The 57,671-nt window shown below is 66.0% G+C and carries 46 protein-coding genes and 2 tRNA genes (1 of these 48 running past the window's edge); 16 read left to right on the forward strand and 32 right to left on the reverse strand.

Features of this window, described 5'->3' with window-relative positions; translation table 11 throughout:
- A partial coding sequence (locus tag ACX80V_RS20125) for a hypothetical protein (protein ID WP_485844633.1) occupies positions 1-184 on the forward strand: 184 nt, incomplete at its 5' end.
- Positions 185-326: 142 nt separating this feature from the next.
- Here the strand turns inward: ACX80V_RS20125 and ACX80V_RS20130 are convergent.
- The 3 genes from ACX80V_RS20130 to ACX80V_RS20140 are packed head-to-tail and all read right to left on the reverse strand — an operon-like array spanning position 327 to position 7,910.
- Positions 327-4,034 (reverse strand): 1,4-alpha-glucan branching enzyme, encoded by a 3,708-nt coding sequence (locus ACX80V_RS20130; RefSeq protein ID WP_485844634.1) that lies wholly within the window; start codon positions 4,032-4,034, stop codon positions 327-329.
- A 1-nt stretch (position 4,035) separates the two neighbouring features.
- Positions 4,036-5,832 carry a maltose alpha-D-glucosyltransferase gene (gene treS, locus ACX80V_RS20135; protein ID WP_058930028.1) on the reverse strand — a complete coding sequence of 599 codons (1,797 nt, stop codon included), beginning with the start codon at positions 5,830-5,832 and terminating at the stop codon, positions 4,036-4,038.
- Complete coding sequence (locus ACX80V_RS20140) at positions 5,829-7,910, reverse strand: alpha-1,4-glucan--maltose-1-phosphate maltosyltransferase (protein WP_485844635.1); 2,082 nt, start codon at positions 7,908-7,910, stop codon at positions 5,829-5,831. Before ACX80V_RS20140 ends, treS begins: the two co-directional genes overlap by 4 nt.
- A 152-nt stretch (positions 7,911-8,062) precedes the next feature.
- On the opposite strand from ACX80V_RS20140, the gene glgP reads away from it, so the two are divergent.
- On the forward strand, positions 8,063-10,681 hold the full coding sequence (gene glgP / locus ACX80V_RS20145; protein WP_205630646.1) for an alpha-glucan family phosphorylase: 2,619 nt from the start codon (positions 8,063-8,065) through the stop codon (positions 10,679-10,681).
- Between the two features lie 57 nt (positions 10,682-10,738).
- Here glgP and ACX80V_RS20150 read toward each other — a convergent pair whose 3' ends face one another.
- The 8 genes from ACX80V_RS20150 to ACX80V_RS20185 all read right to left on the reverse strand — a co-directional run bounded on the left by ACX80V_RS20150 (position 10,739) and on the right by ACX80V_RS20185 (position 18,558).
- Positions 10,739-11,095, reverse strand: coding sequence for a barstar family protein (locus ACX80V_RS20150; RefSeq protein ID WP_058930030.1), 357 nt, complete (start codon positions 11,093-11,095; stop codon positions 10,739-10,741).
- A gap of 8 nt (positions 11,096-11,103) precedes the next feature.
- Positions 11,104-11,589: a guanyl-specific ribonuclease gene (locus ACX80V_RS20155; RefSeq protein WP_485844636.1), complete on the reverse strand. Its 486-nt coding sequence runs from the start codon at positions 11,587-11,589 to the stop codon at positions 11,104-11,106.
- A gap of 18 nt (positions 11,590-11,607) precedes the next feature.
- Positions 11,608-13,719 (reverse strand): glycogen debranching protein GlgX, encoded by a 2,112-nt coding sequence (gene glgX / locus ACX80V_RS20160; RefSeq protein ID WP_485844637.1) that lies wholly within the window; start codon positions 13,717-13,719, stop codon positions 11,608-11,610.
- 312 nt (positions 13,720-14,031) lie between these two features.
- Complete coding sequence (gene rlmB, locus ACX80V_RS20165) at positions 14,032-15,021, reverse strand: 23S rRNA (guanosine(2251)-2'-O)-methyltransferase RlmB (RefSeq protein WP_056342462.1); 990 nt, start codon at positions 15,019-15,021, stop codon at positions 14,032-14,034.
- Between the two features lie 68 nt (positions 15,022-15,089).
- Positions 15,090-16,547, reverse strand: coding sequence for a cysteine--tRNA ligase (cysS, locus tag ACX80V_RS20170; RefSeq protein WP_485844638.1), 1,458 nt, complete (start codon positions 16,545-16,547; stop codon positions 15,090-15,092).
- Positions 16,548-16,620: 73 nt separating this feature from the next.
- Positions 16,621-17,118, reverse strand: a complete 498-nt coding sequence (ispF, locus tag ACX80V_RS20175; RefSeq protein ID WP_248762356.1) for a 2-C-methyl-D-erythritol 2,4-cyclodiphosphate synthase — start codon at positions 17,116-17,118, stop codon at positions 16,621-16,623.
- 2 nt (positions 17,119-17,120) lie between these two features.
- Positions 17,121-17,927: a 2-C-methyl-D-erythritol 4-phosphate cytidylyltransferase gene (ispD, locus tag ACX80V_RS20180; protein WP_485844639.1), complete on the reverse strand. Its 807-nt coding sequence runs from the start codon at positions 17,925-17,927 to the stop codon at positions 17,121-17,123.
- A gap of 148 nt (positions 17,928-18,075) precedes the next feature.
- The gene (locus tag ACX80V_RS20185; RefSeq protein WP_026266570.1) at positions 18,076-18,558 is read right to left on the reverse strand and encodes a CarD family transcriptional regulator; all 483 of its coding nucleotides are present in this window, start codon (positions 18,556-18,558) and stop codon (positions 18,076-18,078) included.
- Between the two features lie 270 nt (positions 18,559-18,828).
- Between ACX80V_RS20185 and ACX80V_RS20190 the strand changes: the two genes are divergently transcribed.
- Entirely contained in the window at positions 18,829-19,374 is a 546-nt protein-coding gene (locus tag ACX80V_RS20190) for a hypothetical protein (protein ID WP_485844674.1), read from the forward strand.
- Positions 19,375-19,480: 106 nt separating this feature from the next.
- Here the strand turns inward: ACX80V_RS20190 and ACX80V_RS20195 are convergent, their stop codons facing one another.
- A complete protein-coding gene (locus tag ACX80V_RS20195) occupies positions 19,481-20,161 on the reverse strand; it encodes a response regulator (protein WP_056342479.1) in 681 nt (226 codons plus the stop codon).
- Positions 20,158-21,366: a sensor histidine kinase gene (locus tag ACX80V_RS20200; protein WP_485844675.1), complete on the reverse strand. Its 1,209-nt coding sequence runs from the start codon at positions 21,364-21,366 to the stop codon at positions 20,158-20,160. The genes ACX80V_RS20195 and ACX80V_RS20200 overlap by 4 nt, the downstream gene beginning before the upstream one ends.
- Before the next feature lie 202 nt (positions 21,367-21,568).
- Between ACX80V_RS20200 and phoU the strand changes: the two genes are divergently transcribed.
- Positions 21,569-22,222 carry a phosphate signaling complex protein PhoU gene (gene phoU, locus ACX80V_RS20205; protein ID WP_485844640.1) on the forward strand — a complete coding sequence of 218 codons (654 nt, stop codon included), beginning with the start codon at positions 21,569-21,571 and terminating at the stop codon, positions 22,220-22,222.
- A 76-nt stretch (positions 22,223-22,298) separates the two neighbouring features.
- On the opposite strand, the gene ACX80V_RS20210 is transcribed toward phoU, so the two are convergent.
- Complete coding sequence (locus ACX80V_RS20210) at positions 22,299-23,045, reverse strand: phosphoglyceromutase (protein ID WP_058930039.1); 747 nt, start codon at positions 23,043-23,045, stop codon at positions 22,299-22,301.
- Between the two features lie 78 nt (positions 23,046-23,123).
- On the opposite strand from ACX80V_RS20210, the gene ACX80V_RS20215 reads away from it, so the two are divergent.
- Complete coding sequence (locus ACX80V_RS20215; protein ID WP_485844641.1) at positions 23,124-23,948, forward strand: class I SAM-dependent methyltransferase; 825 nt, start codon at positions 23,124-23,126, stop codon at positions 23,946-23,948.
- Between the two features lie 61 nt (positions 23,949-24,009).
- Here ACX80V_RS20215 and ACX80V_RS20220 read toward each other — a convergent pair whose 3' ends face one another.
- Both ACX80V_RS20220 and ACX80V_RS20225 read right to left on the reverse strand, forming a co-directional pair.
- Entirely contained in the window at positions 24,010-24,360 is a 351-nt protein-coding gene (locus ACX80V_RS20220) for a DUF2516 family protein (RefSeq protein ID WP_056342490.1), read from the reverse strand.
- 9 nt (positions 24,361-24,369) lie between these two features.
- Entirely contained in the window at positions 24,370-25,560 is a 1,191-nt protein-coding gene (locus ACX80V_RS20225) for a trans-sulfuration enzyme family protein (protein WP_485844642.1), read from the reverse strand.
- Positions 25,561-25,613: 53 nt separating this feature from the next.
- Here ACX80V_RS20225 and tmk point away from each other — a divergent pair, with 53 nt between their 5' ends.
- The 5 genes from tmk to ACX80V_RS20250 all read left to right on the forward strand — a co-directional run bounded on the left by tmk (position 25,614) and on the right by ACX80V_RS20250 (position 30,240).
- Positions 25,614-26,270, forward strand: a complete 657-nt coding sequence (gene tmk, locus ACX80V_RS20230) for a dTMP kinase (RefSeq protein WP_485844643.1) — start codon at positions 25,614-25,616, stop codon at positions 26,268-26,270.
- On the forward strand, positions 26,267-27,409 hold the full coding sequence (locus tag ACX80V_RS20235) for a DNA polymerase III subunit delta' (protein ID WP_104063327.1): 1,143 nt from the start codon (positions 26,267-26,269) through the stop codon (positions 27,407-27,409). The genes tmk and ACX80V_RS20235 overlap by 4 nt, the downstream gene beginning before the upstream one ends.
- Positions 27,410-27,430: 21 nt before the next feature.
- The gene (locus ACX80V_RS20240) at positions 27,431-28,996 is read left to right on the forward strand and encodes an alpha/beta hydrolase (protein ID WP_485844644.1); all 1,566 of its coding nucleotides are present in this window, start codon (positions 27,431-27,433) and stop codon (positions 28,994-28,996) included.
- A gap of 108 nt (positions 28,997-29,104) precedes the next feature.
- Positions 29,105-29,177 (forward strand) — tRNA-Thr (locus ACX80V_RS20245).
- A gap of 163 nt (positions 29,178-29,340) precedes the next feature.
- Positions 29,341-30,240 carry a DNA/RNA non-specific endonuclease gene (locus tag ACX80V_RS20250; protein ID WP_485844645.1) on the forward strand — a complete coding sequence of 300 codons (900 nt, stop codon included), beginning with the start codon at positions 29,341-29,343 and terminating at the stop codon, positions 30,238-30,240.
- On the opposite strand, the gene ACX80V_RS20255 is transcribed toward ACX80V_RS20250, so the two are convergent.
- Positions 30,237-30,737, reverse strand: a complete 501-nt coding sequence (locus tag ACX80V_RS20255) for a hypothetical protein (RefSeq protein WP_485844646.1) — start codon at positions 30,735-30,737, stop codon at positions 30,237-30,239. The two genes, ACX80V_RS20250 and ACX80V_RS20255, sit on opposite strands and share 4 nt — an antisense overlap.
- Positions 30,738-30,800: 63 nt before the next feature.
- Here ACX80V_RS20255 and ACX80V_RS20260 point away from each other — a divergent pair, with 63 nt between their 5' ends.
- Both ACX80V_RS20260 and ACX80V_RS20265 read left to right on the forward strand, forming a co-directional pair.
- Positions 30,801-31,796, forward strand: a complete 996-nt coding sequence (locus ACX80V_RS20260) for a hypothetical protein (RefSeq protein ID WP_485844647.1) — start codon at positions 30,801-30,803, stop codon at positions 31,794-31,796.
- A 39-nt stretch (positions 31,797-31,835) separates the two neighbouring features.
- Positions 31,836-32,021 carry a hypothetical protein gene (locus ACX80V_RS20265; RefSeq protein ID WP_058930046.1) on the forward strand — a complete coding sequence of 62 codons (186 nt, stop codon included), beginning with the start codon at positions 31,836-31,838 and terminating at the stop codon, positions 32,019-32,021.
- Between the two features lie 20 nt (positions 32,022-32,041).
- Here the strand turns inward: ACX80V_RS20265 and ACX80V_RS20270 are convergent, their stop codons facing one another.
- The 9 genes from ACX80V_RS20270 to ACX80V_RS20310 all read right to left on the reverse strand — a co-directional run bounded on the left by ACX80V_RS20270 (position 32,042) and on the right by ACX80V_RS20310 (position 41,809).
- Complete coding sequence (locus ACX80V_RS20270; RefSeq protein ID WP_058930047.1) at positions 32,042-32,521, reverse strand: hypothetical protein; 480 nt, start codon at positions 32,519-32,521, stop codon at positions 32,042-32,044.
- Between the two features lie 8 nt (positions 32,522-32,529).
- Positions 32,530-33,222, reverse strand: coding sequence for a bacterial proteasome activator family protein (locus ACX80V_RS20275; RefSeq protein WP_485844648.1), 693 nt, complete (start codon positions 33,220-33,222; stop codon positions 32,530-32,532).
- 116 nt (positions 33,223-33,338) lie between these two features.
- Positions 33,339-33,542, reverse strand: coding sequence for a YbdD/YjiX family protein (locus ACX80V_RS20280; RefSeq protein WP_485844649.1), 204 nt, complete (start codon positions 33,540-33,542; stop codon positions 33,339-33,341).
- Positions 33,539-35,842, reverse strand: a complete 2,304-nt coding sequence (locus ACX80V_RS20285) for a carbon starvation CstA family protein (RefSeq protein WP_058930050.1) — start codon at positions 35,840-35,842, stop codon at positions 33,539-33,541. Before ACX80V_RS20285 ends, ACX80V_RS20280 begins: the two co-directional genes overlap by 4 nt.
- A gap of 200 nt (positions 35,843-36,042) precedes the next feature.
- The gene (locus ACX80V_RS20290; protein WP_058930051.1) at positions 36,043-36,327 is read right to left on the reverse strand and encodes a DUF1540 domain-containing protein; all 285 of its coding nucleotides are present in this window, start codon (positions 36,325-36,327) and stop codon (positions 36,043-36,045) included.
- Between the two features lie 139 nt (positions 36,328-36,466).
- Positions 36,467-39,358, reverse strand: a complete 2,892-nt coding sequence (locus tag ACX80V_RS20295) for an ABC transporter permease family protein (RefSeq protein ID WP_485844650.1) — start codon at positions 39,356-39,358, stop codon at positions 36,467-36,469.
- Between the two features lies 1 nt (position 39,359).
- The gene (locus ACX80V_RS20300; RefSeq protein ID WP_485844651.1) at positions 39,360-40,097 is read right to left on the reverse strand and encodes an ABC transporter ATP-binding protein; all 738 of its coding nucleotides are present in this window, start codon (positions 40,095-40,097) and stop codon (positions 39,360-39,362) included.
- The gene (locus ACX80V_RS20305; protein ID WP_485844652.1) at positions 40,094-40,705 is read right to left on the reverse strand and encodes a PadR family transcriptional regulator; all 612 of its coding nucleotides are present in this window, start codon (positions 40,703-40,705) and stop codon (positions 40,094-40,096) included. The genes ACX80V_RS20300 and ACX80V_RS20305 overlap by 4 nt, the downstream gene beginning before the upstream one ends.
- A 120-nt stretch (positions 40,706-40,825) precedes the next feature.
- Positions 40,826-41,809, reverse strand: coding sequence for an NAD(P)H-quinone oxidoreductase (locus tag ACX80V_RS20310; protein WP_485844653.1), 984 nt, complete (start codon positions 41,807-41,809; stop codon positions 40,826-40,828).
- A gap of 109 nt (positions 41,810-41,918) precedes the next feature.
- On the opposite strand from ACX80V_RS20310, the gene ACX80V_RS20315 reads away from it, so the two are divergent.
- The 3 genes from ACX80V_RS20315 to ACX80V_RS20325 all read left to right on the forward strand — a co-directional run bounded on the left by ACX80V_RS20315 (position 41,919) and on the right by ACX80V_RS20325 (position 47,718).
- Positions 41,919-42,006: transfer RNA gene (locus ACX80V_RS20315), tRNA-Ser, on the forward strand.
- Between the two features lie 146 nt (positions 42,007-42,152).
- Positions 42,153-42,920, forward strand: a complete 768-nt coding sequence (locus tag ACX80V_RS20320; protein WP_485844654.1) for a VOC family protein — start codon at positions 42,153-42,155, stop codon at positions 42,918-42,920.
- Between the two features lie 238 nt (positions 42,921-43,158).
- Complete coding sequence (locus ACX80V_RS20325) at positions 43,159-47,718, forward strand: ExeM/NucH family extracellular endonuclease (RefSeq protein ID WP_485844655.1); 4,560 nt, start codon at positions 43,159-43,161, stop codon at positions 47,716-47,718.
- Between the two features lie 97 nt (positions 47,719-47,815).
- Here ACX80V_RS20325 and ACX80V_RS20330 read toward each other — a convergent pair whose 3' ends face one another.
- From ACX80V_RS20330 to ACX80V_RS20355, 6 genes are all read right to left on the reverse strand, one after another.
- Positions 47,816-49,192, reverse strand: coding sequence for an LLM class flavin-dependent oxidoreductase (locus ACX80V_RS20330; RefSeq protein WP_485844656.1), 1,377 nt, complete (start codon positions 49,190-49,192; stop codon positions 47,816-47,818).
- Positions 49,189-50,148 (reverse strand): TauD/TfdA dioxygenase family protein, encoded by a 960-nt coding sequence (locus ACX80V_RS20335; protein WP_485844657.1) that lies wholly within the window; start codon positions 50,146-50,148, stop codon positions 49,189-49,191. The genes ACX80V_RS20330 and ACX80V_RS20335 overlap by 4 nt, the downstream gene beginning before the upstream one ends.
- 66 nt (positions 50,149-50,214) lie before the next feature.
- Complete coding sequence (locus tag ACX80V_RS20340) at positions 50,215-51,138, reverse strand: ABC transporter permease (RefSeq protein WP_058930059.1); 924 nt, start codon at positions 51,136-51,138, stop codon at positions 50,215-50,217.
- Positions 51,138-52,022, reverse strand: coding sequence for an ABC transporter ATP-binding protein (locus ACX80V_RS20345; protein WP_485844658.1), 885 nt, complete (start codon positions 52,020-52,022; stop codon positions 51,138-51,140). Before ACX80V_RS20345 ends, ACX80V_RS20340 begins: the two co-directional genes overlap by 1 nt.
- 3 nt (positions 52,023-52,025) lie before the next feature.
- Positions 52,026-53,108 (reverse strand): ABC transporter substrate-binding protein, encoded by a 1,083-nt coding sequence (locus ACX80V_RS20350; RefSeq protein WP_485844659.1) that lies wholly within the window; start codon positions 53,106-53,108, stop codon positions 52,026-52,028.
- Positions 53,109-53,498: 390 nt separating this feature from the next.
- Positions 53,499-55,523, reverse strand: a complete 2,025-nt coding sequence (locus ACX80V_RS20355) for an FAD/NAD(P)-binding protein (protein ID WP_485844660.1) — start codon at positions 55,521-55,523, stop codon at positions 53,499-53,501.
- A gap of 75 nt (positions 55,524-55,598) precedes the next feature.
- Here ACX80V_RS20355 and ACX80V_RS20360 point away from each other — a divergent pair, with 75 nt between their 5' ends.
- Positions 55,599-57,671 carry the 5' portion of a prolyl oligopeptidase family serine peptidase gene (locus ACX80V_RS20360; RefSeq protein ID WP_485844661.1) on the forward strand. Its footprint extends 222 nt past the window's final position, so 2,073 of the gene's 2,295 nt are visible here — the first part of the coding sequence; it begins with the start codon at positions 55,599-55,601; its stop codon lies beyond the right edge, outside the window.

Below are 57,671 nucleotides of genomic sequence, written 5' to 3' on the forward strand. Positions count from 1 at the left end.
CAACAAACTTGGCACACTATTGAGTTCTCAAACAACAGACACACCCGGCACCACCACAACCATTCAATCGGCCGTGGATCGCTCCGGAGCAACTTTTCAAACTTACCCGCTGGTCTCACTCTTGTCAAACCGGCATCCGCGACGTTCTCAGCCTGAGGCTTTCGTGTCGGTTTTTTCGGTCTGACTCCGTGGAGCAGCGCGGAAATAAACTCTACCACCACTTTGCCGGGATGGCCAACCAAGCCCCGAACAGCCCCCTGCACCCCCACCCTGAGGGCAGCAAAAAGCCCGGAATCTCAAGGAATTCCGGGCTTTTCGCCGCGCACTTAAGAGAGCGGGTTCACACTATTCGGTCCGCTGGCCGCCAAGGGAACGGGCTTGAAGTACGCCGCACCCAGGGGCGGCAACGTCACGGTCAACGATGCCGGCTGGCCATCAAGCCCTTCGTCCAGGGCAATCAGCTCGCCGCCATTCAAAACACCTGAACCGCCATAGGCCGCGGCATCAGTGTTGAGCACTTCGGTCCAGGCCCCGGCAGCGGGAACGCCGAGGACATAGCCCACATGCGGCCCGCCGGAGAAGTTGACGGCGCACACCAACGGATTGCCGTCCTTGTCCCAGCGGACAAATGTCAGGACATTGCGGTCGGCGTCGCCACCGTTGATCCACTGGAAGCCACCGGGCTCGTTGTCCCGCGCGTAGAGGGCCGGCGTCGAGCTGTAGAGCTCGTTGAGGTCCTTGGTGAGGAGCTGCAATCCGCGGTGCGCCGGAATGTCGGCCAGGTACCAGTCCAGTCCGTGCTGCTCGGACCATTCAGCCTCCTGGCCGAATTCGGTGCCCATAAAAATGAGCTGCTTTCCCGGGTGCGCCCACTGGTAGGCAAAGAAGGCGCGCAGGTTGGCCAGCTGCTGCCAGCGGTCCCCCGGCATCTTCCGGAGCATGGAGCCCTTGCCGTGCACTACTTCGTCGTGGCTGATGGGGAGCAGGAAGTTCTCGGTGAACGCGTAGACCATGGAGAACGTCAACGTGCCGTGGTGCCACTTCCGGTTGACGGGGTCCTCGGAGGCGTACTTGAGGGAGTCGTGCATCCAGCCCATGTTCCACTTGAGCCCGAAGCCGAGGCCGCCGTGGCTTGTGGGGGCGGTGACACCGGGGAATGCCGTGGACTCTTCGGCGATCATCACGGCGCCGGGGTGGGTCTTGTAGACGGTGGCGTTGACTTCCTGGAGGAAGGAAATGGCTTCCAGGTTCTCGCGTCCGCCAAAGCGGTTGGGCGACCACTGCCCGTCTTCGCGCGAATAGTCCAGGTACAGCATCGAGGCCACCGCATCAACCCGGAGTCCGTCGATGTGGAACTCATCAAGCCAGTACAGCGCGTTGGACACCAGGAAGTTCCGCACCTCGGTGCGGCCGAAGTCGAAGATCAGCGTTCCCCAGTCGGGGTGCTCGCCCAGGTTCGGGTCGGCGTGCTCGTACAGGGGTTCGCCGTCGAACTGGGCCAGTGCCCAGGCATCCTTGGGGAAGTGCGCCGGAACCCAGTCCAGCAGCACGCCGATTCCGGCCTGGTGCAGGGAATCCACCAGGAACCGGAATTCATCCGGATGGCCGAAGCGGGACGTCGGTGCAAAGTAGGACGTCACCTGGTAGCCCCAGGAGCCGCCGAAGGGATGTTCGGCCACAGGCATGAACTCAACGTGCGTGAAGCCCAGCCATTTGACGTACTCCACCAGCTCCTTGGCGAGCTCGCGGTAGCCCAGGCCAAGGCGCCAGGATCCGAGGTGGACTTCGTAGGCGCTCATCGGCGAATTGTGCGGGTCACGCTGGGCGCGTGCCGCCATCCATTCGGCGTCCTTGAAGACGTAGGACGGTTCCACTACGCGGGACGCCGTCAGCGGCGGGACTTCGGTGCCGAACGCCAGGGGGTCCGCCTTTTCGACCCAGTGCCCGCCCTTGGACTTGATCTCGAATTTGTAGCACGCTCCTGCTAGAACGCCGGGAAGGAAGACTTCCCACACGCCTGATGACCCCAGCGAGCGGAGCGAATTTTCGCGGCCGTCCCAGGCATTGAAATCGCCCTTGACGCGGACCGCCTGCGCGTTCGGTGCCCAGACGGCAAAGGAGACGCCGTCAACATCACCGAGCGAGGACTTGTAGTGCTGGACGTGCGCGCCCAGGACTTCCCAGAGTTTCTCGTGCCGGCCCTCGCCGATCAGGTGCAGGTCCACTTCACCCACGGTGGGCAAGTAACGGTACGGCTCATCCACCGTCAGGGGCGCGGCACCGGCGTAGGTGACTTCCAGCCGGTAGTCGGGGACGTGGCCGGCCTGCAGCGGTTCGAGGACTGCCACCCATACCCCGTTGTTTTCGTGGGTCATGGGCACTGAGCCGACGGCAGTCACCACGCTCACTGCCTCCGCGAGGTGCTTAAGCGTCCGGACCGTCACATGGCCGTGGTCGTCCAGGTGGGCGCCGAGCACTGAGTGCGGCGCGTGGTGTTCGCCGTTCGCCACGCGGGCCAACGTGTCCGGGTCCACGTGAAGAGGCACCCGGGGCCGGTCTGTACGTGCTGAGCCTGTCATTTTCATACCTTCCGATGCTGCTCCGGCCTGATCGCCGGAGCCTTTAACGCTGAGGAGCCGCCTGGACGCATTCGTTGGAATGGCCAGCCAGTCAGGTCTGTTCCGCAATTCATATACGACTTCATAAAGGGCCTTGTCCAGCCACAATGCCACAAAGAGCGGTGAAGTCCGGTCGATGGTGCCGGGTGTGACTGCGGCATACCCGGCAAGGAACGCGTCCGCGCAATCATCGACCCAGGATGCCGGAACGCGGGCACCCTGATATTCGCGTTCTGCCGCGCCTGCCGCGTAGTCGAAGGAACGCAGCATTCCCACCACGTCCCGGAGCGGAACATCGGGGAAGTTGCGTTCGGCGATGGGCCGCAGTGGCTCACCTTCAAAATCAAGGATGGCCCACCGGCCGGGCTGGCCGCCGTGACCGGGGACCTGCAGGATCTGGCCGAGGTGGAGATCGCCGTGGATCCGCTGCAGCGGCCCTGCGGGCACGCCGTCGAGCTCGCCAAGCAGAGCCCCTAGCGCGTCGTCGTAAGGCCCGACGGCGGCACCGGCTTCCGCCCATGCCTCCCGGACCCGCTGGGCTACTCCGGGCGCAATGAGCTGACCCGGGGCCGGCTCAACCGCTGTGCCGAGTGCTTCGGCCAGCCGCCGGTGGACCGTGGCTGTGGCAGCGCCCAGGGCATGCGCCTCGGCGGTGAAATCGGCACCGGTGCGCGCGGCATCCACGGCAAGGCGCCAGGCATCGCGGCCGCCGGCGAGGAATTCGTGGGCTACGGCAAGCTCGCCCTGCGATGACGCCTGTGCCGGGAGCCCCGGTGACGCCGGCGCTTGCCATTCCCCGCGGACCCACCCCAGCGTGGCCGGAACTTCGGAGGTGCCCTGGGCCGTCAGTGCGGCCCCTACCTCTACCTCAGGGTTGATCCCTGCGGAGAGGACGCGGAAGAATTTCACGATCGCCGCGGACTCGCCGTCGTCAACAATGACAGAGCTGTTGGACTGTTCGCCGGACAGGACTTTGACCATTCCGTGGGCGGTAGGCAGGCGGTGCTCCGACCGCGTTAGGTGGCCCGTCGCCGAACCCGTGCTCGAGCCCGCTTCGGACCGGATCAGCTCCAGCCAGGAGGACACAAAGGATGGATCATGCACGGCGTCGTAGATCCAGGCCATGCCGGCCCCGGGAGCCTGGCCCACCAGGGCCCGCTCCGCTCCGGCAAGCGGACTTGCCCGGTAACTCAGCGGGACCTGGACCACGTCAGTGCGGAGTCCGCCGCCGGCCGTCCGGGAGGAAACAGCCAGCAGGAAGATCTCCAGCCGGGCCTGCCCGGCGGCATCTTCAAGGCTCAGGCTGCCTGCCTGTTCCAGCGAAAAATCGGCTGTCTTCACGGGGAACCACCGCTGGCGCGGAAGCCATTCGCGGAGGACAGCGCTCAGCGCGGCTGTGAGGGTGGGCTGGGCCATATCAGTTCTCGATGGACAGGATGGGCAGTGCTTGCGTGTACGGGGAGGCTGGATTGGACGTCGCCGAGCGGACCCGCAGCCAGAAGAAATCATGGCTTCCCAGGGTCAGCGTCAGTGATCCGTCGTCGTCGATCCCGGGGAACGGCTGCCCCCCGAACACATCGCGCAGCCCGCGGCCGGCAAACTGGGGAATCCGCAGTTTTGCCGCGACGGGGTGCTGCGAAAGGTTAAAGGCGCACAGAATGGTTTCGCCGGGCAGCCCCGCAGTGTTGTCCTCCGAAAGTTCCCGGAGATACGCCACCACGGCGTCGTGGTCGGCTTCGACATGTTTGAACGCGCCCAGCCCGAAGGCAGGGTGGTTCTTACGGACGCTGAGGATCTGCCGGGTCCAGCGGAGCAGGGAACCGGAGTGGGCGGCCTCGGCTTCCACATTGGCCATGCCGTAGCTGTACACCAGCGACTGGATGACCGGCAGGTATAGCTTGCCGGGATCAGCGTTGGAGAATCCTGCGTTCCGGTCCGGGTTCCACTGCATGGGGGTGCGCACAGCATCGCGGTCATCGAGCCAGATGTTGTCCCCCATGCCGATCTCGTCCCCGTAGTACAGGAACGGGCTGCCCGGCAGCGACAGCAGCAGCGCGTTGATCAGTTCGATCTCGGCCCGGGAGTTATCCAGCAACGGTGCAAGGCGGCGCCGGATCCCGATGTTGGCGCGCATCCGGGGGTCCGGGGCATACCAGCCCAGCATCGCCGCACGCTCGTCGGCCGTGACCATCTCCAGCGTCAGTTCATCGTGGTTGCGCAGGAACGTTCCCCATTGCGCCCCTTCGGGGATCTCCGGGGTGTCATGCATGGTCTCGATGATCGGAGCGGCCTTCTGGTCCCGCAGGGCGTAGTAGAGGCGCGGCATGATGGGGAAGTGGAAGGCCATGTGGCATTCGGGCTCTTCCGCTGTTCCGAAGTACTCCACCACCTCGTTAGGCGGCTGGTTGGCCTCGGCGATGATGACGCGGCCCGGGTAGCCTTCATCCACCATGGCCCGCAGCTTGCGCAGGAAGTCATGGGTGGCCGGCAGGTTTTCGCAGTTGGTCCCCTCTTCCTCGAAGAGGTACGGGATGGCATCCGCCCGGAAACCATCGATGCCCTGGTCCAGCCAGAAACGGACCACGTCAAAGAGCGCTTCGATGACCTTGGGGTTTTCAAAGTTCAGGTCAGGCTGGTGGCTGAAGAAGCGGTGCCAGAAGAACTGCCGGCGGATGGGGTCGAAGGTCCAGTTGGACTCCTCCGTGTCCACGAAGATGATGCGGGCGTCCTGGTACTTCTCGTCAGTGTCGCTCCACACGTAAAAGTCGCCAAAGGGACCGTCCGGGTCCTTGCGCGATTCCTGGAACCAGGGGTGCTGGTCCGAGGTGTGGTTCAGCGGCAGGTCAATGATGACCCGGACGCCGCGGGCATGGGACTCGGCCACCAGCCGCTTGAAGTCGCTGATGGTGCCGAACTCATCCAGGACGGAGTTGTAGTCCGAAATGTCATAGCCGCCGTCACGCAGCGGCGACTGGAAGAACGGCGGCAGCCACAGGCAGTCCACGCCAAGCCACTGCAGGTAGTCCAGCCGGTCGATCAGGCCGGAAAAGTCGCCCGAACCGTCGCCGTTCGCATCCGCGAAGGCCCGCACCAGCACCTCATAGAACACAGCTTTCCGATACCAGAGCGGATCGTGGGCCAGGCCAGGGGCGTTCAGCTCAAACGTGCTCTTGGGGGTGAAATGCTGGCTGGAACTCTGCGGGTTAAAGCTCACTGATGCAATCTCCTCACGCTCAGGATGTGGGCGGGTTCAACGTGCGCGTCCAAGCGGACGTAGTTGTATTCGCCCCATTCCCAGGATTCGCCGGAAATGAGGTCATCCACCCGGAACCCGCCGTTGGGCGACAGATCCTCGGGGTCCAGTTCCAGCGCAGCCAGATCCAGTGAAATGGTGCTCTCCCTGATGCCGTGCGGATCAACGTTGACCACCACAATGATGGTGTCCTTGGTGCCGTCCGGCAGGGTCTTGTGCTTGGAGTACACCACCGTGGCGTCGTCGGTGCTGTGGTGGACCGTGAGATTCTGCAGATCCAGCAGCGCCGAGTGGTTGTGCCTGATCGCGTTGAGCCTGGTCAGGTACGGCGCCAGGGTCCGGCCTGAGGCAGCGGCAGCGTCCCAGTCACGGGCTTTGTATTCGAATTTCTCGTTGTCGATGTACTCTTCCGCGCCGGGGCGGGCAACATGCTCATAAAGTTCGTAGCCGGCATAAACGCCCCACAGGGGGCTGGCGGTGGCGGCCAATGCGGCGCGGATCTTGAACGCCGCCGGCCCGCCGAACTGCAGGTATTCCGTGAGGATGTCCGGCGTGTTGACAAAGAAGTTGGGCCGGAAGTACGCCGGCGACTCGTGGCTGACCTCCGTGAAGTAGGTTTCGAGTTCCTTTTTGGTGTTCCGCCATGTGAAGTAGGTGTAGGACTGCTGGAAGCCCGCCCGGCCCAGGGCGTGCATCATGGCAGGGCGCGTGAACGCTTCCGCGAGGAACACGACGCCAGGGGTCTTTTTGTTGACCTGGCCAATGAGCCATTCCCAGAACCACACCGGTTTGGTGTGCGGATTATCCACCCGGAAGATCTTCACGCCATGGCTGACCCACAGCAACACGACCCGCAGGATTTCCTTCGCAAGCCCTTCCGGATCATTGTCGAAATTGAGCGGGAAAATGTCCTGGTATTTCTTGGGCGGGTTTTCCGCGTACGCGATGCTCCCGTCAACCCGGGTAGTGAACCATTCCGGGTTGGACTCCACCCAGGGGTGGTCCGGCGCCGCCTGCAGCGCCAGGTCCAGGGCGACTTCCAGGCCCAGTTCGTTGGCGTGGGCAACAAAGGCGTCGAAGTCCTCGAACGTGCCCAGTTCAGGGTGGATGGCGTCGTGGCCGCCCTCCTTGGCGCCGATGGCCCAGGGCGAGCCGGGATCATGCGGGCCGGCAATCAGGGTGTTGTTGGGGCCCTTGCGGTGCTGGATACCGATGGGGTGGATCGGCGGCATATAGAGAATATCGAAGCCCATTTCCGCCACCGCGTCCAGCCGCTTCGCCGCGGTCCGGAAATTCCCGGACGTCCACGCCCCGGTGGTGGCGTCCCTGACGGCGCCTTCGGACCGGGGGAAGAATTCGTACCAGGCTCCGCGGCCTGCGAGATCGCGCTCCACCAGCAGCGGGAACTGCTCGGAAACGGTGATCAGTTCGCGAATCGGCTGGCGGTCCGCCACAGCGGCGACGTCCGCGCCGAACCCGGCTGCCAGACGCTCCTCATCGGTGAGGGCCCCGTTGCCCAGAATGGAAGACGCCATGCGGAGGGTGCGCCGGTCCGACGCATTGCGGGAGGAGTCGTCGGCCGCGTCTGAGAGCAGCGCAGAGCCTTCGGCGAGCATCAGCTCGACGTCGATGCCTGCCGCCACCTTCACCTCGGCGTTGTGGTGCCAGGTTCCGTAGCGGTCGTGCCAGGCCTCGATGAAAAAGGTCCAATTTCCAACGGCCGACGGCGTGAGGATGCCCTCCCAGCGGTCGGTACCGAGGCCGCGTTCCCCCTTCGGCGGCGCCAGCCTGACGCGCTGGCGTTCCTTCCCGCGGGGATCCAGGAGGACCGCGCTGACACCCAGCTGGTCATGCCCCTCCCGGAAAGCGGTGGCGCCCACCACAATTCCCTCCCCCGGCAAGGCCTTGGCAGGATACTTTCCACCCTCCACCACAGGCTGCACCGCGGTGATCGGAAAACGGCCAAATCTTAGCCCATCGGTGATTTTGCCTTTCGGCTTTTTCTTTGAGGCGGCAGGGGTTACTGAGTTAGTCGTCACAGGCTCGACGTTAGCGAGAAATGGCCCAGATTGCTAAGCCTGCGCTGCTTTTTGTCGCGGCGATTCGACTTATCCGCCACGCCAACTGTCATTTACCTAAAAGAAAGCCAAAGCGGTTCCAGACGTTGATGTTGTCGGTTAGTGTGGCGCAGGTGAAGGCAATCCGCAGATTTACCGTCAGAACAGTCCTCCCGGAACCCATCAGGCCGCTGGCCCGGTTGGCCACCAACCTGCGCTGGTCCTGGCACCGGCCCACCCGTGAACTTTTCGCTGGCCTGAACCCCCGCATCTGGGAGGAATCCGACCAGGATCCCATCAGTTTCCTGGGCCGGGTCAGCCGCGAAGAGTTCCAGCGCCTCGCCGCCGACCAGTCGGTCGTAGACCAGGTCCGCGCCGCAGCCGAGGACCTTGACCGGTACCTTGAGCAGCCCCGCTGGTACCAGGGCCTGGGCGAGGATGCCCCGGCCGCCATCGCGTACTTCTCCCCCGAATTTGGCATCACCGAAGTCCTGCCGCAGTACTCCGGCGGCCTGGGTATCCTGGCCGGCGACCACCTCAAGGCCGCCTCGGACCTCGGTGTGCCCCTGATCGGGGTTGGCCTGCTGTACCAGGCCGGCTACTTCAAGCAGTCACTCTCCCGCGACGCCTGGCAGCAGGAAACGTACCCGGTGCTCGACCCTGACGGCCTCCCCCTCACCCTGCTTCGCGAGCCGTCCGCCGACGGCAACGGCCGCCCCCTGCAGATCTCACTCCCGCTCCCCAACGGGCGCCGGCTGCTGGCACACATCTGGCGTGCCGACGTCGGACGCGTTCCCCTCTTGCTGCTGGACTCCAACGTTCCCGGTAACGACGACGCCGCCCGCGGCATCACCGACCGCCTCTACGGCGGCGGCGGAGACCACCGGCTCCAGCAAGAGCTCCTGCTGGGCATGGGCGGAGTCAAGGCGCTGCGCGCGTACCAGCAGCTGACCGGAACCGCGGCGCCCGAGGTGTTCCACACCAATGAGGGCCATGCCGGCTTCCTGGGGGTTGAGCGCATCCAGGAACTGATGGCCGGCGACGCCGCCCTCAGCTTCGACGAAGCCCTCGCCGCCGGCCGGGCGTCCACGGTCTTCACCACCCACACTCCCGTTCCGGCCGGCATCGACCGTTTCGAGATTTCCCAGATCCACCACTTCTTCCAGGCCGGGCTGGCGCCCGCGGTACCCGTGGACCGGATCCTGGAACTGGGCCGGGAAAACTACGCCGACGGCAATCCGTCAGTCTTTAACATGGCGGTGATGGGGCTCCGGCTGGCACAGCGGGCCAACGGCGTCGCCAAGCTCCATGGCGAGGTATCCCGCGGGATGTTCTCGGCCCTGTGGCCGGGGTTCGACCACTCCGAGGTGCCCATCACGTCCGTTACCAACGGCGTCCACGTGCCCACCTGGGTCGACGGCCGCATCTCCCGGCTCGCGCGGGAACAGTTCGGCACCGAGGCCGAAGCCCTAGGCCGCTGGGACCTTGCCTACAACGTCAGCGATGCTGATGTGTGGGCGCTGCGCCGTGAAATGCGCACGGCCCTGGTGGAGGACGTACGCCGCCGGCTCCGGGCTGCGTGGAAGAAGCGCGGCGCCGCCGACGCCGAGCTGGGCTGGACCGACAGTGTCCTGGACTCCGACGTGCTGACTATCGGCTTCGCCCGGCGCGTCCCCACCTACAAGCGCCTGACGCTGATGCTTCGCGAGCCGGACCGGCTCAAGGCGTTGCTGCTGCATCCGGAGCACCCGATCCAACTGGTGATCGCCGGCAAGTCCCACCCGGCAGATGATGCCGGGAAGAAGATGATCCAGGATCTGGTCCGCTTCACCGACGACCCCGAGGTCCGCCACCGCATCGCTTTCCTGCCGAACTACGACATCGCGATGGCCAGGACGCTGTTCCCGGGCTGTGACGTGTGGCTCAACAACCCGCTCCGCCCCCTGGAGGCGTGCGGCACGTCGGGCATGAAGGCCGCAATCAACGGTTCGCTGAACCTTTCGGTGATGGACGGCTGGTGGGATGAAATGTACGACGGCGAGAACGGCTGGGCGATCCCCACCGCCAACAACGACGCGTCCCCCGAAGAGCGGGACGACATCGAGGCCGCGGCGTTGTACGAACTCCTGGAAACCCAGGTGGCGCCACGCTTCTATGGGAACACGGTGTCGGACAGCGCAGGTGCTGCCGGACCGTCCACCACGGGCACCGAGAAAGTCCCGACGCACTGGGTGTCAATGATCAAGCACACGCTGTCCCATCTGGGCCCGGCCGTGTCCGCGGAGCGCATGCTGCACGACTACGTCAACGTGCTCTACCGGCCCGCCGCCGAGGCCGGACGCAGGGCCGTTGCCGACTCCTACGCCCAGGCCCGTGTGCTGGCGGCATGGACTGCCAAGGTACGTTCGGCGTGGCCTCTGCTGCACGTCGAACATGTGGACTCCGTGGGCGTTTCCGAGGACCCGCAGATCGGGGACACCCTGCAGGTGAACGCCTACATCGCGCTGCACACCCTCTCACCGGAGGACGTGTCCGTGGAGGTGGCTTATGGCCGTGCCGAGGAAAGCGACACCCTGGCGGATGTCACCCTGATGGAGTTGAACTCGAAAGAGGACCTGGGCGAGGGGCGCCACCTGTTCAGCGGCTCGCTGGTCATCGACCGCTCCGGTCCCTTTGGCTACACCGTCCGCGTCCTGCCACGGCACGAGGCATTGGCTTCCAAGGCCGAGCTGGGGCTGATCGTCAACGCCTGATCCGCCGCATTTGTTGGCCCCCGCCGTCTTCCGGACAGCGGGGGCCAATCGGTTTAACTAGAGGAGGACGGCCGTCACCGCGAGGTCACGGCCGGCGTAGCTTTCGGCATCCTGGAGGACCTCGCAGATGATCCCAAAGGACCTGTCCCCCCGGAACGCTGCGGCCACCTGCCAAAGGACCGTGACCGGGGCGCTACCGTTCTCGCCGATGCTGTCCGCGAAATCGTGCAGCGAATCGTTCAGGGCGTCCATGTTCACGCCGTAGTGCTCAGGGAAGGCGAGCACTTCGCCGAAGGTTTCCAGGACAGCCTTCTTGCTGTCGGCGGCGGGGACCACCAGGCTGCGGCGGCCGGCGTCGGCGACCTGTTCCTTGAGTTCTTCGATGGTCCAGGTGTCGGCGGAGTAAATTTTCATGAGGGTGTTCAGCTGCCTTCTGCGATGAATTTGAACGAGTCGTAGTGGTCCTGCGTGTAGTACTTCTCGCCCTCGGAGCCGGTGACGATGCGGCGGGCTCCCCGGTCGGATTCACCCGGGGTGGCCACGGTGTACTCGCGGTAATATCCTGAGCCCTGCCTCGGGAGAATGCGCTCGAAGTTGCCGAACGTCTTGTTGTCCTGGCTGTAGCGGTAGGGGCCGCCGGCACGGATGGCGGCAAGGGTAGTCCGGGCTTCGGCCGGCAGCTGGGATTCCTTGATCGCGGGCAACCCGGACGGGTTGGCGGGAACTACCGCCGGGGCCGGAACCTCCGCAGGACCCGGGACGGGAGCACCCGGGACCGGGGCCGCGCTGGAACTGGCTGCCGGCGTCGTACTTCCCGCTAGAGTCTCAAGGAGCCCGGGGCCGCCGAAAGCGAACACCGCTATGGCCAGCAGCCCGGTCAGCAGCAGGGCAATGGAGCGGTTGCGCAATTTTGGTCCCCTCCGCAGTTACGTGCGGTAGATGTTAATCGAGTTCGCCTCGATGCTGTCCGTCTCGCCGGACGCCACGCGGCTGCCCTGTCGAAGCTCGTGAAGCGGCGACGTTGTCAGCCGGAGTTCGAACATCCTGTGGGGCGTTCCGTCGTCGTTCTTGAGTTCCGGAAGGGTGATATTCACGTCGGAGCCGCTGCCGTTGACCACCACGAGGCCTGCCAGCGTGCCGTCGTCCGAGCCAAGCAGGAGCTGCATGACCCGGTGCCGGGGATCATTCCACTGATCCATGGACATGGGCTGTCCGGCGTGATCAAACCAGTAGATATAGGACTGCTCATCCCGAGCCGGAAAATCATGGGGTTGGCTTGCCAGGAACTCCTTGCGCAGCCGGACGTAGCGCTTTGTGCTGCGGAGCATCTCTGCGGATTCCGGCGTACGCGTCCAGTCGAGCCAGGCCAGTGGGTTGTCCTGGCAGTATGCGTTGTTGTTTCCCTGCTGCGTGCGTGCCAGCTCGTCCCCGGCGGTGATCATGGGCACACCGAGCGAAATCATCAGGGACGCCATGAGGTTCCGCCGGGACTGCGACCGCTGCGCCAGGATGCTCTCGTCCTCGCTCCGGCCTTCGAAACCGTGGTTGTAGCTGCGGTTGTCCCCGTGCCCGTCCCGGTTCTGCTCGCCGTTGGCCTCGTTGTGTTTACGGTCGTAGGACACAAGGTCGTTGAGGGTGAAGCCGTCGTGTGCCGTGATGAGGTTGACCGACGCCAGCCTGGAACGGCCCGACGCTTCAAAGAGCCCGGCAGACCCGGACAGGGCATCAGCCAGCCGCGCCACGGACCCACCCTGCCCGCCGGCTTCGATGGCCGCCCGGTCGGCAAGCCAGAAGGAGCGGACGCCGTCCCGGAAGTGGTCGTTCCAGTCAACCCAGCCGCCCGGGAACCGTCCCGTCTGCCAGCCGCCGTAGCCGACGTCCCAGGGCTCGGCGATCAGTTTTACGTCAGACAGCACGGGATCGGCGGCCACAGCCACCAGGAACGGGTGCCGGGGATCAAACTCGTTGTCCGCGTTCCGGCAGAGCGTCACGGCCAGGTCGAAACGGAAGCCGTCGATGTGGAATTCGTCCACCCAATACCGGAGGGAATCCAGCACCAACTGGACCACCCTGGGCTGGCCGAAATTCAGGCTGTTGCCGCAGCCCGTAGTGTCGATGTACTTCCCGTGGCCATCCGTTCGGTAGTACGTGTCCTCACCGAGTCCGCGGAAGCTGATGGCCTGGCCGTCCGGGCCGCCCTCGGCAGTGTGGTTGTAGACGACGTCGAGAATCACTTCCAGCCCTGCCGCGTGGAGCAGCTTGACCATTCCCTTGAACTCGTCCTGGACGGCGTGCGGTCCGGCATCCCGCGCCGCCTGCGTCGCATAGGCTGCGTGCGGTGCGAAAAACGCGGCCGTGTTGTAGCCCCAGTAGTTGGTCAGGCCGAGGTTCTGCAGGTGCAGCTCATCGAGGTGAAAGTGCACCGGGAGCAGCTGGACAGCGGTTATGCCCAGGCTCTTGAAATGCTCGATGATGGCCGGATGGGCCATTCCGGCGTAGGTGCCGCGCAGTTCCTCGGGGACATCGGGATGCAGCATGCTCTGGCCGCGGACATGGGCCTCGTAGATAATGGTGTTCCGCCACTGCGTCCGGGGCCGTTCGTCGGTGCCCCAGTCAAAATCGTCGGCCATCCGGACGCTCGTCAGGAATCCTTCCCGCTGGTCCACCGCCTGGCCGTAAGGATCGAGCAGAAGAGGCTGCCCACCGTCGTCGTCCAGGTCCACGATGGGGACCGCCAGCGGCAACGGGTCCGCCTTGGACGTGGCGCGGAAACCGTACAGCGATCCGTACGGGAAATCCTCAACAATTCCGTGGTGCACGCCGTGGGTGACGTTGGGCAGGGTCTGCAGATGCCACTCGCTGCCCGGGGCCTTGTAGGCAATCTCAAGGTTCTCCACAGCCGGGGCGTACACGGCCACGTTGGCGCTGGACTGCACGCCGTAATCCGCTCCCGATCCCGGGCGCGGGACGCTGACACCGAGCGGATATGCCGAAGAGGCATCCCGGGTGGAAGCGGTATCGAAAAGCGGCATGACCATCACGTCCATGGTAGCGGCCAGCGGCTGTTGAGCTGCACCGGTGCTTTTATGACGACATCCAAGGGTCCGGGCAAACCGCCGGGACTTCTATAGAATCAGCAACGCTCCCCCGCCGAAAGGTGAGAGAGCGTTGCTGTTTAGCCCACCAAAGGTGAGAGAGCGTTCGCGGAACGGCGGGCATCCGGAAGCGTGCGTCAGAGCGACGAAGTGGGCCCACGCCGGCAGGGTTCCCTGGCCGAGCTTGCGAGGCCAGGGGGCCGGTGGGGCGCAGCACGCGGAGGATGTCCGCCGTGCCGCCTCCCGCACCGAGGACTACTTGACGGCGCGCTGCCTCGAGATTTCGTACAGCGAGATGCCAACGGCCATGGAGGCGTTGAGCGATTCCATGGCGGAGTTGATCGGGATGGAGACGATCTGGTCGCAGTTTTCGCGGACCAGGCGGCTCAGGCCCTTGCCTTCGGAACCGACCACAATGCAGACGGGCTCGGCGGCCAGGGTGAGGTCAGGCAGCGAAACGTCGCCGTCGCCGTCGAGCCCCAGGACAAAGATGCCCATGTTCTTGAACTGCTTCAGGGCACTGTTCAGGTTGGCGGCACGCGCCACCGGAACACGCACGGCAGCGCCGGCGCTGGTCTTCCAGGCCGAGGCTGTGACGCCCACGGAGCGGCGTTCCGGGACGATGACGCCGTGGCCGCTGAAGGCCGAGACGGAGCGGATGATGGCACCAAGGTTGCGCGGGTCCGTGATGCCGTCCAGGGCAACGAACAGCGGGGCGTTGGATACGTGGCCCTTCTTCCAGCGGTCCACGGTTTCCTCGGCCAGGTCATAAGCGTCCTGGTACTCGTACGGCGGGATCTGCAGGACAAGGCCCTGGTGGATGGCGTCGTCCGTCATGCGGTCAAGTTCGGGCTTGCCGGTCTCGAGCAGCGGGATACCGCGTTCGGCGGCGATCTTCAGCGACTCCTTGACACGGTCATCCATTTCAATCCGGATGGCGATGTGCAGGGCCTTCGCGGGGATCCCGGCGCGGAGGGCTTCCACCACGGAGTTACGGCCGGTGACGACTTCCTCGGTGGCGCGGCCCTTGGGACCCGTGCGGGAGGCGCCGGCGCTGCGGGCACCCGTGCCGCGCTTGGCGGCCGAACGTTCGGCAAGCTGCTTGCTCTTGTGCGCCTTGTGGTACGGGCGGTCCTCCGCCTTGGGGGTGGGACCCTTGCCTTCCAGGGCCTTACGGCCATGACCACCGGTTCCGATGGTTGGCCCCTTCTTTGCTTTGACCGACCGGCGACCGTTGTTGGCCATGATTTTCCACCCTTGATTGTTTGACTGAGTCTGCTTACCAGTCTACTGAATCAAGTAAAATCGCCGGTTCAGTCCCGTTGCAGGCTCCAGGTAGCGCCATTTGGGCCATCTTCGACGACGACGCCGGCCGCCTTCAGCGTGTCGCGGATGGCGTCGGAGGCAGCCCAGTCCTTGGTGGCCCGGGCCTGCGTGCGGGCAGCGAGCTGGGCTTCCACCAGGACGTCGAGGGCGGCCGATTCCCGGGCGTCCGACGCCGGGCCGGACGCCACCGCATTCAGGCCCAGGACCCGCAGCATGTCATGCACGCTGTGCAGCGCCTGCTGTGCGTCCTCCAGCTTCCCCTCCGTCAAGGCAGTGTTGCCGGCACGGACTGTTTCGTGGACCACTGCGAGGGCTTGCGGCACGTTGAGATCGTCATCCATGGCGCTCTCGAACGCCTCGGGAACCTTGCCATAGGTGGCGAAGGTGTAGTTCCCACCGGCGGCGAGGGCCCGAACGGCGCGGCTGATGAAGCCGTCAATGCGTTCGACGGCGGCGGCGGCCTCGTCGAGCGATGTGGGGCGGTAGTCCAGCACTGAGCGGTAGTGGGCCTGCCCGAGGTAGTAGCGGACCACCCGCGGCGACGCGATGTCCAGCATCTCCGAAGGGCTGATGGTGTTGCCGATGGACTTGGACATTTTCTCGCCCTGGTAGGTGACCATACCGTTGTGCATCCAGAAGTTGGCGAACCCGTGCCCTGCGGCCTGGGACTGCGCCATTTCGTTTTCGTGGTGCGGGAAGCGCAGGTCCAGTCCGCCGCCGTGGATATCAAATTCCGTGCCGAGGTACTTGGTGACCATGGCGGAGCATTCCAGGTGCCAGCCCGGGCGTCCGGCGCCCCAGGGCGAAGCCCAGCTCGCCGTCGTCGGCTCTCCTTCTTTGGAGCCCTTCCACAGCGCAAAGTCGCGGGGGTCCTTCTTGCCCCGGGGATCCGCGTCCGGGGCACCCTGCATGTCGTCAATGTTCTGGCGCGTCAGTGACCCGTACTTGTCCCAGGACCGCACGTCGAAGTAGACGTCGCCGGAATCGTCCAGCGCCGGGTAGGCGTGGCCGCGGTCGATCAGCTGCTGGATCAGCGCATGCATTTCGGGGATATGGCCGGTTGCCCGTGGCTCATAGGTGGGCCGGGAAACGCCGAGCGTGTCGTAGGCCTGCAGGAACGCCTGCTCGTAGCGGTAGGCCAGGGCCCACCATTCCTCCTCGCGGACGGTATCCGGCTCGGCTTCGAAGTCCGGACTGAACGATTCGGCAGACTTGGCGAGGATCTTGTCGTCGATGTCCGTGACGTTGCGGACCGCGGTGACCCGGAGCCCCCGGTACTCGAGCCAGCGGGTGAGCTGGTCAAAGGCGATCGCCGAGCGGATGTGACCTACGTGGGGCATGCCCTGCACAGTGGCTCCGCAGTAGTACAGGCTCGCTTTTCCCGGGACGAGGGGAACGAAGTCACGGACTTCGGCGGACGCGGTGTCATAGAAGCGGAGAGTCACCGCTCCAGATTAGCGGAAAAGGCCTGTGTGCAGGCCCCCGCGCGTTATCCGGCCTGAACAGCGCTGCGTTGAATCACCGGGGATAGACCAAAGCGGTGGCGACGGCGGAAATGCCCTCGCCCCTGCCGGTGAAACCGAGTCCGTCGCTGGTGGTGGCCGTGACACTGACCGGCGCCCCTGCCGCCTCGCTCAGCACGCGTTGGGACTCTTCCCGCCGCGGGCCGAATTTGGGCCGGGTAGCCACGAACTGCACTGCCACGTTGCCGATCTCAAAGCCGGCGGCACGGACAATCCTTGCAGCCTCGGTCAGGAGCGTGACGCCGGAGGCTCCGGCGAACTCCGGACGGTCGGTGCCGAAATGCGTGCCGAGGTCCCCGATGCCGGCTGCCGAGAACAGGGCGTCGGCGGCTGCGTGGGCCACCGGGTCCCCGTCCGAATGCCCGGCCAGTCCACGCTCGCCTTCCCAGAACAGCCCGCCCAGCCAGAGCGGACGGGGAAGGTCAGGGGACGCGTAGGCATGGACATCCAGGCCGATGCCCGTGCGCGGCAGGATCATCTTGGCTTCACTCATGCCTAACCCTCCACCCAGCGGATGCCCAGCGGGCCTTCCAGCAGCCCCTCGGCAATGATCAGGTCCAGTGGCGTGGTGATTTTTAATGACTGTGTGGAGCCATGGACGGCGTGAACTGGAACTCCCAGGAGTTCCACCAGCATGGCGTCGTCGGTGACCGCCGCAGCCTGTTTCTCGTCAAAGTCAGCGGCTGCCTGATGGGCCTGGATCAGTGTGGACAGCCGGAAACCTTGGGGCGTCTGGACCGAACGGAGTTCCTCCCGCGGCGCGGTCCCGGTCACGAGTTCCGGGGCGATGCTGCTGTCGTCACCGGTCGTGGGGGTAACCATCTTCACCGTATCCACCACCGGTACGACAGGAATCACCGCAACGGCGCCGGCAGCCAGGGAATCGACGACACGGTGGAAAACATACTCGGGCGTCAGCGCCCTAGCGGCGTCGTGGACCAGCACAGCTTCGGTGCCGTCCAGCAAGGCCGCCAACGCTGACCGGACGGAAGCGGCACGGGTGGCACCGCCGTCGACCGTTGTCAGCACGGGAAGCGGGTTCTCCTGGTTGGCATCGTGCCCCGCCCGGAGTTCCTCGGCGAAGGCCGCGCACAATTCCTGCAGGACCGTATCGCCGGGCGGCAGGGCCACACAGATCTGGCGTGCGACTCCGGCGGCAGCGACGCCCCGGAGGGCATGGGTGAGGATGGCGTCACTCCCCAGCGGCACCCGCGCCTTGGGCATACCGTAACCCAGCCGCTCGCCGGAACCTGCGGCCACAATGACGACGGCGGTGACGGGGCGGGGAAGTCCGTTGTTCATGCGGTCCAGCCTACGTGCCTGCCTGCCCGGCGTGCCGAGTCCCACCCGCGCGACGCGCCTGCCGCTGCGGACACTTGGCTGGAAACGTGGCCTCGAAAAGGGCAAAAAGAAACCCCGGAGGCACTTGCGTACCCCCGGGGCTCAATTCTTAGGAAGCCAGGACCTCGTCGAGAACGCTTGCAGCCTTCTCTTCATCAGTCTTTTCAGCCAGTGCAAGTTCTGAAATCAGAATCTGACGGGCTTTGGCCAGCATGCGCTTCTCACCTGCGGAAAGGCCCCGATCGTGATCACGGCGCCAGAGGTCGCGAACAACCTCTGCTACCTTGATGACGTCACCGGAAGCAAGCTTCTCCAGATTTGCCTTGTATCTGCGCGACCAGTTGGTGGGTTCTTCAGTGAACTCAGCCCGGAGAACATCAAATACGTGCTCCAGACCTTCCTTGCCCACTACGTCACGGACCCCAACAAGGTCAACGTTCTCTGCTGGAACTTCAATGGTCAGATCACCCTGAGCCACCTTGAGCTTGAGATACATTTTCTCTTCGCCCTTGACAGTGCGCATCTTGATTTCTTCAATTTTTGCAGCACCGTGGTGAGGGTAAACTACTGTCTCGCCGACCTCAAATACCATGTGGACATTCCCCTTTCCCGCAGACCAGTTTATCACGATTCAGGCATATGACTGGCCTCGAACCGGCCCCGGAACCCCGGAAATACGCGGAAAATGGGCAGAATAGACCCCCTTCGCCCCCTTGACGAATGCAGATAATAGTGCATGCGCGGCCTGCTGCCAAGGGCAATATGACCGTGCGGAATCCTCGTTTGGGCCGGTTTGCCGCTAGGCTATGGCTGAATAATGTTTCAAGACTCTCGAGGAGTACGTGACGTGCGTTTCACTGCGATGAACCGGGCCCAGGGCGGCAAACTGGCACTGGCGGCAGGATCCCTGGCCCTCGCCCTGGCGACGATGACCGGCTGTGGCTACATCAACCCCCAGCAGACTTCTCACCAGTACGCGGCGTCGGACGGTATCCGCGCCGACCTGGGTCCGCTGCAGCTGCGCAACATGCTGATTGTCTCCGCCGGCGCAGACAAGCCCGGCCGCCTGCTCGGCGCCGTTTACAACTCCTCTTCACAGGACGTCAAGCTCACCGTCAACGGGGCCGAGGGTTCACAGACGCAGGTGCCGGTGAAAGCCAACTCCTACACCCTGCTCAACGACTCCACAGATGAAGCCATCCTCAGCACGAGCGGCGGCATCGCCGGCTCCCTCGTCGATGTGAAGATCACCGAAGACGGCACCAACGTGAGCAAGACTGTCCGCGTGCCTGTCCTGGATGGTTCCCTCGCGGAGTACAAGGAGTACCTGCCGGCCGGCAGCGAACCGACCGGATCCGCCACACCCAGTCCGTCGCCGTCGGCCACCGGCACTGGTGCGGCCCACTAAGCAGCAGCAAAGCACAAAAGGAGGGGCTCCCCGCGGGGAGCCCCTCCTTTTTGTGCACTTGAACTCTGGTGCGCCTGATGCCCGGCGTGCCATACGGCGGAGAGGCCTACGGCTCGAACTTGTAGCCCAGGCCGCGGACGGTTACCAGGAAACGCGGTATGGACGGGTCGGGCTCGATCTTGCCGCGCAGCCGCTTGACGTGCACGTCAAGGGTTTTGGTGTCCCCCACGTAGTCCGAACCCCAGACCCGGTCGATCAGCTGGCCGCGGGTGAGTACGCGGCCGGAGTTGCGCAGCAGCATTTCCAGCAACTCGAACTCCTTCAGCGGCAAGAGGACCTGCTGGCCATCCACGCTGACCACATGCCGTTCGATGTCCATCCGGACAGGGCCGGCCTGGACTGTGGCCGAGATCAGTTCCTCAGGTTCACCTTGCCGGCGGAGTACGGCCCGGACGCGGGCCACCAGCTCTCGGGAGGAGTAGGGCTTGGTGACGTAGTCGTCAGCGCCAAGCTCCAGGCCAACCACCTTGTCAATCTCGGAGTCCTTGGCCGTCAGCATGATGACCGGAACGCTGGAGCGCTGCCGCAGCTGGCGGCAGACCTCAGTGCCCGACAGGCCGGGGAGCTGCAGGTCCAGCAGCACCAGATCCGCCCCGTTCCGGTCGAATTCGGTGATGGCGTCGAGGCCGTTGTCAACCACTTCAACCTCGAACCCCTCCTTGCCCAACAAATAGGACAACGGATCACTGAAAGATTCTTCGTCTTCGACAATCAAAATCCTGCTCAAGCGCTGGCTCCTTGCTCATGTACGCCGCGTTCTTTGCCACGCTCGGGTACGGCTCGTTTTTTGACACCTGCAGTATTCGGTTCGTCCTGGCTTTCCATCTCAGGCAGCCGCAGGGTGAAGGTGGAACCCTGGCCGGGCCGTGACCACAATGTCACTTCACCGCCGTGGTTGGAGGCAACGTGTTTGACGATGCTCAGGCCCAGGCCCGTTCCGCCCGTGTGGCGCGAACGCGCCGCGTCCACCCGGTAGAAGCGCTCAAACACCCGCTCCTGGTCCTCCGGGGTCAGGCCCTCGCCCTGGTCCGTGACCGACACGGCGATCAGCCCGTCCTTTGACCGGACGCCCACGCCCACCCTGGTGTTCTCCGGGGAATAGCGGATGGCGTTGTCGATCAGGTTACGCAGGGCGGTAACCAGCAGGTCCCGGTCACCAAAAACGGTGGCCTCAACCCGCTCCCCTACCACGATCCGGATGTTCTTGCTTTCGGCGGGGAGCTGGGAACGGTCCACGGCTTCAGTGATGACCGCGTTGATGTCCACGGCCTTGCCCTCTTGGGACACGCTGGCACCTTGGAGGCGAGACAGCTCGATGATGTCCTGGACCAGGGCGGCCAGCCGGCTTGACTCCTTGTGCATGCGCTTGGCGAACCGGCGAACTGCTTGTTCGTCGTCGGCCGAGGACTCCAGGGCCTCGGCCAGCAGGGAAATTGCGCCCACCGGGGTCTTCAGCTCGTGGGACACGTTGGCCACGAAGTCGTTGCGGATCTCTTCCGTGCGGGTAATTTCGGTGCGGTCGTCGGCCAGCAGCACGATATATTCCTCGCCGAGCATGGCCGCCCGTACCTGCACGATGATGGTGCCGTGGCCCAGCGGACCGCGCTGCAGCTCCAGCCGTTTTTCCAGGATCACACCGTCGCGCCGCACGCCTGCCGTCATGTCCAGCAATTCCTTGTGGACCACCGTGTGGCCGCGAACCAGTCCGTACGCATATGCTGCCGGGCTGGCGCGCACCACACCGTCCACGGCGTCGACCACCACAAAAGCCCGTCCGACGACGGCCAGCACTTCCGCGGCGCCGGCCGGCAAAGCGAGTTCGTCCACGTCGACATCGACAAGCTTGCGCTGCTTTTCGCTGATCCTGAAGGCGAGCACGCCAAAGGTGCCGAGCGACAGGCCGACCAGGCCGGCGATGACACCGATGAGCATAGGATCCACGACTCCAGCTTAGGCCGTGGTTCCTGTCGAAACGGTGCGTCATGGCCCATAACGGGGACGGTTCAGCTAACGTTCATCTACAACCGACTAATCGTTTACCGCACGCTGACAAAGTTATACGTTGGAGTGCCGAATGGCGACATGAGTTCCGTCTGCCACCCGAGGGGCGGAGTTCCAACGAAAGGACGCCCACGTGCGTAAGGTTTTTCAGGAAGAGCTGACCCAGGTGGGTGAGCAGCTGGTGGAGATTTCGCAGTTGGTCAGCGAGGCAATGGCGAAAGCCTCGACGTCCTTCAAGGTTGCCGACGTTGATCTGGCAGAGGACGTCATCGCCGCGGACGCCCGTATCGACTTTTTGCAGACCAGCCTGGATGAGCGCGCCATCGACATCCTCGCCCTGCAGGGGCCGGTAGCCAGCGATCTGCGGATGATCGTGGGCTCCCTGCGCATGAGCGCTTCCCTGGAGCGGATGGGGGACCTCGCCCGCCACATTGCCCAGCTGGCCCGGCTGCGTTTCCCGTCCACCGTGATCCCTGCATCCATGACGGAAACGTTCAACAGAATGGCCGAGCAGGACCAACTGATCGCGGACAAGCTTATTGTCCTGCTGGAATCCCGAGACCTCGAAGTGGCCCGCGACATCCACAAGGCCAACAACACCATCGACGATCTCCACCTGAGCGTGTTCAAGGCGATCGCCGCCCCGGACTGGGCCGAGTCCCCCGCCACCACCGTGGACGTGGCCCTGGCCAGCCGCTACTTCGAACGGTTCGCTGACCACGGCGTGTCGGTGGCCCGCAAGGTCACCTACCTCGTCACCGGCGAATGGCAGGGGCAGGGCTTCTAGCCGCTCCCTAAACCACATACGACGGCGGGCCGGTCACCTCAGGTGACCGGCCCGCCGTCGAACGTTAACTACTGCTTTATTTCTTGCCCTGGTTCGCCACTGCCAGGATGGCTTCCGCAGCGGCGTCCGGGTCCAGGTAGGTGCCGCCCGGCTTGATCGGCTGGAAGTCCTCGTCCAGGTCGTAGACCAGCGGGATGCCCGTAGGGATGTTCAGGCTGGCGATGGCGTCGTCGCTGATGCCGTCCAGGTGCTTGACCAGGGCGCGCAGCGAGTTGCCGTGGGCGGTGACCAGGACGGTCTTGCCGGTTTTGAGGTCTTCCTTGATGTCCGATTCCCAGTAAGGAAGCAGGCGGACCAGGACATCCTTGAGGCACTCGGTGCGGGGCAGTGCGTCGCCGAGGTCCGCGTAACGCGGGTCGCGGGCCTGGGAGAACTCGGAGTCGTCGGCCAGGGGCGGCGGCGGGGTGTCGTAGGACCGGCGCCATTCCATGAACTGTTCCTCGCCGTATTCGGCCAGGGTCTGCGCCTTGTCCTTGCCCTGCAGGGCGCCGTAGTGGCGTTCGTTCAGGCGCCAGTCCCGCTTGACGGGGATCCAGCCGCGGTCGGCCTTGTCCAGGGAAATGTTGGCCGTGTTGATGGCCCGCTTCAGGAGCGAGGTGTAGAGGATATCCGGGAGAAGATCGTTCTCAACCAGGAGCTCGCCGCCGCGTGCTGCTTCCTCGCGGCCCTGGTCGTTGAGGTCAACGTCCACCCAGCCGGTGAACAGGTTCTTGGCGTTCCATTCGCTGTGGCCGTGGCGCAGCAGAATCAGCTTGTAAGTCATGATTTTTATCCTAGCCGAGGCACGGCGCCGCCCGCCTTGCGTTACAAGGGCCCTGCGTTACAAGGATAGGGTTGGGCCGTGGTGCAAAAAGCTGAACGCGTGAGCGCTCCCCATGGCCGGAGCGGCAGGCCGGTCGGAAACATCACGCGGGGCACCACCAATCCCAACCGGATGCGGCGGGTGGACCGCTGGCTCACCGGTCCCCAGGCCTGGCGCCTGCGCGCGGCCGTTGACCCCCTCGTGGTTGACCTGGGCTACGGCGCAACGCCGGCCACCGCCGTCGAACTCTTTGATCGTCTCCGCGCAGTCCGGCCGGACGTCCGCGTGTGCGGAATCGAAATCGAGCCGGATCGCGTCCGGATCGCCAAGGCGCTAGAGAGGCCGGGGCTGAGCTTTCAGGTGGGCGGTTTCGAATTGCCGCTGCCCGGGCGCCCCGTGCTGGTCCGCGCCTTCAACGTCCTGCGGCAGTACGAAGAGGCCGATGTGGCGGGGATCTGGCGGCTGGTCCAGGGCCGGCTCGCCCCCGGCGGGCTCTTTATCGACGGTACCTGCGATGAGATCGGGCGGCGGGTGACGTGGGTTGCCCTCGACGCCGGGCGGCCGTTGTCACTGAGCATGTCCGTGCGGTTCGGCAGCTTTGACCTGCCATCGGAAATTGCCGAGCGGCTGCCGAAGTCGCTGATCCACCGCAACGTTCCGGGAGAGCCTGTCCACCGGCTGATGCAGGCCATGGACCGGGCCTGGCTGGAGTCGGCGCCGCTGGCGTCATTCGGCAACAGGCAGCGCTGGCACGCCATGTGCAGGGCACTGTCCGACGGCGGGTGGCCGGTTCAGGACGGCCCGGCGCGGTGGCGCCTGGGCGAACTAACTGTGGCCTGGGAAGCTGTGGCGCCGTCGGTCTAGTGTGGGCCCACGCCGTCAGGGTTCCCTGAGCGAGCTTGCGAGCTGAGGGTGCCGGTGGGGATTACCAGCCGCCGTAGGGCCCCGTATTACGGCTACCGCCGCGGCCCGCGTCCTTGACCGCTGGCCGGACGTCTGCGAGGTAAATGGACGCTGCCACCACGGCGGCGAGCCCAAAGAGGCCAAGCGTGCCGAAGATTCCGCCGCTGCTGAAGAGCGAGATGGCGCCGATCAGGGTGGCACCGCCGGTCAGTGCCAGCCAGAAGGTCTTGGTTCGTTTTCCGGTCGCTTCAAAGGCGGCGGACTTGTGCCTGACGCAGTCCAGCAGAGCCCACACTTCAAGTCCGAATGCCACCAAGGCAAGGATAAAAAACACTGCCAGCTCTACAGGCCGAATTATCAGTTCACCGTCCACCGTCCAAGCCTAGCCGCCCAGCGAGTCGAGTGCCTGCTTCAAATCGGCCCAGAGGTCCTCAATATTTTCAATGCCGACGCTCAGCCGCACCAGGTTGTCCGGGACACTCAGCGGCTCAGCGGCGTGCCGGCGGCGCCGTTCGATCAGCGATTCCACCCCGCCCAGGGAGGTGGCTGGCAGCCACAGCTGCAGCGCGCGGACCAGTTTGTCCGCGGCGTCTGCTCCGCTCAGGCCGGCAACCGGCGCGATCTGCACGCACACAATCGAACCGAAGCCCGACATCTGGGTCTTGGCCCGTTCGTGGCCGGGATCCGCGGGGAGGCCGGGGAACCGGATGCTATCGATCAGGGGGTGCTTGCTCAGGCGTTCCGCCAGGACCGCGGCAGAAGCCTGAGACCGTTCCACACGCAGCGCAAGGGTCCGGAGCCCGCGCAGCGCCAGCCATGCCTCGAACGGCCCGGCAATACCGCCATGAATGATGCGGTGGTGCAGCAGCGCTGCCCGGATGTCCGGGTTGGACGTCACCAAGGCGCCGAGGACGACGTCGGAATGTCCGGCCAGGTATTTGGTCACCGAGTGAAGAACGACGTCGGAACCCAAGCTCAGTGGCTGCTGGACCAACGGCGTGGAGAACGTATTGTCCGTCACCACAATGGCGCCCACCCGGTGGGCCGCGGCAGTGAGTTCGCGGATATCGGCGATGCCCAGCATCGGGTTGGTGGGGCTCTCAAGCCACAGCATCCTGGCCGCTTTCGCGTCCGGTCCCTGCGGCGCGAGCTGTGCTTTGACTGCGTCAGTGTCCGTGATGTCCACAGTCCGCAGTTCCAGGAAGCCCTTCTGCGCCAACTCCGTGGCCATCACGAGCGAACCCGCATAACTGTGCGACGGCATCACCAGGACGCCGCCGGCGGGCAGCAGGGACAGTGCCGAACTGACGGCCGCGAGTCCGGACGCGTAGAGCAGGCCGGGCAGTTCAGATCCTTCAAGCTGGCCCAGGGCCTCCTCAAAGGGATCCCAAGTGGGGTTGGAATAGCGTCCGTAGCCCCGGTCCCCGTCGCCCAGCGCTCCCGTGCCGAAGTACGTCGAGGACAGCACGATGGGCGGGTTGACGGGCTCGTCCCGCTCACGCGCCGGCCGGCCGGCGGCAACCACTACGGTTTCGGCCGACAGGGACGCTGCATACTGTTCCGAGAGACTCATGGAGAAAGCGTACTTGGACGTGCGGCGGCTCCCGAAGTCGGTAGTCTAGACCAGTGACCACCAACAGCCCTGGACTTTTCATCGCCTTCGAGGGCGGCGACGGCGCCGGCAAGTCCACCCAGGCGGCCCATCTTGCCGAGGCTCTGGAAACACGTGGCCTGACGGTCCTGCGGACCCGCGAACCCGGCGGGACGCCCATTGGCGAAAAACTGCGTTCCCTGGTCCTGGACCACGGCCATGGCCACATCGACGCCCACACCGAGGCACTCATCTTTGCTGCCTCCCGCGCGGCCCATGCCAGCCAGGTGATCCGCCCGGCACTGGAACGCGGCGAGGTTGTCCTGACGGACCGCTACATTGATTCGTCCGTGGCGTACCAGGGGGCCGGCCGCGATCTGGGCGCCGACGCCGTGCGTACCCTCAACGAATGGGCGACGTCCGGGCTGCAGCCCGACCTCACGGTGTTGCTGGACGTGGACCCCGCTGACGGCCGCCGCCGCCGCACAGCCGGCGACGCCGCCGAAGACCGCCTTGAGTCAGAGGCCGATGAGTTCCATTCAACAATCCGCGGGGCGTTCCTCGAACTGGCCTCCAGCCGGCCGGATACGTATCTGGTCCTGCCGGCGGATCTGCCCGTCAACGAACTGGCCGCGCGGATCCTCACCCGCGTTGATGCCTTGCTCGCGTCTGCAGGCCGGGGCGCCGCATGACTGTCTGGGACGACCTTCAGGGCCAGCCCGCCGTCGTCGAACAGCTCCGCCTTGCCTCGCGGGGAGAAGGACTGACCCATGCCTGGCTGTTCACGGGCCCGCCCGGATCCGGGCGTTCCAACGCCGCGAAGGCCTTCGCGGCCGCCCTCAACTGCGATCAGGACGACGTGGCCAGGCGCGGCTGCGGGGAGTGTCCCGCCTGCCTGACCATCCTCGGCGAGACCCATTCGGACGTGACGTACGTCAGGACCGAGAAGGTCACCATCACCATCGATGAAGCCCGCGACCTGGTATCCAAGGCCGGCAACCGGCCGTCGTCCGGGCGCTGGCGGATCATTGTGGTGGAAGACGCCGACCGCATGGCCGAGCGGACCACCAATGTGCTGCTGAAGGCCATCGAGGAACCCACGCCGCGGACCATCTGGATGCTGTGCGCACCGTCGCCCGCTGACGTCCTGGTGACCATCCGTTCGCGCTGCAGGGCCGTGGCCCTGCGGCTGCCGCCGGCCGCCGACGTCGCCGCTTTGCTCGTTAAGCGCGACGGCGTGGACCCGGCACTCGCCGAACGCGCTGCCCGCGCGGCGCAAAGCCATGTGGGCATCGCCCGCCGGCTGGCGCGGGACCCCGAGGCGAGGGAACGCCGGCTGGAAACGGTGAGGTTCCCCCTGGGTCTGCGCGGCGTGACCGCAGCGGTGATGATGGCGGACAAGCTGGTGAAGATCGCCACCGCCGAAGCCAACAGTTCCAATGAAGAGCGCGACGCCGCCGAGAAGGCTGCGCTGCTGGCCACCCTGGGTGCCCCGGAGTCAGGGACGCTCCCGCCGACCATGCGCAGCCAGGTCAGGCAGCTTGAAGACGACCAGAAACGACGGGCCAAGCGATCCATCACGGACTCGCTGGACCGGACGCTGACGGACCTCCTGTCGTTCTACCGGGATGTGCTGATCATCCAGCTCGGGAACGCCGTGGAGCTGGTAAACGTTGAGCTCAGGGGTGAGCTGGAGGAATTCGCCGCCCGGTCTGCCCCGGAAACCACCCTCGCCCGCATGGACGCCATCAACAAAGCCCGCCAACGCATCACCACCACTAACGTTGCACCGCTGTTGACCATTGAGTCCATGGCAGCCAGCCTGATCTAGCAACTATTAGGAGACCGCTCGATGACTGCACGCCCCCTGCCCGCACGCTCCCGATCCCTGGTGATTGGGCTGCGGGCTGCCGGCGCCCTGATCCTGGCCCTGACGCTGGCCTCGTGCGGCCTCTTTGGCGGGGACACCCCGGACGCGGCCCCCGCTACGGCGAAGGCAGACCCTGCTATCGTGGCGTCCGCGCCCGCCGGCTTGGACACCTTCTACGCCCAGGAGGTTGTGTGGGAGCCCTGCGAAAACGGCTTCCAGTGCGCCAAGGTCACCGTGCCGATGGACTACGCGAAGCCGGACGGCGACACGATCCAGATAGCCGCGCTGAAGGCTCCCAGCACCGGCACGAAGACCGGCAGCCTGCTGGTCAACCCGGGCGGTCCGGGCGGGTCCGGCTACGACTTCGTCAAGGATGCCGCCGGCACGCACTTCTCGCAGTCTGTCCGGGCCAACTATGACCTGGTGGGCTTTGATCCGAGGGGCGTCAAACGTTCCGCCCCTGTTACGTGCCTGACGGATGCCGAACGGGACGCGTCCCGGGCAAAGGTCTACGCCCTCGATACCGATGCAGGGCTTGCCGCCGCGTTGACCGATAACAAGGCAATCGCCGCGCAGTGCGCCGCGAAGACGGGTCCGGTACTGGGCCACGTCGACACGGTCAGCGCGGCCAAGGACCTGGACATCCTGCGGGCCGTGGTCAATGACTCGAAGCTCAATTACCTGGGGTACTCCTACGGCACGTTCCTTGGTTCCACCTACGCCTCGCTCTTCCCGGACAACGTGGGCCGTATGGTCCTGGATGGCGCCCTGGATCCGTCCATCAGCAACGAGGAGCTGACCAGCGGCCAGGCCGTGGCGTTCGAAAAAGCCATCAGGGCCTACGTGGCCAGTTGCCAGCAGGAATCCTCGTGCCCGCTCAGCGGGAACGTGGACAGCGGAGTCCAGCAGATCCGCGACCTCATCACCGCCGTCCAGAACACACCTTGGCAGGCCAAGGACGGCCGCCTGGTGAACGCCACGATGTTCGTCAGCGGCCTCATCACTCCGCTGTATAACGACCAGAGCTGGCCCGCCCTGACCCAGGCCCTCGAAGCTGCACTGAACGGTGACGCCAGCCTGATGCTCCGTCTGGCGGACCTCGGCGCTGACCGCGGCGCCGACGGGAAGTACACGTCCAACTCCACCTTCGCCTTCGGCGCCATCAACTGCCTGGACTACCCCATGGTGTCCGACACTGCCGCCATGCGCGCGGAACAGCAACAGCTTATGCAGGCCTCCCCCACCCTGGGCTACTTCTTCGCCTACGGCGGCACCAACTGTGTGGACTGGCCGTACGAGACCCTGCGGACCCCCGCCCCGGTGGAATACACCGGCGACGCTCCCATCGTGGTCGTCGGAACCACCGGCGACCCTGCCACCCCCGTGGAATGGGCCGCATCCCTGCGCAAACAGCTGGGCAACGCCTCCCTGCTGACCTGGCAGGGAGAGGGCCACACCGCCTACGGCCGGGCCAACAGCTGCCTCGAAGACGCCGTGGACAAGTACCTTGTGGACGGAACGGTTCCCGCCGACAACACCGTCTGCTGAGGACTTCTGCTGAGGTGTTTGGGGCGCCCATTTTGACCCGGGCGCAGGGACTCTATTACAGTTGACTCTTGCATGAACCGCCCGGTTACGCCGGGCGAATTGTGCGGTGCTTCCTTAGCTCAGTCGGTAGAGCGTTTCACTCGTAATGAAAAGGTCATCAGTTCGATTCTGATAGGAAGCTCGGGACAAACCCCGTATTGTCGTTGATTTCGACGATGATACGGGGTTTTTCGCTGGTTAAGCCCTCCGGCAGCCCGCCGCATTGAGCTGGGCCGCCGACGGCAGTTTCCCTGTGGTCCACCGAAATTCATCCCTCCGTCATCTTCCACTGCTAGTGTCCGGCCATGGATGAACTATTGCTGGTACCGGGTTCTGCCGCTGCACGTGATCTGTTGAACCGGTCGGGGTACGACGTCGCCTTCCTGGGTGTACAGGTTCCTCTGCCGATTCTGGCCGACACGAAAACGATCCTGCTGCCCTACACCCATTTCTCGGTGCTCATGCGGCTGGACAAGCGCCTGGCCGCCGTCACGGCCCTCGGCATCGACGGGGAGAAGCTGATGGAACTGGACCGATCCGGGATCCAATGGCAGCTGGATCCAAGGTTGGCCGAGGACCAGCAGACCGGTGAGCAGCTCTACGCCCGGAACGACCTTGATAGAGGACACCTGGTCCGGCGCGCCTCAGCCGTCTGGGGTCATACGCGACAGGAGGCCGCCCAAGCGAATGAGGACACGTTCCACTACACAAACGCCGTGCCCCAGGCTGCGAAGTTCAACCAGAGCCTGGACCTGTGGCTGGGGTTGGAGTCCTACCTGCTGGAGCATGCCGCCGACCACGGCCGGCGGCTGATCGTGTTCACCGGACCCATTTTCGGGGACAATGACCCGGTGTACCGCGGCGTGGAGATTCCGCTGCTGTTCTTCAAGGTCGCCGCATTCCTCCAAGACGGGGAGCTTGCGGCCACCGGCTACATCGTGGACCAGACACCACAACTGGCCGACCTGCCCGACGTGCCCCGCCCGGGCGCCGTGGACGAGGCCCCGCCCCTGGGCCCGTTCCGGACCTTCCAGGTCCCCGTCCGCGATATCGCCGCCGTCACCGGCCTGGATCTGGACCAGCTCGTGGCCGTTGACCGGATGCCCATCGCCGCAGAACTACCCACCGCCCGGGTGAAGTCGACGTGGCGGACGCTCGTGTCTCCGGAGGACCTGGACCTGGACTTCGATCTGAACGGAGACTAGAGCCCCGGCCTGACGGTGAGTTCGACCGGCGAAGCTTCCACGGGACCGCCGCACTGGGCCGAGCCGCCCACCCGCTTCCAGTCCAGGTCGGCTTCCTTCTCGGCGAGGACCTCGCCCGTGGCAGACAGCGCTTTAGCGGTCACGTGGTCAGGAGAGCTCATGCTGACGGTGAACCGCCAGGTATCGGCGTCGATCCTTTCAGCGTAGAACAGGGCCATGGTCGGCTGGGCTTCCGGAGTGGGCGAGGCCCTGGCATCCAGCGGTGTTGTCATGACAATGCGCGGTGCTGTTGTCCCAGGCTCCGGTCGCAACTCCGAACAAGCGCCATCGGCGCACAGCTGGACGGTATCCACACGCGAGACGTCACCCGCCAGTTCAACCGTGATGGAGTTGACCCACCCGATGGCCGGACAGACTTTCGAGCAGCCGGCCACCGGGATGCAGACTGCCAACATCAGAACGGCCGACCGGACAAGGAGCCCCCACACTCTTCTCATGCGGCCAGTCTAGGCGGCACACATACCCTTCGGCTCCGGAGCCCGCCCCCTATGATGGCGAGCATGGATGACAAGGCGCTGACGGCTATCGCGTTCGAACTGTATGCCCTGCCTTTCGAGGAATTTGTGGCTGCCCGGACCGCCGCAGCCAAGGCAGCCGCCGGTTCCGGGAAGGATCTCCCGGCTGCCGTCAAGGCGTTGCCAAAACCGTCAGCGGCGGCCTGGGCCGTCAACATGCTGGCCATCCATGAGCCAGGAGTGCTCGCGCAGCTTTCCGAGCTCGGCCAACGGATGCGGTCGGCCCAGGCATCCCTCGACGCCGCCGCCCTCCGGGAACTGGCGCGGGAGCGCCGCACCCTGCTGGGGACCGCCGTCGACACCGCCCGCGCCGTTGCAGAACGCCAGGGGCGCAGCATCAGCGCCACCATCGCCGCCGACGTCGAGCGGACCCTGCAGGCGATGACCGCCGACGAAGGTGCCACAGCCGCCGTCCAAAGCGGACTGCTGGTCCAGGCGCTGTCCGCCGACGGCGTGGACACGGTTGATCTCGATGGGGCCGTAGCGGTGCCCGGGGCCTTGCCGGCGCCGCGCGCCACGCCGCTGTCCACCACCACGCAGCGCACTACCAAACAGCCACCGGCGGCTACCGCACCGGAAGAAGAACGGACGACGGCGGAGCACGGCACCCGCAAACATGCGGACCAGCCGCGCCTCAAGGCTGTCCGGGAGACTCCGCGGCCGGCGTCCCCCTCGGCCCTGGAGAAAGCCAGCGCTGCCTTGGGCGAGGCCAAGGCAGCAGAGGAGGAGTCCGCCCGGCTGGCCGCGGACCGGCAAAGGCAGCTGGCAGACACGGAGGCCGAAGTCGCGGACCTGACCCGCGAAACACGCCAGCTCCGCGACCGGATCAAAGCCGCGGAGGAGCAGCTGGACAGCGCCAGGAAAATCCTGGGCACGGCTGCCGCCGAAGCCAAGCAGGCGGCCCGGGCAGCAGATAAGGCCAAGCGTTCGGCCATGCTCGCGCAGGAGCGCGTGCTACGCCTGGGCAACACGCGGGACTGATGAACGGTTAATGTCAGACCCCGGTTGCAGACTGGATTTATGGAAAACCAACTTGCACAGGAATTTCACGTCACGTACTTCGACGCCGATTGCGGCCGGATCCGCAGTGAAATCTTCGACTCACTGAGGGAAGCCGAGCGTTTCGCCAGCCGGAACTGCGGCACCGAGGAATCGTGGGCCGTTATTGACGCTGTTGCCGTGGGGCAGGCCAGGATCGCCGCCTGAGGCTCAGCCGGAAATACCGCTCAGCCGGAACGGCTTTCGGGCTGGCCACCGGCGGCGGCATCCTCGGCGAGCCGGCGTTCGGCGTCGGCCACCTGCTCAAAGACTGATTCCGCGCGGCGGCGTACCGAGGCCGCGCCCACCGGGACGGGACCGACGGCGAGCCGCAGCATTGCGGCAGCCTCGGCAGTGGTGGCCAGTGAATTGCCTGCCTTCGACAGCGACCGGTGCACACCGGCCAAGTCTCCAGGAATGTCCAGCCCCTCGCTGGGCGAACGTCGCTGGGCCTCGACGCAAACAACACGGACACGTTCCAGGAGCCCCGCCAGCTCGTTCGCGACTTCCACGAGTTCCGCATAAAGCTGCTCGTCCTCGACGCCTTCGAGGACCTGGTGATATCGGTCCAGGCCACGGTGGAAACGATCGTGGGCGCGGCGCCAAAGGCCCTTGCCCAGCTCAGCATCGTCCTTGCGCCCTTGGCGGGCGGCAGTAAAGAATCCCACGCAGGAACCTAGAGGTACTGGCCGGGACCGTGGTCCGGGTCCTCCGGCCGGCCTGACGGCACCGGACCGGAATGCTGGCCGGCAGCGGCCCTCTGCGGCTCGCCGTTCTCCCCAATAACCACACCAGGGGCGATCATGGTGCCCGGCGGAAGCTGCTTCATGTGCAGCTGCGCGGCGGTCTGCTCCCGTGCGGCGTGCTGGGCTGCGATGGCCGTCTGGATGCCGTGGAAGAGGCCTTCCAGCCACCCCACCAGCTGCGCCTGGGCGATCCGAAGCTCGGCGTCGGACGGTGTGGTGTTCTCCGGGAAGGGCAGGCTGATCCGTTCCAGTTCTTCAACGAGCTCCGGTGCCAGCCCGTCCTCCAGCTCCTTGATGGAACGTTCGTGGATCTCGGCCAGGCGTTCGCGCGCGGCGTCGTCCAGTGGAGCCGACTTAACCTCCGCCAGGAGCTGCCGGATCATGGTGCCGATCCGCATGACTTTCGCAGGCTCGTCCACAAGGTCCTGCAGGTTGCTGCCCTTGGCCTTGCCCCCGAGTGACGTGCTCGACGCCGCCGGGCCGGTAGTCACCGGGCCTGCAGCGCCGGGGCCGGCGCCGGCTCCAGCCGGGATGGGCACAGCCGGCATGGCCGGTTCGCCGTTGTCGAGGGTCCTGCCCTCAACGGGGACATCATCAGGCTGAGTGTCTGTGGGATCGCTCATGCGTTCATACTCTCACGAGCCGAGGACGGGCAGTCCAGTTGATGAAGCAGCCTAGTTGATGAAGCAGCACAGTAGATGAGGCCGGCCAGCCGATGAAGGCTGGCCGGCCGTCAGCGTCAGCAGCACCGGCCCTGCGGGTTGGAGTCCTGGCGGTCCGTCCGGTCCCGCCAGAACTCGCGTTCCGTCAGCGGTGGCTCCCCATGTCCGGCCGCGCGGTGGTGGTCCAGGTACTTGGCGTACGCATCAGCACCGAGCACGCCGCCGAGGTACCGGGCGAAACCCCGGAACCCTGTTGCCACCACGGCCAGACCGGGGCTCATTTGTGGTGACCTGCCCTTTCGAAGCGCAAATCGGCCGGCAGCTTGTTCCACTCGGCCTCCAGCTCACGTTCCGCGGGTGTGGGGATCAGCCCGGCGGGCGCGAAGACCTTCGAGGGCCGGGCCTCGTCCTCGTTGTCAACGTTCGGCAACCCAGCGGAATGGTTGCGGAAGGCCTTGATGGTGGCCACCAGTGCCATGGCGATGACGATAATACTGAGCACCACAAAGATGACGGACAGCCAGCCCTGGATCGCGGTGTTGCGCACCACGGCTTCCATGGCGGCGACGCTCTTGGCTGTGCCGAACTCGGTCTTGCCGTCCGCGAGTGCCTTGCTGAAGGCTGCATTGTTGGCGAAGTAGCCGACGGCGGGCGTTGAGGAGAAGATCTTCTGGTAACTCGCGGTGATGGTCACCACCGCCGCGAACGCCAGCGGTACGGCCACGATCCAGAGGTATTTGAAGCTCCCCCGCTTGGCGACGATGGCCAGGCACACGGACAGCGCGATCGCGGCCAGCAGCTGGTTGGCGATGCCGAACAGCGGGAACAGCGTGTTGATGCCACCCAGCGGATCGGTCACGCCCATGAGCAGCACGGCACCCCACGCGGCCACCATAACGGCGGTGCACAGCCAGGCTCCCGGACGCCACGAGTGCTCCTTGAACTTCGGGATGAAGTTGCCGATGGAGTCCTGCAGCATAAAGCGCGCAACGCGTGTACCGGCGTCCACTGCGGTGAGGATAAACAGCGCCTCGAACATGATGGCGAAGTGGTACCAGAACGCCATCAGGGCCGTGCCGCCGATGAACTGCTGCATGATGTGGGCGAGTCCCACGGCAAGTGTGGGCGCGCCGCCGGTCCGGGACACAATGCTTTGCTCCCCGACGTTGGCTGCCGTCTCCGCGAGCATGGCCGGGTTGACGTTGACTCCGGCGAGGCCAAGGCTGTTGACCCAGGCGGCCGCGGTTTCCACGGTGCCGCCGGTCAGGGCGGCCGGCGCGTTCATGGCGAAGTACAGCCCGCGGTCAATGGAGATGGCCGCGACCAGCGCCATGATGGCCACAAACGACTCCATCAGCATGCCGCCGTAGCCGATGAAGCGGGTCTGGCGTTCCTTCTCGATCAGTTTCGGGGTAGTGCCCGAGGAGATCAGGGCATGGAAGCCGGATAGCGCCCCGCAGGCAATGGTGACAAACAGGAACGGGAACAGGGCACCGGGGAAGACCGGCCCGTTGTCCCTGCTGGCGAACTCGCTGAAGGCCGGGACAGTGATCTCCGGGCGGACCACGATGATGGCCAGTGCCAGCATCACGATCACGCCGATCTTCATAAACGTGGAGAGGTAATCGCGGGGGGCCAGGAGCAGCCAGACCGGAAGGATGGCGGCAATGAAGCCATAGACAATAAGGCCCCAGGCAATGGTCACCTTGTCCAGGGTGAAGAACGCGGAGCCCCATTCGGTCTCCGCCACCAGGCCGCCGCCGATGATCGCGGCCATCAGGAGCACAAAGCCGATCAGGGAGACTTCCATGATCTTGCCCGGCCGGATGTAGCGCAGGTAGACGCCCATAAACAGCGCAATCGGGATGGTCATACCCACCGAGAACACGCCCCACGGGCTTTCGCCCAGGGCGTTGACGACGACGAGCGCGAGGATCGCCACGATGATCACCATGATGAGCAGCGTGGCGATCAGTGCTGCCGTGCCGCCGATGACGCCCAGTTCTTCGCGGGCCATCTGGCCGAGGGAACGGCCGCCGCGGCGCATGGAGAAGAACATCACCAGGTAGTCCTGGACGGCACCTGCAAGCACAACGCCGATGATGATCCAGATGGTGCCGGGGAGGTAGCCCATCTGGGCCGCGATGATGGGTCCGACCAGCGGGCCGGCACCCGCGATGGCGGCGAAGTGGTGGCCGAACAGCACGTTGCGGTCCGTGCGGACATAGTCCTTGCCGTCAGCCTTGTATTCCGCCGGCGTGGCGCGGCGGTCATCCGGCTTGGTGATGAGGCGTTCGATCACCTTGGAGTAGAAGCGGTAACCGATCAGGTAAGTACAGACCGAGGCAAAAACGAACCAGATCGCATTGACGGTTTCGCCCCGGACGATGGCCAGCATGAACCAGGCGACGCCGCCGAGCAGTGCGATGGCTGCCCACAGGGCGATCTTGGCCGGGGTCCATTTCTTATCCTCAGCCTCGCGGACGGCCTCATCCACTGCCGTTGGCGGAAGCTTCGGATCGGCGGTCAATGGGCCGCTTCCTTTCGCTGCACGTACCGGTTCGTCAGGCCTGCTGGCCATGTCTCCTCCTTGAGAATTGGTGCTTCAGTGAGTTGCTCAAAGGCACCCTACCAACGCCGCACCAACGAGGAGGCGGCATTCTGCCCGCGCCGTGTGTCATTGCGGTGAACGGCGGGCGGGAGGCGCCGAGCGCACAAAAGCCCCCGTTCAGGGTTTCCTGGACGGAGGCCTTCGTGACTAATCCCGGGCGGGAGCCGTGGCTACGCGTGTGCGTAAGTGAGGCAGTCCGCGTTGTCAGCGCCGGGGCCCACATGGACTTCGGAGGCGTTGCACATCAGGTGGTCGTTGTGGACGCACTCGGAGCGCTGGCAGGCTCCGACATCCGCCAGGACCTTGGGCAGCCCGCCGTGTGTGCCGGTGTCGATGAACGTGGCGCAGCTGGCGTGGTCTTTGCTTCCGCCAACCGTGATGGCGTGGGCCGTACAGCCTTCGTGGTCATTAAACGAGCAACGGGTAACACTGCAATCGGCAACATGTGTTGTCATAAGAGGTTCCTCCGTACTTCGGCCGTCCGGGACGGACAGCGTCCTGGGTCCCACCGTAGGCCTGTTGGGCCCGATCAAAAAGACCCAACTTTGTGACCTAATTCCGGTGCTCCCCCGCTCAGCTGCCTCGGCAGACCGCTCAGGTCCCCACCTCCCGGCGGGACACCGGAAGCCTCGCCCGGGTAAACAGCCACGCCAGGGCCGCACCGGTGAGCGGCACCGCTATCAGCAGCGCCACGAGCTGGAGCCAAGGAACGACGGCGGTCCGCGCCATCCCGGTTGCGGTCACCAGCAGCACGGCCGGCACTATCCCGGCAACACTTCCCAACACAGTTCCGAGCCCCGCCGTCATCAGCGCCTGCGAACCCGCGAGCGCCTTCCGCAAGCGCGGGGCCGCACCCACGCCGGCAAGCGTCACGTGGTCTTTCCGCGAGTCCGCCATGGACAGGCCCGTGGTGATGCCTGCCGCGCTGAGCGTGATGAGCGCACCCAGGCCCACGATGGACCAGAGGATCAGCGAGTCGTCCTGCGCCGGTCCGCGCTCCACGTACGGGGTCCCGTAGCGGTCCTTGTAGATGCTGGCGAGCGCTTCGGAAATTTTGTCCGCCTGGGCGGCATCAGGGTAGGCGCTGAACTGGACCAGCAGGGCGCTGTCATCCACTCGCATGCCGGCCGCCGCGGCAGCTTCCGGGGATACCACCCCGTAGTACGGCACATTGACGGCCGGCTCCAGCACGGCCGCAGCCACGTCCGTCCGCGCCGTCTCCTCGTAGCCCTGGAAGGCACCTGTGGCGGGGTCGGCGCGCGCGGGCTTGCGCACGTCCCGCGCCACCAGCGATGCCTGCCCGTCACGGACGAACACAGGGTTTGTGACTACCATTCCGCCGGCGGCCAGCACATCGCGGGCTTCCCCCGTCGGGGCAGTTCCGAACAGCCTCTCGATATCATCGGCAGTCCCGACCACTATCGAGTCGGCCCTTCCCTGGGACTCATAGGGACGCATTGGCCCCTGGCAGCGCCAGTCCTCCGGGTCGAGGACTCGCCCGCCCGCTGTTACGGGACACGCGTTGCCTTCCGGTGTGGCCAACGAATACTGCAGGCAGCTCGACGTCGGTGTCTGGGCGGGTGAGGCGTCAACCAGGTCCGGCTGCATTTCGCAGTTCCGGATGGCGGCTGTGCGTAGGACACCGGTCCATTCAACGGTGTCCACTGCCCCGTCCAGGGCGGACACCACTGCTGCGGGGTCAATCCGTAACGGGTCCGGCATAGTGCCGTCAGCCAGCAGGGGCTGCCATACGGACAACGGCAGGACCGCCTGGTTCTGCAACGCGGACCAGTTGTGGTTTTGCTGCTCGTTCGCCTGCTGGCTGGCGGCCAGCACCATGCCGGCACTGGCCAGGGTTGCAGCGGCAAGGACGGCAGCAACCGCCGGAACCGTCCGGCTGCGGTTCCGGGAAGAGTCCCGGGCGGCCATGCGCGCAGCCAGGGGAAGGCCTCCGGCACGCTTGGCAAGAAGTGCCACCATCTTGCCGGTCAGCAGGACCAGCGACGTAACGCCCAGTACCGCGCCGCCCAGCAGGAACCAGACAATCACCGGCGTCCTTGAGCTGAACACATCAGGGTCTTCGCTGCTGACGGCGAGCCACGTGCCGGCCGCGAGTGACGCGGCAGCCACGCCCAGCAGGACAGCACCCACCACCGCGGACTTCTTGCCCGCCGGCGCCGGGGCCCGCCCCGATTTGAGCGCGCCCAGAACAGCCTGGCGCGCCACCTGCCGCGCCGGGGCCAAGGCAGCCAGCAAGCACGCCACGTAGCCCATGACCATCACCAGGACCGTCAACAAGGCGTCCGGATGGAAGCCCGGGAAACGGACCGATCCGTTCAGGCGTGCCACCATCACCACCCCGGCGGCCGCAGCCAGTCCCACCGCGGCGCCGGCCGCCACGCCGAGGCCGCCGAGCCACAGGCCAGCCGCCATCACCACCGAACGGATAGTAGGAATTTCGGCCCCGGTCGCGGCGAGCAGGGCCAGCTCCCGGACCTGCCCCTTGGCGCCCACGGCAAAAGCGGCTCCCGCCAGCAGGCCCACCTCCAGCAATGCGAGGGCGCCCAGCAGCGCCCCGGCCGCGTAGGTGGTGAGCGGCAGCGACGCGCTGGACGAGGTCCCTGCGCCCTCCGGCCCGCGCTCCTGGGACGGCGGATTCAGCACCACGGACCTGGACAGCACCGTGACACCCACGGCGTTGGCCGCCAGGACCTGGCTCCAGGTCACTGGCTCGGAACCCACCAGGTAATACATGGTGGACTTGATGGCCGACGCGGCTGGCACCGGACCGGCGGAGGCTGGCGCCGGGGCGCCAACACTGCCCTGGCCGGGTTTGAGGTAGACGATGGAGTTGCTGTCCGAATAGCCCGCATCGCGGAGGGTTCCGACCGCGACAAACGTCCCCGCCGACGTCGCCAGTTCCTCCCCCAGTTCCAGCCCGAATCGCTCCAGCAGCCCCCGCGATACGAGCATCTCGGCATCGGTCCCGGGGGCCCTGCCATCCAGCAAGGTGTATTTTCCGGCAAATGCCGGGGCCGTGGCGTCCACCGCGCGGCCCACCACACGCACGTGCGCCGCACCCGATTCGGCGGTGAGGTCGAGGGTGGATTCCGTGAGGACGTCGTAGCCGGCCGGAATCGCGTCCTGCGGATCGGTCGGCGTGAAGTCAGGGTTCCTGTCCCAGTCGCTGGTGGTGATCTGCAGCTCTTCGACCGGGTGCTGGACCATAACGCCGTTGGCCATGGGCATGGGCCGGAACCGCGCCTGGGTGGTGCCGAGCTCGTACTGCACGCGCTCGGCGGCGGTTTCCTGGGTGCTCTGGACCAGGGTGACCGCCCCCGTCATGGCGGCCACGGGGAGCATGATCAGCAGGATGATCAGGAGGGAACGCCCTTTGTGGCGGCGGATATCGCGCCGCGCCATCCGCACGGCGACACGGAAAGCCTGCCGGCGCCCGCCGGGCGCCGGTGCGAGGGTGAGTGCCACGTCAGTAGCCGGCCTGCGTGAGGAGCATGGCGGGATCGTGCATGGCCGCTGCCTGGTCCACGATCCGGCCGTCCCGGAGGAACACCACCCGGTCAGCCCACGCGGCATGCCGGGCCTCATGAGTCACCAGCATCACGGCCGCACCGGCGTCGGCACGGCTCCGCAGCACCTCCATGACGCCATGGCCGGTGGTGGAATCCAGGGCCCCGGTGGGTTCGTCGGCCAGGATCAGCCGGCGGTCACCCACGATGGCCCGTGCGATGGCCACCCGCTGTTGCTGTCCGCCGGACATCTGATCCATAAAGCGGTCCGCGAGTTCCGGGATGCCCACCTGCCGCAGCGCATCCAGCGCCTGGCGTTGCGCCTTCCGGGTGGCCGTCCCGTCCAGTTCCAGCGGCAGCGCCACGTTCTCGGCCGCCGTCAGGGTGGGGACAAGGTTGAAGTCCTGGAAGACATAGCCGACGGCGCGGCGGCGCAACCGGGCGAGTTCGTTCAGTCCCAGCCCGCCCAGTGGTGTTGATTCCACAAAGACACCGCCCGACGTCGGCCGGTCAAGTCCCCCGGCCAGCGCCAGGAGGGAGGATTTCCCGGAGCCTGACGGACCCATCACGGCGACGAACTCGCCGGCTCTGATACTGAGGTCGACCTCGCGCAGCGCGGCGACCGCCGTCGCGCCTTCACCGAACGTCCTGCTGACCTTGGCGAGTTCCAGGACCTGCTGCGGCCCCTGGACGCTCACCGGCGGCTATCCGCGATGAGCGGGGCAGCCTCTTCCACAGTGACCCCGTTGGACGATTTGCGTGGTGTGGCCTGGCCCGCGGTCTGCGCCTGCTGCAGCATCCGCGCCTCGCAGAGGTCCAGCCAGCGGACCTCCGCTTCCGTCTGGAAGATCAGCGAATCCAGCACCAGGAGCCAGGCGGTATCCGCAGCCCGCTGGTTGGCGGCCGTGTCGCGGCGGGCCTTGGTGTAGTCCTGCAGCGCCCGGATGGATGCCACCCGCTGGGCCTGGATGATGGCCTGCACATCCACGCCCGGCAGCGTGACCGCGAGCGCCAGTTTGATGGCCAGCTCGTTCCGCGGCGGGTTATTGCGCTCCACGGGGGCGGCAAACCAGTTCTTCACTTCCGCCGTGCCGGCGGCGGTGATGCTGTAGACCACGTGGCCTTCGCCGTCACTGCCGTCATTGCTGACCAGGCCGTCGCGTTCCAGCCTGTCCAGCGTGGTGTACACCTGCCCGATGTTCAGGGGCCAGGTGGACCCGGTGCGGTTCTCGAACTCAACCCTGAGCTGGTAGCCGTAACGCGGCTGGTCCTGCAGCAGGGCGAGGAGGCTGTGGCGGATGGACATGATGCTCCTAGCGGTGGCGTCAGCGTCGGTATGCACGGACCCCCAAGACCCGTGCATACCGCGTATAGAGTGAGGCTAACCCAGTCCGCCGCGCAAAGCAATACTCAGTATCTACCCGGCCTACATAACCAGCAGGATCTTGCCCACATGGTCGCCGCTGTCGAAGTACCGGTGGGCGGCCGCAACCTGGTCCAGCGGGAAGGTCTTGGCCACGAGCGGGCGGATCCGGCCGTCCGTGATGAGGGGCCACACGGATTCGCGCACGGCGTTCATGATGGCGCCCTTTTCCGCCACCGGGCGCGGCCTCAGTGCCGTGGCAACCACTGCCGCGCGCTTCCGCAGGAGCTGGCCAAGATCCAGCTCACCCTTGGCCCCGCCCTGCAGGCCGATGACAACGAGCCGGCCGTAGTCCGCGAGCGCATCAACGTTCTGCGCCAGGTATTTGGCACCCACGACGTCGAGGATCACGTCGGCACCCTTGCCGCCGTTCTGCCGCCGGAGGCTTTCGGGGAAGTCCTCTTCGGTGTAGTTGATGGCGATGTCCGCGCCCAGGAAAGCCTTCGCGGTCCCCACCTTTTCCGCGCTTCCCGCGGTGGTGGCCACCTTGGCGCCGAAGGCCTTGGCCAGCTGGATGGCCATGGTGCCGATCCCGCCGGTGGCGCCGTGGATCAGGACAGTTTCACCGGCCTGCAGCTGCGCCGTCATGATCAGGTTGGAGTAGACCGTGGCTGCGACTTCCGGCAGTGACGCAGCGGTGACCACATCAACGCCGTCGGGAATCCGCAGGACCTGCTCCGCCGGCACCGCTACCTGCTCCGCATAGCCTCCGCCGGCCAGCAGCGCCACCACTTTGTCACCGACGGAGAATGCCTTGGTGACACCGGGACCGAAGCCGGCGATCCGCCCGGAGACTTCCAGCCCCGGGATCTCGGACGCGCCGGGCGGGGGCGGGTAGAAGCCCCGGCGCTGCTGCACGTCCGCCCGGTTCAGGCCGGCGGCGACAACGTCGATCAACACCTCGCCCTGGCCGGGCACCGGCGCGTCCACTTCGCGGACTTCCAGAACCTCCGGACCACCGGGTTCTGCAATGTAGACGGCTTTCATGGAGAACTCCCGTTTTCTAGCTGATTCGTGCCCCAGAACCAGTGTGCACCGGACGCACGGCAGACTCTGTTTTGTTGCAGCCAACTGCCTATGAAACACTACTCGTTAGGGAAGGTTGTCCGAGCGGCCGAAGGAGCTAGTCTTGAAAACTAGTGTGCGGTAACCCCGTACCAAGAGTTCGAATCTCTTACCTTCCGCGAATGGAACCCCGGTCCGCCACAAGATGGCGAACCGGGGCTTCTTCGTTTAACGGCCCATGGCCGCCAGAGCGGAACCATTGAAACTGTCGGAGCCCGGACATAGGGTCGTTCCTGTTGCCACCCATCGACAGAAAGAGCTCATCATGCCTGCACCCGAGATCACCCCCGGCGCACCCTGCTGGATCGACCTCATGACCTCAGACATCACCAAAGCCCGCGAGTTCTACGGCGAACTCTTCGGCTGGGAGTACGAGACCGGCGACGAGGAGAAGTACGGCGGCTACACCACCGCACGGAAGAACGGCAAGACCGTGGCCGGGCTGATGCAGAAGGATGCGGACCAGGCAGGCATGCCTGACGTATGGTCCACATACCTCCGCTCGGACGACGCCGAGGCCACCGCGTCCGCCGTCACGGCCAACGGCGGCCAGGTCCACATGCCGCCCATGGATGTTCCGGAACAGGGCCACATGGCCATCTTCGGCGACGCCGCCGGTGCGGCAATCGGCGTGTGGCAGCCGCGCGAGATGAAGGGGTATGAACTCGTCGCCGAGCCCGGCGCAGCCGCATGGCACGAGCTCCACACCAAGGACTACGACGCCGCCGTGAAGTTCTACCAGGAGGTGTTCGGCTGGGACACGGACGTTATGAGCGATGCACCGGACTTCCGGTACACCACCCTGGGTGCCGGGGATTCCGCCAAGGCCGGCATCATGGACGCCTCCGGGTATCTGCCGGCTGACGTTCCGTCCAATTGGCAGGTCTACTTCAACGTCGAAGATGCGGACGCTTCGATTGAGAAGGCCGTTTCGCTCGGAGCCACCGTCATTGACGGGCCGGAGGACTCTCCGTTCGGCCGGCTCGCCTCGCTGGCCGACCCCACCGGTGCAATGTTCAAGATCATCGCATAAGTAAATTCCTTCGACGAAATACCGGCCGGCAGCTTTCATTAAAGCTACCGGCCGGTATTGTTTTGCCCCACGGACGTTTCGCCAAGTGCACTCACCATCAACCTTGCGTTCATGCGGCGCTGCTTTGCTGTGCCGGACACCACCTGATCAAACGTGGAGTCCGGACACTGTCCGTAGGTACAACCCGGACACACTCCATCGGGTCCCCCACCGGGACGCCCCTATGAAAGTAGAGCGGATGCACCATTCACCTTGGAAATTAGCGCTGGGAACAGCGTTGTCTGCGGGGCTCATCGCAGCTCCGTTGGCAGCGGTCCCCGCCTTCGCCGTCGACGCAGCACCAGCCGGCACTTCACCCGTTGTCATCAACGAGGCCTACCTGAGCGGCGGCAGCGCCGGCGCAGCGTACAAGAGCAAGTTCGTTGAGCTCTACAACACCTCCGACGCCGCGGTCTCCCTGGCCGGCTGGTCCGTCCAGTACCGTTCAGGCACGGGAACTGCGGCGCCCACCAGCGTGGCTGCCCTCACCGGTTCCATCCCTGCCAAGGGCCACTACCTCATCAAGGGCGGCGCCAACAACGGCGGGGTTGAAGGTGCGGACCTGCCGACTCCGGATTTTGTGGCAACCTCCCTGAACTTCAGCGGCTCCGCCGGAACCATCATCCTGGCGAAGCAGGCCACCGCCGCCCCGCTCGCCACCGGATCGGTTGTTGAACCCGCCGGCGTGGCAGACCTCCTCGGCTACGGTTCCTCCAACACCTTTGAAACGCAGGCCGCCGTTGCGCCCGCCAGCAACACCGACGTCAAGAGCCTGAACCGCAGCGCCGGGACGGACAGCAACAGCAACCGGGCAGACTTCACGCTGAACACCGCCGTCACGCCGACGGCGGCGGGCGGCACCGTGGACCCCGTCCCGGATCCGACGCCGGACCCCAACCCAACACCGACACCGGTGCCCGGCACCAAAACCATCGCCGAAATCCAGGGCACCGGCACCGCCAGTCCGCTGGCCGGCACTGCCGTCACAACGCGCGGCAAAGTCACCGCCGCCTTCCCCACCGGCGGTTTCGCCGGCTACTACGTCCAGACCCCCGGAACCGGCGGCGACCTCACCCCGGGCGGCCACGCGGCGTCGGACGCTGTTTTTGTCTACTCCCCCGCCACCGCAGGCTCCGTGCAGATCGGCGACTTCGTGGAAGTTTCCGGCACGGTTTCCGAGTTCTTCGGCATGACCCAGGTCAGTGTGGCGGACGCCGCCGGGCTGACGAAGCTCACCGATGCCGTCCCCGAGGTGAAGGCCACCGCCTTCACGCTCCCGGCGGCAGAGTCCTTCCGCGAGGCACTCGAGGGCATGCTGCTGGCACCGCAAGGGCCGGTCACCGTCACCGACAACTACTCGCTGAACCAGTACGGCGAAATCGGCCTCTCGGGCGGGACCACCACCCTGGTGCAGCCCACCGCCGTCGCGCGTTACGGCTCGGCCGAATACCAGGCCGCCGTGGCGGACAACGCTGCCCGCGGCATCAAGCTCGACGACGGCTCCACCACCAACTTCCTCAAGGACGCCACCACCAAAGCCCAGGTTCTGCCGTACCTGACGGCCACGGACCCGGTCCGGGTGGGCTCGCCGGTGACGTTCGCCACCAACGTGGTGCTCAGCTACGCCAACAACGCCTGGAAGTTCCAGCCGCTGACCCACCTCACCGAGGCCAACAAGGGCACGGTCCAGCCGGCCAGCTTCGGCGCCACGCGGACCGAGGCTCCCGCCAGCGTGGGCGGCAACCTGAAGATCGCCTCCTTCAACGTGCTGAACTACTTCCCCACCACCGGCGACACCCTCACGGGCTGTACTTTCTACAAGGACCGCGACGGCAACCCCATCACGGTCCAGGGCGGCTGCGACGCCCGCGGCGCGGCAAACTCGGAGAACTTCCTCCGCCAGCAGGACAAGATCGTCGCCGCGATCACCAAGACCGGCGCCGACGTGGTGTCCCTCATGGAAATTGAAAATTCCGCCCAGTTCGGCAAGGACCGCGACGACGCCCTGGCCAAACTGGTGGACGCCCTCAACATCGCGACCCCCGGCATCTGGGACTACGTGCGGACACCCGCCAACGCTCCCCCGCTGGCCGACGAGGACATGATCCGCACCGCGTTCATTTTCAAGAAGGCCGCAGCCGAACCTGTGGAGGAGTCCATCATCCACAACGACACTGTCGCCTTCGCCAACGCCCGCAAACCGCTGGCGCAGGCTTTCAAGCCGGTAGGCGCCGGCGACGACAAGAAGTTCATCGCCATCGCCAACCACTTCAAGTCCAAGGGTTCGGCAGCAACGCCGGACGACACGGACAAGGGCCAGGGGGCGTCCAACGTTGCCCGCACCGCGCAGGCCAAGTCGCTCCTGGACTTCGCCACCGGCCTGCAGGCAACCCAGGGCACGGACAAGGTTTTCCTGATCGGCGACTTCAACTCCTACGCCCAGGAAGACCCGATGAATGTCTTCACGGACGCCGGCTACGTCAACCAGGACGGCAAAGCGAAGAACGCCGACGGCTCCGCGAAGCACTCCTACCTGTTCGGCGGGCTGGTGGGTTCACTGGACCACATCCTGGCCTCCCCGGGCGCTGATGCAGTGGTCACCGGCGCGGACATCTGGAACATCAACTCCGGAGAGTCCGTGGCGCTGGAGTACAGCAGGTATAACAACAATGTGACCAACTACTATGCGCCGGACCAGTACCGCGCCAGCGACCACGATCCTGTGGTGGTGGGCCTGGACCTGCCTGCCGGCCCGGTCACGCCGGCCAGCGTTGAGCTGAACTTCCTGGGCATCAACGACTTCCACGGCCGCATCGACACCAACACGGTGCTGTTCGCCGGCACCATCGAGAAGCTGCGCGCCGCCGCACCCGGGGCCACGGCCTTCCTGTCCGCGGGCGACAACATCGGGGCATCCCTGTTCGCCTCGGCCGTTGCCAAGGACCAGCCCACTATCGACGTGCTGAACGCGCTGGAGCTGGACGCGTCCGCCGTGGGCAACCACGAGTTCGACGGCGGCTGGGCGGACCTGCGCGACCGCGTCATCGCGGGCGGCACCAACGCCACCTTCCCGCTTCTCGGGGCGAACGTCTACAAAAAGGGAACCACCGAACCGGTCCTGCCGGAATTCACGGTCCTGGACATGGACGGCGTGAAGGTTGCCGTCATCGGCACCGTCACCCAGGAAGTCCCGTCCCTGGTGACACCCGCCGGCATCGCCGATCTTGACTTCGGCGATCCCGTGGACGCCATCAACCGCGTGGCTGCCAAGATCACGGCGGAGAACCTCGCCTCCGTGATCATCGCGGAAAACCACGACGGCGCCGGGTCCGGGACACCGGACGGCGCCACCCTGGAGCAGGAAGTGGCAGCGGGCGGCCCGTTCGCGAAGCTGGTCACCGAAACCTCGGCCGACGTGGACGCCATCTTCACCGGCCACACGCACAAGGAATACGCCTGGAACGCACCAGTCCCCGGGGCTGACGGCAAGACCCGGCCGATTGTCCAGACCGGCAATTATGGTGAGAACATCGGCCAGATCCAGCTCACGGTGGATACGGCCAGCAAGGAAGTCATCGCTTCGAAGGCCGGGAACGTCAAGCGGACCACGGATGCCGCCGCCGGCCTCGTAGCCGCTTACCCGCGGGTTGCAGCGGTTGATGCCATTGTGAAGAAGGCCCTGGCGGACGCCGCCGCGATCGGCAACCAGCCGGTCGGTGCGCTGACCGCGGATATCACCACAGCGTTCACCGCGGACCCCGCCGGCGGACCCGCCAAGCGCGATGACCGGGCCAGCGAATCCACGCTGGGCAATCTGGTGGCCGACTCACTGTTGGAGTCGCTGCAGCCGGCTGAGCTGGGCGCCGCGGAAATCGGCGTCGTCAATCCCGGCGGCCTCCGCAACGAGCTGTACTACGCCCCGGACGGCACCATCACCTACGCGGAGGCCAACTCGGTCCTGCCGTTCGTGAACAACCTGTGGACCACGTCCCTGACGGGCACGCAGTTCAAGGCACTGCTGGAGCAGCAGTGGCAGACCAACGCTGACGGCACGGTCCCCAGCCGCGCCTACCAGCAGCTGGGCCTGTCCAGGAACGTCAACTACACATACGATGCAACCCGCGCCGCCGGTGACCGGATCACCTCCATCCGGGTGGCCGGTGCGCTGATCGATCCGGCGAAGTCCTACCGGATCGGAACGTTCAGCTTCCTGGCCACCGGCGGCGACAACTTCCGGGTCTTCAAGGACGGAACCGGCACCAAGGATTCAGGGCTGGTGGACCGGGACGCCTGGATCCAGTACCTGCAGGGTCACAAGCCCGTGTCGCCGGAGTTCGCCCGGCGGACCGTGGCCGTGGTGAACACCACTGCAGCCGAGGTCAAGGCCGGGGATGCCATCACGCTGGCGGTCTCCAAACTGGACCTCACCTCGCTGGGCAGCCCGGTCAATACCTCGCTGGCTGCGGTGTTCACCGACAGCGCCGGAACTGTAACGGATCTTGGCACCGTCCCGGTTGCTGCCGGCGCTGCCGCCGTGAATCTCGCCGTTCCTGCCGGCGCTGCTGCGGGGGCCGGAACCTTGGTGCTCACTGCGGCCGAGTCCGGCACCGTGGTGAAGGCTGCTGTCCAGGTCGCTGGCAGCGGACCCGTTCCGCCGGTCTGCACGGCACCGGTACCGCCCACCAAGTGGTACGACGTCCTGGGGTGGATCCGTTACGGCGTTGCCTGGATCCAGTACCAGCAGTGCCTGCGCGGCTAACCGCTTCGCACTAAACCAACGCGGGCTAAAACCAACGGGGGGTCACTTCGCGCCCATTCCGAAGGGAATATCAGGCGTGAAGTGACCTCGCGTTGGTTTAGGCAGGCTGTGGCACTCGGTCCGGCACCTGTGCACGGACTCCGGTAAAGGAGTTGGCCGGGACGGCCAGGCCAAAGTGCTCGCGGAGCGTCCGCCCGGTGTATTCGCGCCGGAACAGCCCGCGGTCCTGGAGGATGGGGACCACCTGGTCCACAAAGATGTCCAGGCCGGAGGGCAGCACGGGCGGCATGATGTTGAAGCCGTCCGCGGCGCCGGACTGGAACCAGTGCTGGATGGCGTCGGCCACCTGCTCCGGCGTTCCCGCGAAGGTCCGGTGCCCGCGGCCCCCGCCGAGCCGGCCGATGAGCTGCCGGACGGTCAGGTGTTCACTGCGGGCAAGGTTCACCACCAGCGTGTAGCGGCTCTTGGCACCCTCGATCTCATCCTCCGGCGGGAGGTCGGCCGGCAGCTGGCCATCGAGTTTCAGGGATTCCGGCGGGACGCGCAGCAGGTTGGCCAGCTGCCGCACCGCGTGCTCCGGCAGGATCAGCTCATCCAGCTCCCGTTCCAGCTTGAGGGCCTCCGCCTCCGTGGCCCCGATGACCGGAACGATGCCCGGCAGGATCTTGATGGACTGCGGGTCCCGGCCCGCCGCCGTCGTCCGTCTTTTCAGGTCGGCGTAGAAGTCCTGGGCATCCGCCAGGGTCTGGTGCGCCGTGAAGACGGCCTCCGCGTACCGCGCCGCAAAGTCCTTACCGTTCTCCGATGAGCCGGCCTGGACAATCACGGGGTGCCCCTGGACGGATCTGGGTACGTCCAGGCCGCCCTCCACCTGGAAGTGCGGACCCTGGTGGTTAACCGGGTGAACGCGCGAACTGTCCGCCCACACGCCGGCGCCCTTGTCCGCCACCACCGCGTCATCTTCCCAGCTGTCCCAAAGCTTCTTGGCGACGTCCAGGAACTCCGCCGCCCGCTCGTACCGCTGCGAGTGGGCGGGCTGGCCGGCCATGGAGAAGTTCCTGGCGGCCGCGTCCCCCGCTGTGGTCACCACATTCCAGCCCGCCCTGCCGCCGCTGATGTGGTCCACGGAGGCGAAGCGCCGCGCCAGGTTGTACGGCTCATTGTAGGTTGTGGACGCGGTGGCGATCAGCCCGATCCGCTCCGTGACCGCCGCGATGGCGGCGAGCAACACGGTAGGTTCGAGGCTCCCGTAAGGCCGCTGGGCCACGTTTCCGTGCAGCACCGGGGGGTCGGCGAAAAAGATCGAGTCGAGCTTGCCGCGCTCTGCCGTCTGGGCCAGCCGCCGGAAGTGGGCAACGTCCGTGCCGGCGAAGCTGTTGCTCTCCGGCAGCCGCCACGACGCCTCGTGGTGGCCGGTGCTCATCAGGAAGGCGTTCAGGTGCAGCTGCCTGGCGCCGCCAACCGCGGCACTCACGCGCGAACCCCGGCTGCTTCGCGGGCAACTGCTTCAGGAACGACGACGGTCTCCGAGTAGGCGGACGAGTCGCCCTTGATGGACGTACTGCTGCGTCCGTCCACACCCCGGGGAAGGTCGCCGGCGATGGTCACGCGGTTGAGCTGGCGGGGCTGGCCGTCATAGTTGTCCGGGGCGTAGTGCTGGGTGATGCGGTTGTCGAACAGCACCAGCTGGTCCGGCTCCCAGTTCACGCGCACGACGTTCTCCGGGCGGGTGATGTAGGCCTGCAGGAGCCGCAGGATGTCCTTGGACTCCGTATTGGACAGGCCAACAATCCGAAGCCGCTGCGCGAAGGCCCCAATGAACAATCCGCGCTCGCCGGTCAGCGGGTGGACCCGCACCACGGGGTGGGCGGATTCGAAGTGGATCCTGGTGAACTCCTTGCGCCGTTCGTCGGCGTTGGCATGTTCCAGGTTCTTGGACACGGAGTAGTCGTAGTCGTTGGTGTGGATGGCCCAGAGGGTGTCGGCGAAGTTCCGCAGCTCCTCCGGCAGGTCATGGTAGGCCCCGGCCGAGGACGCGATCAGGGTTTCCCCGCCGTAGCCCGGCAGGGTGATGCTGCGCAGCGTGGAGGCCTGCGGCGGGTTCACCACGAAGGTGACGTCGGTGTGCCAGTTGTTGGCGCTGCCGTTTTCGCTGTCCACGGGCAGGACCGCTGGCTTTCCGTCCACGGAGGCCACCGTGGGGTGGGCCTTGGTGAGCGGGCCGAAGCGGCTGGCGAAACGCACCTGGTCCTCGTCGGTGCGGATGTTCGCTTCCCGGAAGACCAGGGCCTTGTGCGTGTTCAAGGCGTCCCGGAGCTGCGCCACGGTGTCCGGCGACAGGTCTGCGCTGAGGTCCAGGCCGCGGATTTCGGCGCCGATGCGGGAGCTGAGCTTGGTGAACTGGAGCTTGGTTTCGGTGATGACGGTCATGGTGTTTCCTTTGCAGTTCAGAAGGAGCAGTTTTGTGTTGTTCGTTCAGAGGTGGCGGCTGAGCGCTCAGGTGTCGGAGCCGACGGCGGTGCGCCAGCGGGAGAAGTGCCGTTCCAGTGCCACGAGCACGGTGTTGACCAGCAGGCCCACGACGGAGACGGTCAGGATGCCGGCGTACATGTCCGGGATCAGGAAGCTGCTCTGCGCGTTGACGATCAGGTAGCCCAGGCCGGCTTTGGCGCCCACCATCTCGGCGGCGATGAGCACCAGGATGGAGGAGGTTCCGGCCATCCTGATGCCGGTGAAGATCGTGGGGACCGCCGACGGCAGGATCACCTTCTGGAAGAGCCGGAAGCTGTTCAGTCCCAGGGATTTCGCGGCCCGGATCAGCAGCGGGTCCACGGTCCGGACGCCGGCGATGGTGTTCAGCAGGACGGGGAAGAACGCGGCGTAGGCCACGATGGTGATCTTCGATTCCTCGCCGATGCCCAGCAGCAGGGTGAACACCGGCAGCAGGGCCAAGGTTGCCGTGTTGCGGAAAAGCTCCAGCAGCGGGTTGAGGAACGAATTCAGCCAGCCGTACCAGGCGATCAGGAGCCCCAGGACAACGGCGGACACCACGGCGATGCCGAAACCGGACACCGAGCGGGTCAGGCTGGCCTGCAGATGGCTTTGCAGCTGCCCGTTCTCCAGGAGCTTGGCTCCTGCTGCCAGCACCTCGTGCAGCGGTGGCAGGAACACCCGGGTGGCCGGGCTGGCCAGGTACAGCGGACCCACTTCCCACAGTGCCAGGAACAGGACAACGGCGAGCGATTTCCAGCCAGCCCGCCCCGCGTGGCGGGCAGCGGCACCCAGCCTGGCTGCCGGCGTCGGGCGTTGTCCACGCCCTGAACCGGACGGTCCGGAGGGTCCGGGCTGCGGCGCTCCGGACTGCAGTGAAGGGTCGACGGCGGCAGCCGCCTCTTGCGGTCGGGTCAACACAGTGCTCATCAGGCCGCACTCCTTTCGAGGGGTTGTTCATCGGGGGCGGTGCCGTCCGGGAGGATCTTCCGGTGGCCGGAGTTCTGGGCCAGGCGGACTTCGTCATGCAGCAGGGACCAGACTTGGTGCCGGTGTTCAACAAAGGCCGGATGCGAGCGGATGTCCGCGTCGCCGTCGCGGTCGGGGATGTTGATGTCCACGATTTCCTTGAGCCTGCCGGGGCGGGCGCTGAGCACCGCCACGCGCTGGCCGAGGTATACCGCCTCGTCGATCCCGTGGGTGATGAACACGATGGTTTTGCCCGTGGCCTTCCAGATCCGCAGGAGCTCGTCCTGGAGCTGTTCGCGGGTCTGGGCATCGAGGGCGGCGAAGGGCTCGTCCATCAGCAGAACGTCCGGCTCATAGGCGAGGCTTCTGGCAATGGCCACGCGCTGCTTCATACCGCCGGACAGTTCATGCGGATAGCGGTCCTCGAACCCGGCAAGGCCCACCAGGTCGAGGAACTCGCTGGCCTTCGCCGCCCTTTCCTTCCTGGACAGACCCGTGTTCTCGAGGCCGATGGAGACGTTGGCCGACGCCGTGCGCCAGGGGAACAGCGCGTACTGCTGGAAGACAACCGCCCTGTCCTGGCCGGGTCCCGTCACTTCCTTGCCGTCCACCAGGACCTTCCCCGAGGTGGGGCGGGAAAGACCCGCCAGCAGATCCAGAAGCGTGGTCTTGCCGGAGCCGCTGGGGCCCACCAGGGTGAGGAACTCACCGGCGGCCACGTCCAGGCTGAGGTCATCCAAGGCGGTGAGGACGGAAGCTTCCGTCCTGGTGTTCTTGCCCGCCCCTTTGCCCGGCCGGACAGTGAACTCCTTGGTGACGTTTCTGAGACTGATCTTGGGTGTCATCTTCTATCCTTTCGACGTTGCTGCCGGTGCCGGGGTTTCCAGCAGGTTGAAGTCATTGGTGTAGAGCTTCTTGGTGTCCAGGTCGCCGGTGATGATTCCCGCGGACTTCAGGTAATCGGCCCAGCGGGTGAAGTCCTGGTCCTGGAGCCGGCCGCCCGGCGATGACACGCCCACGCTCTTCCAGTACTTCAGCGTTTCCGTGCTCTCGTTGCGGCCGCGCTTGGCGATGATTTCCTCGAATTTGGCGATGACCTGCTCCCGCGGCGTGGTGCGCTCCCACTCGATGGCCTTGGCGATTCCGGTAACCACCGTGCGGCTGGTTTCCGGGTTCTTGGCCAGGAAGTCCTTGCGGAGGACGTACTGGCCGGCGTCGAACGAACCGCCGATCACCGCGACGTCGGTAAACAGGGCCCGTACGCCTCCTTCGGCGAGCGCCCGGTCCTGGAGCACCCCGCCGAGCGTGCCGACGTCGACCTGTTTCTTGCGGAGGGCCACTTCGGTTTCATTCGGCGGCACCACCACCAGCTGGACCTGTTTGATCTCCTCCGGCGTCAGCCCGCTGTTTTTCAGGTGGGTGTTGATGATCGCTTCGTGGTGGGCGCCCAGGGTGTTCACGGCGACTTTTTTGCCGATCAGGTCCCGGGCTGTCTTGATGGGGCTGCCCTCTTCCACGTAGTAGCCGGTGAACGTTTCCTTGTCCTCGCCGTAGTAGTTGATGACGGCCTGGACGGGCGCGCCCGCCTCGATGAGCTTGATGACGGCACCGGTGAACGCTCCCCCGATGTCGGTCTGGTCGGTGGCCACGGACTGGATGCTCTGCGGCCCGCTGGTGGTGTTGCTGACCCACTCGAGCTTTACGTCGCCCAGGTAGCCGAGGTCCTCCGCCACTTCCACCAGCGCCACGGTGTTGGGCGACCCCTGGTAGCGTATGGTCTTCAGTTCGGCGCCGGCGCCGCTTCCCCCGGACTGGGCTGTCGCTGCGCCGCCACAACCCGTCAGCACCAGCGAGAGCGCCATGACTGCGGCGGCTGCGGCCGCAGTGCCTGCAGCGGGGGCGGTTCGTGCGGATGGCTTTCGGAATCTCATGGGTGAATCTTTCTGCGCTGGAGGTGTGGAACCGGTGATGCGGGTCCGGGCCGGCTGGCTTGTGGCAACCACTAGAACAGAGAAGGAGGTGCGGCAAAAGGGCGGAGTTCACAGCGCGAAACCGCACGTCACGGCGGTCCATGGGGCGTAGCACGGGGCAATCCGGACGCAGGAGGCCACGCCGCGTCATCCACCACAACAGGGCGCAACAATGCGTCAGGGACCGTCGGGGACCGAGGCTGCGGGAAGTCATCAACCGCAACGCCAGGACACGGCGGCTCAACATTCTCCGAGTTTTTGTCCAGTCGGCGTTGCCGAACGCTCAGGGGACGTTATCTGGACAAAAACTCAGGGGACGCGAGGACGAATATTTCGCTGCGGCGGGGATCCTCAGTGTCCGAGGATCCCCTGTGCGATTTCGTCGGCGTCGCGGAGCGTCCGCTGCCCGCTGGCATACGTGGCGCCGCCCGGCTGGAGCGCTTCCGCGGCGATGGCCGTGCCCCACTGGGTTGCCGAAAGCTGCAGGCCCAACACATAGAGACCATCGGTGACCGAGCCGTTGGCCGCCACCGGCCGGTACGGGTGCGGCGCCACGTCCAGCCCCGTGGCCTGCACCGGCGCACCTTCCGCCGTCATCATCAGCCGGGGCCGCACCATCCCGTCCGCAAGAAGCTGTTCCATGAGCGGTGAATCGTTCGCGGACACACGGTTGGCCGGCGCGAGGGCCTCCACCATGGTCTTCGCCGCCACCGGCGGACCGCTCACCCAGGGTGACACGGCCGTAAAGCGGCCTGACCTGCGGTCCACGCTGAACCGGGGGTCGGGCCCCACAAAGCTGACCACGCCGGCGCGGGCCAGGGCGGCCAGCTGTTCGGCGCGGAGCGCGGGCGGCCCGCTGGCCAGGCCCTCCACAAACGACTCAAACCAGCCACGCAGGCCGGCCACCCAGGACTCATCGGTGATGCCGCCGTCGGCCACTGCCGTTTTCAGCACCGCACGCCCGTGATGCAGGGCTCCGATGGCCATCTTCACCGGATCCTCCTCGCCCAATGCGGACCGGCGGGCGTCATCGAGCAGGTACTCGACGACGGCGGCATCCAGTTCAGCGCGCGATCCGAAGGACCTGCCCGCCAGGGGAGACGCGAGGCCCGGCAGATCGAGCCGGTGCCGCGGCCCGACGTGCACGGCCAGGACGCTCTCCACCGCGGCCTCCCAGTTGGCGGCGCTGTGGGCATGCGGCCGCAGCGCCTCCTCCAACGCGGCCAGGAACTCGGACGCATCGGGGACGGCCGCCGGCTGCGAGCGCACCAGGGTGGAGTAGTAGGCCCAGAGGGTGTCGCGGTGCAGCAGGGGCCAGAGATCGTGGTCGAAACCCGGCCGGATTCCGGTGGCCGCGAACCGTTCCAGCGCGGCCTCGGTCAGGTACCGCAGGGTGACCGACGCCGGGTAGTAGCCGGCCAGCGCTGCCTTGGCCCGGTACGGGGTACCGCGGCGGGAGGCTGCAATGATCAGGGGCTCCTGGCCGGAAGGCTGATACTCGAGCCGGGTTCCGGCATCGATGAATTTCCCGCCGCGGCCCTCCGTGAGCTGGCCCATCGCGTCGAAGAAGTTCAGCCCCATGCCCCGGACGAGGACCGGTTCGCCGGCCGGAATCGCGGCCCAGTCGACGTCCGCCGGGACGGCCGGCGGGAAGTAGCTCAGGCCCAGCTGAGCGGCCGACGCCTGGAGCTCCCGCTGCTCAGGGTTCAGCCGGGACGCCAGGTGCCCCAGGGCCAGGACGACGGAATCGACCGTGAGCGAACCGCCGCCGGCAAGTCCGACGTCGAACGTTCCGGTACTTGGGATTGCCTCGCCTCGGGTGCCGTCCCCTTGAGAGCCGTCCCACGGGGCGCCGTCCCCTGGCGTCCCCGGTGTTCCGTCGCGCGACGGGCGCACCGATACGGCCGTCGTTTCGTGGAAACTGACGGTGACGCCGTCGGGCAGTTTTGCCGTCAGTTCGTCCAGCGTGCAGCGCAGGTAGCGGCCGTACAGCGCCCGGCTGGGGAAGTCCCGCGATCCCAAGGCAGCCAGTTCGGACCGCTCGTCCAGCGTCAGGGCCGGCATCGGCTCACGCTGCTGCCGGGCACGCCAGCGGTCGAACGTGGTGCCCGCGACGGGCGGCGCCAGCCGGGCGTCTTCCGGGATGACCGTCGGATAGAAGGACTGGGTGTTCATGAGGTACAGCCGGGACTGGCCGGGCTGCCACACGTGCCCCGGACCCGCCGGATAGGGGTCGATGACGTCAATATGGAGGGATGCGGGGCCGGAGTGGGCGGCAGCGTGGGCGGCGGCGTGTGCGAGCAGGCGCTCCAGCACACTTGTTCCCCGTGGTCCGGCGCCGATGATGGCTGTCCGGATGCTCTTCGATTTACCCACGGCATCCAGAGTATCGGCATGCGCCGCAGGCACTTGACTTGCTTGCGGCGCGAAAATGTTGTTTGGATGGGGCGCATGACCACCACTGCAGCTGATCAAGCGCCCGGTTCATCGCCCGCCCCCGAACCCACTGATGAGAACGTCTGGCTGGAGGAAATCTACGGCCAGGCACCGCTTGCCTGGGTCCGGGAGCAGAACGCCCGCACCGAGGACCTTTTGGAGGACGCCGACTACGCCGGCCTGGAAGGAAGCATCCTGGAGGTGCTGGACTCCACGGACCGGATCGCCATGGTGGGCAAGCGCGGCGAGTGGTACTACAACTTCTGGAAGGACCAGGCGAACCCGAAGGGGCTGTGGCGCCGCACCAGCTGGGAAAGCTACCTGACGGACTCCCCCGAGTGGGATGTGCTGCTGGATGTGGATGCCCTCGCCGCCGCCGAAGGCGAAGAGTGGGTATTCCACGGCGCCACGTTCCTGCGCCCCGCCGCGGGAGAGCCGTACCGCCTCGCGCTGCTGGCGCTCTCCCCCGACGGCGGCGACGCCAACCGCTACCGCGAGTTCGACGTCGGGACCCGCACTTTTGTTGACCCGGCCGACGGCGGTTTTGACCTGCCGACGGCGAAGGGGAACGTCTCGTGGCTGGACGCGGACACGCTGCTGGTCGCCTCCACGGCCGGGGACCTGCCGCGGACCGCCTCCTCATATGCCCGGACGGCTGTTACCCTGCGACGTGGCGAGGCCCTCTCCGCGGCTGCCCGGCTTTTTGAGGTGCCGGAGGACCACATGATGGCCGTGGTGGCGCACGATTCCACTCCCGGTTTTGAGCGCACGTTCGCCGTGGACTACATCGATTTCTACAACCGGAGCACGTTTGTCCGCTGGGACGACGCCTGGCTCGAGATCGATGCGCCGACAGATGTTAACCTCAGTGCGCACCGCGAATGGCTCCTGTTCCGGCCGCAGCAGGACTGGTCCCTTGAGGGCAACACGTACCCCGCCGGGTCCTTGTTGGCCGCAAAGTTCGAGGACTACCTTGCGGGGGCGCGGGATCTCTTGGTGCTGTTTACGCCGGATGCGCACACTTCGCTCCAGTCGTGGAGCTGGACGCGGAATTTCCTGCTGCTGAACCTGTTGCGGGACGTCTCGTCCGAGATCCGGGTGCTGGATCCCTCTGTTCCCGGCATTGCGGCCGACGGGGCTGCGTCCGATGGGAGTGCGGCCGACGGCGGCGCCTGGGCTTCGTCGCTGCTGGATGCCTGCCCGCCGCTGCACGACGTCAACGCCTACGCGGTGGACGACGAAGATGAAGGACCGGCCGGCGACGGTGCGAGCGACGGTGCCGGCGGCGGTGCGGGCGACGACTTCTGGCTGGTCGCCACCGGATTCACCACCCCCAGCACACTGATGCGCGGAAGCCTCACGCGGAATCCTGCCGGGACCGCTGGCTCCGGCGGGGGCGTTGCCGGGACGGCTGGCGTGGTGAGCAGCCATGCGGCTGTCAAGGCGTCGCCGTCGTTCTTTAATGACGACAAGTACGAGGTGCAGCAGCACTTCGCCGTGTCCGCGGACGGCACCCGCGTCCCCTACTTCCAGGTGGCCTCGCGGGACCTTGTCCTGGACGGGCAGAACCCCACGCAACTCTCCGGCTACGGCGGCTTCGAAGTCTCCCGAACCCCTGCGTACAGCGGAACCGTCGGCAGGGCTTGGCTGGAACGCAGGACCGCCACCTCCGGCGGGCCCGGCGAGGCAGCGCACTCCCGCGGCGGCGTCTACGTTGTGGCCAACATCCGCGGCGGCGGCGAATACGGGCCATCCTGGCACCGGGCCGCACTCAAGGAAAACCGGCACCGCGCATTCGAGGACTTTGCCGCCGTGGCGCAGCACCTCGTCCACCGTGGCGTCACCTCCCGGGAGCGGCTTGGCTGCGTGGGCGGGTCCAACGGCGGGCTGCTGGTGGGCAACATGCTCACCACCTACCCGGAACTTTTCGGGGCTATCTCCTGCGGCGTTCCGCTGCTGGACATGAGGCGCTACACCAAGCTCTCCGCCGGGCACTCCTGGATCGCCGAATACGGCGACCCGGACGTGGCGGCGGAATGGGAGTACATCAAGACCTTCTCTCCGTACCACCTGCTCAAGGACGGCGTG

Source organism: Pseudarthrobacter arbutini (genome assembly GCF_054510915.1).

Excerpts from the sequence above, each read along its gene's own strand:
- ACX80V_RS20130 (WP_485844634.1), bottom strand. The coding sequence starts at position 4,034 with ATGGCCCAGCCCACCCTCACAGCCGCGCTGAGCGCTGTCCTCCGCGAA.
- ACX80V_RS20150 (WP_058930030.1), bottom strand. The coding sequence starts at position 11,095 with ATGAAAATTTACTCCGCCGACACCTGGACCATCGAAGAACTCAAGGAA.
- glgX (WP_485844637.1), bottom strand. The coding sequence starts at position 13,719 with ATGGTCATGCCGCTTTTCGATACCGCTTCCACCCGGGATGCCTCTTCG.
- rlmB (WP_056342462.1), bottom strand. The coding sequence starts at position 15,021 with ATGGCCAACAACGGTCGCCGGTCGGTCAAAGCAAAGAAGGGGCCAACC.
- ispF (WP_248762356.1), bottom strand. The coding sequence starts at position 17,118 with ATGAGTGAAGCCAAGATGATCCTGCCGCGCACGGGCATCGGCCTGGAT.
- ispD (WP_485844639.1), bottom strand. The coding sequence starts at position 17,927 with ATGAACAACGGACTTCCCCGCCCCGTCACCGCCGTCGTCATTGTGGCC.
- ACX80V_RS20185 (WP_026266570.1), bottom strand. The coding sequence starts at position 18,558 with ATGGTATTTGAGGTCGGCGAGACAGTAGTTTACCCTCACCACGGTGCT.
- ACX80V_RS20190 (WP_485844674.1), top strand. The coding sequence starts at position 18,829 with ATGAACCGGGCCCAGGGCGGCAAACTGGCACTGGCGGCAGGATCCCTG.
- ACX80V_RS20200 (WP_485844675.1), bottom strand. The coding sequence starts at position 21,366 with ATGCTCATCGGTGTCATCGCCGGCCTGGTCGGCCTGTCGCTCGGCACC.
- ACX80V_RS20210 (WP_058930039.1), bottom strand. The coding sequence starts at position 23,045 with ATGACTTACAAGCTGATTCTGCTGCGCCACGGCCACAGCGAATGGAAC.
- ACX80V_RS20225 (WP_485844642.1), bottom strand. The coding sequence starts at position 25,560 with ATGAGTCTCTCGGAACAGTATGCAGCGTCCCTGTCGGCCGAAACCGTA.
- ACX80V_RS20235 (WP_104063327.1), top strand. The coding sequence starts at position 26,267 with ATGACTGTCTGGGACGACCTTCAGGGCCAGCCCGCCGTCGTCGAACAG.
- ACX80V_RS20240 (WP_485844644.1), top strand. The coding sequence starts at position 27,431 with ATGACTGCACGCCCCCTGCCCGCACGCTCCCGATCCCTGGTGATTGGG.
- ACX80V_RS20250 (WP_485844645.1), top strand. The coding sequence starts at position 29,341 with ATGGATGAACTATTGCTGGTACCGGGTTCTGCCGCTGCACGTGATCTG.
- ACX80V_RS20255 (WP_485844646.1), bottom strand. The coding sequence starts at position 30,737 with ATGAGAAGAGTGTGGGGGCTCCTTGTCCGGTCGGCCGTTCTGATGTTG.
- ACX80V_RS20260 (WP_485844647.1), top strand. The coding sequence starts at position 30,801 with ATGGATGACAAGGCGCTGACGGCTATCGCGTTCGAACTGTATGCCCTG.
- ACX80V_RS20265 (WP_058930046.1), top strand. The coding sequence starts at position 31,836 with ATGGAAAACCAACTTGCACAGGAATTTCACGTCACGTACTTCGACGCC.
- ACX80V_RS20275 (WP_485844648.1), bottom strand. The coding sequence starts at position 33,222 with ATGAGCGATCCCACAGACACTCAGCCTGATGATGTCCCCGTTGAGGGC.
- ACX80V_RS20280 (WP_485844649.1), bottom strand. The coding sequence starts at position 33,542 with ATGAGCCCCGGTCTGGCCGTGGTGGCAACAGGGTTCCGGGGTTTCGCC.
- ACX80V_RS20285 (WP_058930050.1), bottom strand. The coding sequence starts at position 35,842 with ATGGCCAGCAGGCCTGACGAACCGGTACGTGCAGCGAAAGGAAGCGGC.
- ACX80V_RS20290 (WP_058930051.1), bottom strand. The coding sequence starts at position 36,327 with ATGACAACACATGTTGCCGATTGCAGTGTTACCCGTTGCTCGTTTAAT.
- ACX80V_RS20305 (WP_485844652.1), bottom strand. The coding sequence starts at position 40,705 with ATGTCCATCCGCCACAGCCTCCTCGCCCTGCTGCAGGACCAGCCGCGT.
- ACX80V_RS20310 (WP_485844653.1), bottom strand. The coding sequence starts at position 41,809 with ATGAAAGCCGTCTACATTGCAGAACCCGGTGGTCCGGAGGTTCTGGAA.
- ACX80V_RS20320 (WP_485844654.1), top strand. The coding sequence starts at position 42,153 with ATGCCTGCACCCGAGATCACCCCCGGCGCACCCTGCTGGATCGACCTC.
- ACX80V_RS20325 (WP_485844655.1), top strand. The coding sequence starts at position 43,159 with ATGCACCATTCACCTTGGAAATTAGCGCTGGGAACAGCGTTGTCTGCG.
- ACX80V_RS20335 (WP_485844657.1), bottom strand. The coding sequence starts at position 50,148 with ATGACCGTCATCACCGAAACCAAGCTCCAGTTCACCAAGCTCAGCTCC.
- ACX80V_RS20340 (WP_058930059.1), bottom strand. The coding sequence starts at position 51,138 with ATGAGCACTGTGTTGACCCGACCGCAAGAGGCGGCTGCCGCCGTCGAC.
- ACX80V_RS20345 (WP_485844658.1), bottom strand. The coding sequence starts at position 52,022 with ATGACACCCAAGATCAGTCTCAGAAACGTCACCAAGGAGTTCACTGTC.
- ACX80V_RS20350 (WP_485844659.1), bottom strand. The coding sequence starts at position 53,108 with ATGAGATTCCGAAAGCCATCCGCACGAACCGCCCCCGCTGCAGGCACT.